At 62.4% G+C, this 57,270-nt stretch carries 53 protein-coding genes (1 of these 53 only partly in view); 35 read left to right on the top strand and 18 right to left on the bottom strand.

Annotated elements, in window-relative coordinates; all coding sequences use genetic code 11:
- Together BM194_RS06835 and BM194_RS06830 are read right to left on the bottom strand one after the other, a co-directional pair.
- Positions 1-1,072, bottom strand: the 5' portion of a protein-coding gene (locus BM194_RS06835; protein ID WP_280522540.1) for a 2,3-butanediol dehydrogenase. Its footprint begins 2 nt before the window's first position; only the first 1,072 of its 1,074 coding nucleotides appear in the window; its start codon is at positions 1,070-1,072; only part of the stop codon is in view: it crosses the left edge, with 1 base visible at position 1.
- Positions 1,073-1,131: 59 nt separating this feature from the next.
- Positions 1,132-2,928, bottom strand: a complete 1,797-nt coding sequence (locus tag BM194_RS06830) for an NAD(P)/FAD-dependent oxidoreductase (RefSeq protein WP_092845086.1) — start codon at positions 2,926-2,928, stop codon at positions 1,132-1,134.
- 343 nt (positions 2,929-3,271) lie between these two features.
- Between BM194_RS06830 and BM194_RS06825 the strand changes: the two genes are divergently transcribed.
- Both BM194_RS06825 and BM194_RS06820 read left to right on the top strand, forming a co-directional pair.
- The gene (locus tag BM194_RS06825) at positions 3,272-5,251 is read left to right on the top strand and encodes a sigma-54-dependent Fis family transcriptional regulator (protein WP_092845084.1); all 1,980 of its coding nucleotides are present in this window, start codon (positions 3,272-3,274) and stop codon (positions 5,249-5,251) included.
- A gap of 134 nt (positions 5,252-5,385) precedes the next feature.
- Positions 5,386-5,826: an N-acetyltransferase gene (locus BM194_RS06820; protein ID WP_092845082.1), complete on the top strand. Its 441-nt coding sequence runs from the start codon at positions 5,386-5,388 to the stop codon at positions 5,824-5,826.
- Positions 5,827-5,898: 72 nt separating this feature from the next.
- Here BM194_RS06820 and BM194_RS06815 read toward each other — a convergent pair whose 3' ends face one another.
- Entirely contained in the window at positions 5,899-6,300 is a 402-nt protein-coding gene (locus BM194_RS06815; protein ID WP_092845080.1) for a hypothetical protein, read from the bottom strand.
- 162 nt (positions 6,301-6,462) lie between these two features.
- Here BM194_RS06815 and BM194_RS06810 point away from each other — a divergent pair, with 162 nt between their 5' ends.
- The 5 genes from BM194_RS06810 to yghU all read left to right on the top strand — a co-directional run bounded on the left by BM194_RS06810 (position 6,463) and on the right by yghU (position 10,406).
- Positions 6,463-7,203, top strand: a complete 741-nt coding sequence (locus tag BM194_RS06810) for an SDR family oxidoreductase (RefSeq protein WP_092845078.1) — start codon at positions 6,463-6,465, stop codon at positions 7,201-7,203.
- A 99-nt stretch (positions 7,204-7,302) separates the two neighbouring features.
- Positions 7,303-8,190: a YghX family hydrolase gene (gene yghX, locus BM194_RS06805; RefSeq protein ID WP_092845076.1), complete on the top strand. Its 888-nt coding sequence runs from the start codon at positions 7,303-7,305 to the stop codon at positions 8,188-8,190.
- A gap of 66 nt (positions 8,191-8,256) precedes the next feature.
- Positions 8,257-8,766, top strand: coding sequence for a cupin domain-containing protein (locus BM194_RS06800; protein WP_092845074.1), 510 nt, complete (start codon positions 8,257-8,259; stop codon positions 8,764-8,766).
- Between the two features lie 47 nt (positions 8,767-8,813).
- Positions 8,814-9,434: an NUDIX hydrolase gene (locus BM194_RS06795; RefSeq protein ID WP_092845072.1), complete on the top strand. Its 621-nt coding sequence runs from the start codon at positions 8,814-8,816 to the stop codon at positions 9,432-9,434.
- 93 nt (positions 9,435-9,527) lie between these two features.
- Positions 9,528-10,406: a glutathione-dependent disulfide-bond oxidoreductase gene (yghU, locus tag BM194_RS06790; RefSeq protein ID WP_092845070.1), complete on the top strand. Its 879-nt coding sequence runs from the start codon at positions 9,528-9,530 to the stop codon at positions 10,404-10,406.
- Positions 10,407-10,419: 13 nt separating this feature from the next.
- Here the strand turns inward: yghU and BM194_RS06785 are convergent, their stop codons facing one another.
- The 4 genes from BM194_RS06785 to BM194_RS06770 all read right to left on the bottom strand — a co-directional run bounded on the left by BM194_RS06785 (position 10,420) and on the right by BM194_RS06770 (position 13,075).
- A complete protein-coding gene (locus BM194_RS06785; protein ID WP_092845068.1) occupies positions 10,420-11,010 on the bottom strand; it encodes an NADPH-dependent FMN reductase in 591 nt (196 codons plus the stop codon).
- Between the two features lie 192 nt (positions 11,011-11,202).
- On the bottom strand, positions 11,203-11,511 hold the full coding sequence (locus BM194_RS06780) for a hypothetical protein (RefSeq protein WP_092845066.1): 309 nt from the start codon (positions 11,509-11,511) through the stop codon (positions 11,203-11,205).
- A 167-nt stretch (positions 11,512-11,678) separates the two neighbouring features.
- Positions 11,679-11,966 carry a hypothetical protein gene (locus tag BM194_RS06775; RefSeq protein WP_092845064.1) on the bottom strand — a complete coding sequence of 96 codons (288 nt, stop codon included), beginning with the start codon at positions 11,964-11,966 and terminating at the stop codon, positions 11,679-11,681.
- Between the two features lie 263 nt (positions 11,967-12,229).
- Positions 12,230-13,075 carry an MBL fold metallo-hydrolase gene (locus BM194_RS06770; protein ID WP_092845062.1) on the bottom strand — a complete coding sequence of 282 codons (846 nt, stop codon included), beginning with the start codon at positions 13,073-13,075 and terminating at the stop codon, positions 12,230-12,232.
- Positions 13,076-13,407: 332 nt separating this feature from the next.
- Between BM194_RS06770 and BM194_RS06765 the strand changes: the two genes are divergently transcribed.
- Both BM194_RS06765 and BM194_RS06760 read left to right on the top strand, forming a co-directional pair.
- Positions 13,408-13,899, top strand: a complete 492-nt coding sequence (locus BM194_RS06765) for a YciE/YciF ferroxidase family protein (RefSeq protein ID WP_092845060.1) — start codon at positions 13,408-13,410, stop codon at positions 13,897-13,899.
- Positions 13,900-14,079: 180 nt separating this feature from the next.
- Positions 14,080-15,375: a PQQ-dependent sugar dehydrogenase gene (locus tag BM194_RS06760; protein ID WP_092845058.1), complete on the top strand. Its 1,296-nt coding sequence runs from the start codon at positions 14,080-14,082 to the stop codon at positions 15,373-15,375.
- A gap of 78 nt (positions 15,376-15,453) precedes the next feature.
- Here the strand turns inward: BM194_RS06760 and BM194_RS06755 are convergent, their stop codons facing one another.
- The 3 genes from BM194_RS06755 to BM194_RS06745 form a co-directional block, all read right to left on the bottom strand.
- A complete protein-coding gene (locus BM194_RS06755) occupies positions 15,454-15,960 on the bottom strand; it encodes a fasciclin domain-containing protein (RefSeq protein ID WP_218155377.1) in 507 nt (168 codons plus the stop codon).
- A 310-nt stretch (positions 15,961-16,270) separates the two neighbouring features.
- Complete coding sequence (locus BM194_RS06750; RefSeq protein WP_143097577.1) at positions 16,271-16,879, bottom strand: class I SAM-dependent methyltransferase; 609 nt, start codon at positions 16,877-16,879, stop codon at positions 16,271-16,273.
- Between the two features lie 177 nt (positions 16,880-17,056).
- Positions 17,057-17,245, bottom strand: coding sequence for a DUF3008 family protein (locus BM194_RS06745; protein ID WP_092845056.1), 189 nt, complete (start codon positions 17,243-17,245; stop codon positions 17,057-17,059).
- A 202-nt stretch (positions 17,246-17,447) separates the two neighbouring features.
- On the opposite strand from BM194_RS06745, the gene BM194_RS06740 reads away from it, so the two are divergent.
- Entirely contained in the window at positions 17,448-17,873 is a 426-nt protein-coding gene (locus BM194_RS06740; protein WP_092845054.1) for a potassium channel family protein, read from the top strand.
- Positions 17,874-17,935: 62 nt separating this feature from the next.
- On the opposite strand, the gene BM194_RS06735 is transcribed toward BM194_RS06740, so the two are convergent.
- Complete coding sequence (locus BM194_RS06735) at positions 17,936-18,664, bottom strand: YebC/PmpR family DNA-binding transcriptional regulator (RefSeq protein ID WP_092845052.1); 729 nt, start codon at positions 18,662-18,664, stop codon at positions 17,936-17,938.
- A gap of 267 nt (positions 18,665-18,931) precedes the next feature.
- Between BM194_RS06735 and BM194_RS06730 the strand changes: the two genes are divergently transcribed.
- From BM194_RS06730 to BM194_RS06720, 3 genes are all read left to right on the top strand, one after another.
- Complete coding sequence (locus BM194_RS06730) at positions 18,932-19,582, top strand: hypothetical protein (protein ID WP_143097576.1); 651 nt, start codon at positions 18,932-18,934, stop codon at positions 19,580-19,582.
- Between the two features lie 208 nt (positions 19,583-19,790).
- Complete coding sequence (gene dbpA / locus BM194_RS06725) at positions 19,791-21,188, top strand: ATP-dependent RNA helicase DbpA (RefSeq protein ID WP_244890895.1); 1,398 nt, start codon at positions 19,791-19,793, stop codon at positions 21,186-21,188.
- Between the two features lie 9 nt (positions 21,189-21,197).
- The gene (locus tag BM194_RS06720) at positions 21,198-22,061 is read left to right on the top strand and encodes a PA4780 family RIO1-like protein kinase (RefSeq protein WP_092845048.1); all 864 of its coding nucleotides are present in this window, start codon (positions 21,198-21,200) and stop codon (positions 22,059-22,061) included.
- Here BM194_RS06720 and BM194_RS06715 read toward each other — a convergent pair.
- Complete coding sequence (locus BM194_RS06715; RefSeq protein ID WP_092845046.1) at positions 22,058-24,346, bottom strand: DUF255 domain-containing protein; 2,289 nt, start codon at positions 24,344-24,346, stop codon at positions 22,058-22,060. The genes BM194_RS06720 and BM194_RS06715 overlap by 4 nt on opposite strands.
- Positions 24,347-24,520: 174 nt before the next feature.
- On the opposite strand from BM194_RS06715, the gene BM194_RS06710 reads away from it, so the two are divergent.
- Positions 24,521-25,528 carry a zinc-dependent alcohol dehydrogenase family protein gene (locus BM194_RS06710; protein WP_092845044.1) on the top strand — a complete coding sequence of 336 codons (1,008 nt, stop codon included), beginning with the start codon at positions 24,521-24,523 and terminating at the stop codon, positions 25,526-25,528.
- 76 nt (positions 25,529-25,604) lie between these two features.
- A complete protein-coding gene (locus BM194_RS06705) occupies positions 25,605-26,348 on the top strand; it encodes a carbonic anhydrase (protein WP_092845042.1) in 744 nt (247 codons plus the stop codon).
- An 83-nt stretch (positions 26,349-26,431) separates the two neighbouring features.
- Here BM194_RS06705 and BM194_RS06700 read toward each other — a convergent pair whose 3' ends face one another.
- A complete protein-coding gene (locus tag BM194_RS06700; RefSeq protein ID WP_092845040.1) occupies positions 26,432-27,460 on the bottom strand; it encodes a MerR family transcriptional regulator in 1,029 nt (342 codons plus the stop codon).
- A 272-nt stretch (positions 27,461-27,732) separates the two neighbouring features.
- On the opposite strand from BM194_RS06700, the gene BM194_RS20880 reads away from it, so the two are divergent.
- The 12 genes from BM194_RS20880 to etfB all read left to right on the top strand — a co-directional run bounded on the left by BM194_RS20880 (position 27,733) and on the right by etfB (position 40,073).
- Positions 27,733-27,942, top strand: a complete 210-nt coding sequence (locus BM194_RS20880; protein WP_244890894.1) for a hypothetical protein — start codon at positions 27,733-27,735, stop codon at positions 27,940-27,942.
- Entirely contained in the window at positions 27,909-28,343 is a 435-nt protein-coding gene (locus tag BM194_RS06695; RefSeq protein ID WP_244890893.1) for a CDP-alcohol phosphatidyltransferase family protein, read from the top strand. The genes BM194_RS20880 and BM194_RS06695 overlap by 34 nt, the downstream gene beginning before the upstream one ends.
- Positions 28,340-29,281 (top strand): phosphatidate cytidylyltransferase, encoded by a 942-nt coding sequence (locus BM194_RS06690; RefSeq protein WP_092845487.1) that lies wholly within the window; start codon positions 28,340-28,342, stop codon positions 29,279-29,281. The genes BM194_RS06695 and BM194_RS06690 overlap by 4 nt, the downstream gene beginning before the upstream one ends.
- Before the next feature lie 2 nt (positions 29,282-29,283).
- Positions 29,284-29,925, top strand: coding sequence for a lysophospholipid acyltransferase family protein (locus tag BM194_RS06685; protein WP_092845038.1), 642 nt, complete (start codon positions 29,284-29,286; stop codon positions 29,923-29,925).
- On the top strand, positions 29,916-30,452 hold the full coding sequence (locus BM194_RS06680) for a hypothetical protein (RefSeq protein ID WP_092845035.1): 537 nt from the start codon (positions 29,916-29,918) through the stop codon (positions 30,450-30,452). Before BM194_RS06685 ends, BM194_RS06680 begins: the two co-directional genes overlap by 10 nt.
- Positions 30,453-30,722: 270 nt before the next feature.
- The gene (gbdR, locus tag BM194_RS06675) at positions 30,723-31,865 is read left to right on the top strand and encodes a choline metabolism transcriptional regulator GbdR (RefSeq protein WP_092845033.1); all 1,143 of its coding nucleotides are present in this window, start codon (positions 30,723-30,725) and stop codon (positions 31,863-31,865) included.
- Between the two features lie 254 nt (positions 31,866-32,119).
- Positions 32,120-33,097 carry a dipeptidase gene (locus BM194_RS06670; protein WP_092845031.1) on the top strand — a complete coding sequence of 326 codons (978 nt, stop codon included), beginning with the start codon at positions 32,120-32,122 and terminating at the stop codon, positions 33,095-33,097.
- A 102-nt stretch (positions 33,098-33,199) separates the two neighbouring features.
- Entirely contained in the window at positions 33,200-33,730 is a 531-nt protein-coding gene (locus BM194_RS06665) for a 4-vinyl reductase (RefSeq protein WP_092845029.1), read from the top strand.
- Between the two features lie 15 nt (positions 33,731-33,745).
- Positions 33,746-35,818: a dimethylglycine demethylation protein DgcA gene (gene dgcA, locus BM194_RS06660; RefSeq protein WP_092845027.1), complete on the top strand. Its 2,073-nt coding sequence runs from the start codon at positions 33,746-33,748 to the stop codon at positions 35,816-35,818.
- Between the two features lie 178 nt (positions 35,819-35,996).
- On the top strand, positions 35,997-37,994 hold the full coding sequence (locus tag BM194_RS06655) for a (Fe-S)-binding protein (protein ID WP_092845025.1): 1,998 nt from the start codon (positions 35,997-35,999) through the stop codon (positions 37,992-37,994).
- Complete coding sequence (gene etfA / locus BM194_RS06650) at positions 37,991-39,274, top strand: electron transfer flavoprotein subunit alpha (RefSeq protein WP_092845023.1); 1,284 nt, start codon at positions 37,991-37,993, stop codon at positions 39,272-39,274. The genes BM194_RS06655 and etfA overlap by 4 nt, the downstream gene beginning before the upstream one ends.
- Positions 39,264-40,073: an electron transfer flavoprotein subunit beta gene (etfB, locus tag BM194_RS06645; protein ID WP_092845021.1), complete on the top strand. Its 810-nt coding sequence runs from the start codon at positions 39,264-39,266 to the stop codon at positions 40,071-40,073. The genes etfA and etfB overlap by 11 nt, the downstream gene beginning before the upstream one ends.
- 58 nt (positions 40,074-40,131) lie before the next feature.
- Here the strand turns inward: etfB and BM194_RS06640 are convergent, their stop codons facing one another.
- The 3 genes from BM194_RS06640 to BM194_RS06630 all read right to left on the bottom strand — a co-directional run bounded on the left by BM194_RS06640 (position 40,132) and on the right by BM194_RS06630 (position 44,593).
- Positions 40,132-41,016 (bottom strand): DMT family transporter, encoded by an 885-nt coding sequence (locus tag BM194_RS06640; RefSeq protein ID WP_218155376.1) that lies wholly within the window; start codon positions 41,014-41,016, stop codon positions 40,132-40,134.
- Positions 41,017-41,095: 79 nt separating this feature from the next.
- A complete protein-coding gene (locus BM194_RS06635; protein WP_092845019.1) occupies positions 41,096-42,838 on the bottom strand; it encodes a sodium:solute symporter family protein in 1,743 nt (580 codons plus the stop codon).
- A 162-nt stretch (positions 42,839-43,000) separates the two neighbouring features.
- Positions 43,001-44,593 (bottom strand): BCCT family transporter, encoded by a 1,593-nt coding sequence (locus BM194_RS06630; RefSeq protein ID WP_092845017.1) that lies wholly within the window; start codon positions 44,591-44,593, stop codon positions 43,001-43,003.
- Between the two features lie 209 nt (positions 44,594-44,802).
- Here BM194_RS06630 and BM194_RS06625 point away from each other — a divergent pair, with 209 nt between their 5' ends.
- Positions 44,803-45,048: a hypothetical protein gene (locus BM194_RS06625; RefSeq protein WP_092845015.1), complete on the top strand. Its 246-nt coding sequence runs from the start codon at positions 44,803-44,805 to the stop codon at positions 45,046-45,048.
- Between the two features lie 74 nt (positions 45,049-45,122).
- Here BM194_RS06625 and BM194_RS06620 read toward each other — a convergent pair whose 3' ends face one another.
- Complete coding sequence (locus BM194_RS06620; protein WP_092845013.1) at positions 45,123-46,409, bottom strand: aromatic ring-hydroxylating oxygenase subunit alpha; 1,287 nt, start codon at positions 46,407-46,409, stop codon at positions 45,123-45,125.
- A gap of 362 nt (positions 46,410-46,771) precedes the next feature.
- Here BM194_RS06620 and BM194_RS06615 point away from each other — a divergent pair, with 362 nt between their 5' ends.
- From BM194_RS06615 to BM194_RS06595, 5 genes are all read left to right on the top strand, one after another.
- Complete coding sequence (locus BM194_RS06615) at positions 46,772-47,878, top strand: FAD-binding oxidoreductase (protein ID WP_092845011.1); 1,107 nt, start codon at positions 46,772-46,774, stop codon at positions 47,876-47,878.
- Positions 47,879-47,989: 111 nt separating this feature from the next.
- Entirely contained in the window at positions 47,990-48,436 is a 447-nt protein-coding gene (locus tag BM194_RS06610; protein WP_092845009.1) for an NAD(P)H-dependent oxidoreductase subunit E, read from the top strand.
- Positions 48,433-49,995, top strand: a complete 1,563-nt coding sequence (locus BM194_RS06605) for a formate dehydrogenase beta subunit (RefSeq protein WP_092845007.1) — start codon at positions 48,433-48,435, stop codon at positions 49,993-49,995. The genes BM194_RS06610 and BM194_RS06605 overlap by 4 nt, the downstream gene beginning before the upstream one ends.
- Before the next feature lie 11 nt (positions 49,996-50,006).
- Complete coding sequence (gene fdhF, locus BM194_RS06600; protein WP_092845005.1) at positions 50,007-52,883, top strand: formate dehydrogenase subunit alpha; 2,877 nt, start codon at positions 50,007-50,009, stop codon at positions 52,881-52,883.
- 97 nt (positions 52,884-52,980) lie between these two features.
- Positions 52,981-53,229 (top strand): formate dehydrogenase subunit delta, encoded by a 249-nt coding sequence (locus BM194_RS06595; protein WP_092845003.1) that lies wholly within the window; start codon positions 52,981-52,983, stop codon positions 53,227-53,229.
- Positions 53,230-53,335: 106 nt separating this feature from the next.
- Here the strand turns inward: BM194_RS06595 and fdhA are convergent, their stop codons facing one another.
- On the bottom strand, positions 53,336-54,523 hold the full coding sequence (fdhA, locus tag BM194_RS06590) for a formaldehyde dehydrogenase, glutathione-independent (RefSeq protein ID WP_092845001.1): 1,188 nt from the start codon (positions 54,521-54,523) through the stop codon (positions 53,336-53,338).
- Between the two features lie 421 nt (positions 54,524-54,944).
- Between fdhA and BM194_RS06585 the strand changes: the two genes are divergently transcribed.
- Complete coding sequence (locus tag BM194_RS06585; RefSeq protein ID WP_092844999.1) at positions 54,945-55,991, top strand: GlxA family transcriptional regulator; 1,047 nt, start codon at positions 54,945-54,947, stop codon at positions 55,989-55,991.
- A 322-nt stretch (positions 55,992-56,313) separates the two neighbouring features.
- Positions 56,314-57,270, top strand: a 957-nt coding sequence (glyA, locus tag BM194_RS06580; protein ID WP_092844997.1) for a serine hydroxymethyltransferase, incomplete at its 3' end; no start/stop codon positions are given.

The following is a 57,270-nucleotide window of genomic DNA, read 5'->3' as shown; positions in this document are numbered from 1 at the left end:
ATGTGCCGGGCTGCACGATAATCTTTACATGCGACTTGTCGTTGAGCAGGGTCTCGAAGCCTTGCTCGACAATGTCGCCCAGGGCGATGCGGCCGGTTATCAGGTCCTCGGCACGGAAGTAGCCCTGCTGCATCAGTGCCATTACCGCCGGGTAGATGTGCCGGTAGGCGATGATACCCTTCATGGTGCGTTCCTTGATGACCAGGTCGTTGGGCTGGAAGGCGGCCTCGGTTTCCCAGATGCTGACGACCACTGTCTCGCCCCCGGCATGGGTGCTGTTGATGGCCTGGCTCAGCACGGCGGGAATGCCGGTGACTTCGAAGGCAAAATCGTTACCGCCCTGGGTCAGGTCGCGGATCTGCGCGCTCACCTCGCCCTGCTGCGGGTCGAGGGCCCTGGCCCCCAGGTCGGTAGCCTTCTGGCGTCTTACCTCAGAGGGCTCGACGGCATAGATGGCCGCAGCCCCGGCGGCCTTGAGCGCTTCGATGACCATCAGCCCGATGGGCCCGGCGCCGAACACCACCGCGCTGTCGCCTGCCTTCAGCGAACTCTGGCGCACGGCATGCAGGCCCACGGCGGCAGGCTCGATCAGCGCGCCCTGCTCGTAGCTCAACGCATCGGGCAGCCGGTGGACCATGTGCTCGCCGACCACTGTGTATTCCGAGAAACCGCCACCGCCGCCCGACAGCCCATGAAAGCCCAGCAGCGGTGTCAGGTTGTAGCGCTCCATCAGGTACTTGCCGTCGCGGTTCGGCGAGAGAATCGGCTCGATGGCGACCCGGTCGCCCGGCTTGATGCGGGTGACCGCCTCGCCGACCTCGACTACTTCGCCGGCAAACTCGTGACCCATGACGATCGGCGCACGCTGGCCGCTGAGCGGGTGGGGTTCGTCCACCGGAATGAAGATCGGCCCGGCGCTGTATTCGTGCAGGTCGCTGCCGCAGATGCCGCAGGCGGCAACCTTCACCTTGACCTGATGCGGGTCCTGCAGGGTGGGTACGTCGATCGACTCGACGCGCAGGTCGCGCGCCTGGTACCACACGGCAGCCTGCATGGTGGAATCGTGGTTCATGGTATGACCTCGCTGGTGTCATGATGCGGGCCGGCGCTTGTGTGCCGGCCCTTTGCGGTTCAGGCCAGGTGATGGACTTCCTGCAGGCCGTATACGGGGGTGGGGATGCCCTCCATGCGCGCCTTGAGCTGCAGCGCCAGGTACTGCGAATAGTGGCGTGACTGGTGCAGGTTGCCGCCGTGGAACCACAGCGCCTCCTGCTGGGTGGGCTTCCACATGTTGCGCAGTTCGCCTTCCCACGGACCCGGGTCCTTGGTGGTGTCGGAGCCCAGTCCCCAGCATTTGCCGACCTTGTCGGCGACCTCCTGCGAGATGATGCGTGCCGCCCAGCCGTTCATGGAGCCGTAGCCGGTGGCGTAGACGATCAGGTCGGCGGGCAGTTCGGTGCCGTCGGTGAGCGTCACCGAGCGCGGGTTGATGCGCTCGATGCCTACCCCGCTGCGCAGCTTGATCTCGCCGTTGGCGACCAGGTCGCAGGCACCCACGTCGATGTAGTAGCCGGAGCCGCGGCGCAGGTACTTGAGAAACAGCCCCGAGTCGTCGTCGCCGAAGTCGAGCATGAAACCGGCGTCCTCGAGTTTCTTGTAGAACGCGGCGTCGCGTTCGCGAATCTGGTCGAAAGCGGGGCGCTGGAAGTCGGGCAACAGCTTGTAGGGAATCGAGGCGAAGATCAGGTCGGCCTTGTCGTGGGTGATGCCACTCTGCACCGCTTCTTCGGAGTAGAGCGGGCCGAGGGCGTGTTCCATCAGCGAGTCGGACTTCACCACGTGCGTGGAGGAGCGCTGCAGCATGGTCACGTCGGCGTCGTTTTCCCACAGCGCCGCGCAGATGTCGTGGGCGGAGTTATTGGCGCCCACCACGATCACCTTCTTGCCGCGATAGGCATCCGGCCCCGGGTGCTGGCTGGAGTGTTGCTGCTCGCCCTCGAAGGTCTCGGCCCCGGGGAAGTGCGGCACGTTGGGCATGCCCGACATGCCAGTGGCCAGAATCAACTGCTTGGGCCTGAGGGTGACTCGCTCGCCGCCGCGGTTGACGTTCACGGTCCACTCGCCGCTGGCCTCATCGAAGCTGGCATCCTCGCATTCGGTGGAACTCCAGTAGTTGAGCTCCATGACCTTGGTGTACATCTCCAGCCAGTCGCCGACCTTGTCCTTGGGCGCGAAAATCGGCCAGTTCTCGGGGAAGGGAATGTAGGGCAGGTGGTCGTACCACACCGGATCGTGCAGGCACAGCGACTTGTAGCGGTTGCGCCAGGCATCGCCGGGGCGCGGGTGCTTGTCGAGCACGATGGTCGGCACGTTGAGCTGGCGCAGGCGCGCGGCGAGCCCGATGCCGCCCTGGCCGCCGCCGATGATCACGCAGTAGGGCTGGCGGCTGTAGCCGAGTTCGCGCTCCTCGCGCTGGCGCGACTCCAGCCAGGTCTCGCGTGACTTGTTGGCACCGTGCTCGGCGCCCTTGGGACGATGCAGGCCGCGCGGCTCGGGATAGTCCTTGAGTTCCTGCATGGTGGTCAGCAGTGTCCAGCATGTGCCGTCCTTCAGGCGCAGAAAGCCCTTGCCACGGGCCACGCCGGTCTCGAAGGTGAACCAGGCCTCGGTCACGTCATCGGTCTCGGTGGCCTCGCCGTCGATCCGCCAGTTCGACGGGCGGGTCTCGCCCAGCGTGGCATTGAGCATCGACTGGATGTCGTCCTTGCCCTCCAGGGTCTTGAGATTCCAGGTGAAGGCGACCAGGTCGCGCCAGTAGCATTCCTCGTTGAACAGGCCCATGACCCGTTCGATGTCGCGTTGCTCCAGTGCGCTCTCGAAATCGTTCAGCCAGTGTTGGACTTGCTGGGTTGGCGTGCGTGTCGTCATCGTTGTTCTCCGCATTGTTCATGGGTGACACGTCCTTGCCATGGCAGAAAGCGTGCCAACGACGGTGCGGGCCCGGCAAAGCGCGCCAAGTGGCTGAAAATTCACAGAAGAGAAGATGGGAGTGACCACAGCACTAGGGGGCCGTGCTCGCCATCGATGTGACACCTGTCATGTAACGTGCCGGCCATGGCGTTACATGTGTAACGCTCGACCAAGGGCGAAGGGCGTGCCGATTGACTCCCGGCCCGGGCGGCATAGGCTGAACATGGGACTGCCACACAACAACAAGGCCCGCCAGCGCTGACGATAGATAGTTCGACGAGGCGGACGCGGAGAGGCAGCGATGAATCTACGCAACGAACAACGCCAGCATATCGAGACCCTGATTCGCCTCAGTGAAGGGCAGGCAAAGCATCTGGACGGCTGCCGCGAGGTGATCCGGCGCTCCTGGGAGCGCTGTGTGGGCGAGTATCGTCTCGATCCGGGGCGGCCCCGGCCGGTACGCGTGTTGACCCAGCAGGCGCTCAAGGAGCATCGCGAGCCGGTGGACGAACTGCTGCACGTGGCCCGCGCCGGCGTCGACCAGCTCTTCGCCCAGATCGCCCCGCTGGGCTATGTGCTGCTGCTGACCGACCGACGCGGCATTACCGTGGATTTTCGCGGCCAGCCCGGCCAGGACCCGGCCCTGCGCAAGGCCGGGCTCTACCTGGGGGCGGACTGGGACGAGCGTTACGCGGGGACCTGCGCGGTGGGCACCTGCGTGCACGATGCCCAGGCCATCACCTGCCACCAGAGCGAGCACTTCGACGCCACGCATATCAGCCTGACCTGCACGGCGGCGCCGATCGCCGATCCGCAGGGCAATGTCATCGCCGTTCTGGACATCTCGGCGCTGCAATCGCCGCGCAGCCACGAGAGCCAGAATTTCGGGCTGTCGCTGGTCAGTCTCTACGCCCGCATGATCGAGGACGCCTATTTCCTGCATCGCTACCGTGACTGCCTGATCCTGCGCTTCGATACCGCCCGCGAGTTCGTGCATCTCAACGGCCGGGGACTGATCGCCATCGAGGAGGACGGCAGCGTGATCGCCGCCAATGGCGAGGGACGCTCCCTGCTCGACGCGCACTTGCGCCGCTGGCCGGCCTGGACGCCGGGCTGGGTGCCGTCGGCCACGCAACTCTTCGAGGCCGAGCTCGGCGACTTGTTGAGTATTCCTGCCACGCGCGACGACCAGATCCGCGCCTTTCGCGTGCGCGCCAACGACTCGACGTGCTTCGTCACCCTGATCGAGCCGCGCAGCCGGCGCCTGGCGCCGCGGGTCGTGCCGCCGTCGCCCACGCCGGTCCCGGCACTGGACCGGCTGGCCTCGGACGACCCGGCCATGCACCGCGTGCTCAAGCTGGCGCGGCGACTACGCAACGAGACGGTCAGTGTGCTGATCACCGGCGAGACCGGCACCGGCAAGGAGGTGCTGGCACGTGCCCTGCACGACAGCGGCAGCCGCGCCGACGGCCCGTTCGTGGCGGTCAACTGTGCGGCGATTCCCGAGTCGTTGATCGAGAGCGAACTGTTCGGCTACCTGCCGGGAGCCTTTACCGGCGGGCGCAGCAAGGGCATGCGGGGGCTGATCCAGCAGGCCGATGGCGGCACGCTGTTCCTCGACGAGATTGGCGACATGCCGCTGCCGTTGCAGACCCGCCTGCTGCGTGTGCTGGCCGAGCGCGAGGTGATGCCGCTGGGTGCCGAGAAGGCCGTACGCGTCGACCTGCGCGTCATCACCGCCACCCACCGCGACATGAGCGAGCTGATCGCCAATGGCCGCTTTCGCGAGGACCTCTATTACCGGCTCAACGGCGCGCAACTGCGCCTGCCGGCGCTGCGTGATCGTGCCGACAGGCACTACGTGATCCGCAGCGTCTACGAGGCGCTGGTGGCCGAGCGAGACAGCGACGTCAGGCTGCGTGCCGATGCCATGAGTGCACTGCTGGCCTATGCCTGGCCGGGCAACATTCGCCAGTTGCGCAATGCGCTGGACTTCGCCCTGGCCACGGTCGAGGGCGAGGAGATCACCGTCCACGACCTGCCCGAGGAGTGCCAAGGCGGACTGGCCATCGCGCCGCAGGTCATCGATGCCACGCCGCAGCCGGCATGTGCCGATGACGACGACGCCCAGGCGCTTCATGCGTTGCTGCAGGAAACCGGCTGGAACGTCAGCCTCGTGGCGCGCCGGCTTGGCGTGTCACGACCCACCGTCTACCGTCGCATGCGCCGCCACGGGCTGGTGCCGCCCAACCGGCGCGAGGCGAGATGTTGGCCTGAATGAACCGCAGGCTTGGGCGGCGCGAGGGCAGGAAACGCCGCTCCGGCGGGCGGTTATCGCATCAATCGGGGAGCTGCGCTTGCGCTTCGCGAGCCGGCCCGCCAAGATCGCGTCTCCCGCTCTAACAGAAAACCAAAATGACTACGCTTCAATGCAGGGTGCGGGGCGGCACGTCCCGCGATATACCGGCCATGGCCTCCCTCTGGCTGGAGGCCTCATGCGAGGCCCATGATTTCGTGCCCGATTCGTTCTGGCATGCCCAACGGTCGGCCATGCAGGAAGCCTATTTGCCGTCCGCCGAAAACTATATCTACGAGCAAGAAGGAGACATAAAAGGGTTCGTCTCGTTGCATGAGGCGACGCTGGCCGCCCTGTTCGTGATGCCCATGAGCCAGAATCAGGGAATTGGCCGGTCGCTGCTGGATCATGCCAAGTCGCTGCGGCCCGTGCTCGAGGTGCATGTCTATCGCAAGAACGTCGGGGCGGTACGTTTCTATGAAGCGAATGGGTTCGTCATCGTGGGCGAGAGCGAGGATACCCATACTGGTGAGCCGGAGTGGTTCATGCGCTTTGGCTGAGAATGGGGGCCAGCCCTCATTTTCCTAGTGATGCCGAAGGCAGGATCACATCGGGCTGTAATAACCCGGGTGTTACCAGCCCAACCAACTGCGCAGCCATTGGCCTGGGGTGGCGGGGCTGGCCGTGGCTCGGCCGGCATTGCCTGCCAAGCGGTCCGAGGCGAGCTTGAGCGGTGACATGATCGCCTCGAGGTGATGCTGACAGAGCCGTCGATTGACGGCAGCGGGGCATTGCGCCATCAGCAGGCCGCAGTGGTAGATGGCGGTATCCAGGGCCTCGCTGACCTCCGTGAAGGGCGCGGCTTCCCGGCGGCAGCGCTGTAACTCGCCGGATAACATGCGCAGCAACGCGGCATCCAGCCAGCAGGGCGTGTCGTCTTCCTGGGCTGAATCCGCCACGGAGCGCTTGATCGCCTGAAAGGAGACCTGCAGAAAGACACAGGTGTAATACAGCTGGGAGCGCTCTGCCGTCATGGGAAAATCACAGCCAATATCAACGAGACTGATTCTCATTGTTGTTGGTATGGCTGCTGCTGTCAAATACGCCCTACACTGTCGCGATGGGAACCAGCGTACTGAAATCGCTACCGAGGGCATGTGGGGCGGTGGCTACCAAGCAAAAAACAGGAGCGAGACATGGAACATGCAGCACAGCGGGTAGCCATAGTCACCGGCGCCTCGCGCGGCATCGGCCAGGAAATCGCCTTCCGTCTGGCGGCGGAAGGCCTTGCCGTGACCGTCAACTATGCTGACAACATCGCCAAGGCTGAGGAGACCGTCACCGCCATCGAGGCCAACGGCGGCCGGGCGATTGCCGTGCAGGGCGACGTCTCCGACCCGCAGGACGTGGAACGACTCTTTCAGACCACGCTGGAGACGTTCGGACGCATCGATGTGGTGGTCAACAGCGCCGGTATACTGCACATGGCAACCATCACCAGCGATAACCTTGACCTCTTCGACAAGACCATCGCGACCAATCTGCGCGGGGCCTACCTGGTCATGGCGCAGGCTGCCCAGCACCTGAGCGAGGGCGGGCGGATCATCGCGCTAACCAGCAGCGTGATCGCCAAGTCGTTTCCCGGCTATGGCCCGTATATCGCCAGCAAGGCCGGTGTGGAAGGGCTGGTACGCGTGCTGGCCAATGAACTGCGTGGACGCCAGATCACCGTGAATGCCGTGGCGCCCGGCCCGGTGGCCACGGAGCTGTTCTTTGCCGGCAAGTCTGAGGACCAGGTCGCGCAGTTGGCGGCACTCCCGCCGCTGGAGCGCCTCGGTCAGCCCGAAGATATCGCCGGGGTGGTGGCTTTCCTGGCCGGCCCGGACGGTGCCTGGGTCAATGCACAGGTGCTTCGCGCCAACGGCGGGTTTGCCTGAGCTGAGTCGGGCGAAGCGCAGTGCGCGGGCGATAAAGTTGTGCCAGATTTTCTTCAGACTCGGCGCACATCGCCCGGGTACGGATCGGAGGCTGACCCGATGAACCGTCTCACCGCGAAGGATTTCCCGCCCGAATTGCTCGAACTCTACGATGGTTACGCTCACGGCCTGATCTCCCGGCGCGAGTTCCTCGACCGGGCCAGGCAGTACACGGTGGGCGGGATGACCGCTGTCGCCCTGCTTTCCGCCCTGAGCCCGAACTATGCGCTGGCGCAGCAGGTGAAATCCAACGATCCCGATATCCTGCCGGAATACATCGTTTATCCATCACCGAATGGCCATGGCGAGGTGCGCGGTTATCTGGTGAGTCCCGCGCGGATGGAAGGCCCCGTACCCGGTGTGGTGGTGGTACATGAAAATCGCGGGCTCAACCCCTACATCGAGGATGTCGCCCGCCGCGTGGCCAAGGCGGGGTTCGTCGCTCTGGCCCCGGATGGCCTGAGTTCCGTCGGTGGTTATCCAGGCAACGATGACGAGGGGCGTGAGTTGCAGCGGCAGGTCGATCCCGAAAAGCTGATGAATGACTTTTTTGCCGCGGTCGAGTATCTGATGGCGCACGAGGCGACCACCGGTAAGGTCGGCATTACCGGTTTCTGTTATGGCGGTGGGGTCGCGAATGCCGCGGCCGTGGCCTATCCGGAACTCGGTGCCGCCGTACCGTTCTACGGGCGCCAGCCCGATCCACAGGACGTGGTGCGCATCCAGGCGCCATTATTGCTTCATTACGCCGGCCTGGATACCCGGATCAACGAGGGCTGGCCTGCCTACGAGACCGCGCTGCAGGAACACGACAAGGTCTACGAGGCCTACATCTACCCGGGCGTCAATCATGGCTTCCACAATGACACCACACCGCGCTACGACGCGCAGGCCGCAGAACTGGCCTGGGCGCGGACGATCGCGTGGTTTCGGCGTTATCTCGCCTGAGCATGGTGAGCTGAAGCCATTACATTGTCACAATCTTCACTGCGCATCCTTCCGCAGGAGGGACCCATGAACAACACAACACCCGGGCACGTTGGCCCGCCAATCAAGATCCTGCCCGACGAAGGCGATGCCTTCGATTTTGGCGGGCTGGGCGTACACTGGAAGCTCGAAGGTGCCGCTACCGGCAAACGCTTCTCCGTTGTGCACCATCCTATCGCCCCCCATGCCCTGGCTGCCCCGTTGCACTATCACCACAATGAAGACGAGTATTCCTTTGTGCTGGAGGGCACGCTAGGCGCGCTGCTCGGTGACGATGTGGTGACAGCCGGGCCGGGAACGTGGCTGATCAAGCCGCGCAGGCAGTGGCATACTTTCTGGAATGCCGAGGATGTGCCTTGTCGAATCATCGAGGTCATATCGCCGGCCGGATTCGAGAACTATTTCCGGGAAGTCGCCGAGGCCTGGGGAGACAAGGAGCGCTTCGCGCAGATCAACGCCAAGTACTCGCTCGACATGGATTTCGATAGCGTGCCCGAGCTATGCAAACGTTTCGGCCTGACCTTTCCGGAACTGTAGCATCGAGTCGGAAAGGCGCTTAAGCGTATCAAGGAGGATAAAACGTCATGTCACATGACTGGGTCGCTTTTGCCAAGCAGCTTCGCTCCATTGCGCAGACGGGGCAGACCTACACCGACAACAAGTACGAACTCGAGCGTTACCGCCAACTCGAGGTGCTGACCAACCAGATGTTTGCGGTCCTGGGCGACGTGCCTATTGCCCGGGTCGAGAACTTCATCATTCCCGACGCAGGTTACGCCACGCCCAAGGTGGACGTGCGCGGTGCGGTATTCGATCAGGGTCGGGTGCTGCTGGTGCGTGAGATCAAGGATGGCCGCTGGACACTGCCGGGAGGCTGGGCGGACGTCAACGAGGCCCCGTCGTCCTGCGTGCTTCGCGAGATTATCGAGGAATCGGGCCATCGTGCCAGCAACCCGCGCCTGGCAATGCTCAAGGATCGCAGCCTGCATCCCTACACGCCCGTGTCGCCGGATCATATCTACAAACTGTTCTACCTGTGCGATCACGAGGGCGGCGAGTTCGTCTCGAACAACGAGACCGACGCTGCCGATTTCTTCGAGCTGGATGCGCTGCCGCCGCTCTCCGAGGGGCGCACCCTGGCCGAGGACATTCATCAATGCTGGGAGTTTCTCCAGTCCGGCGCACCGGGTATCTACAGCGATTGACTGGTCCAGATGGACATACGGGCGAGCATCAAGGCGTAAACGTTACTAGGCTATGTTCTGACCTGAACCAATCATCCCCAGCAAGGAGACGTCATGAGTCAGGACAGCGATTACACGCCACCGAAGGTCTGGACCTGGGAGAAGGAAAGCGGTGGTCACTTCGCCAGCATCAATCGGCCGATAGCCGGGCCCACCCATGACAAGGAGCTGCCGGTCGGCAAGCATCCGTTCCAGCTCTACTCGCTCGCCACGCCGAATGGCGTGAAGGCGGGCATCATGTTCGAGGAACTGCTGGCGCAGGACTTCGACGCCGAATACGACGCCTGGCCGATTCAGATCGGCGATGGCGATCAGTTCGGCAGTGGCTTCGTCGAGATCAACCCGAATTCCAAGATCCCGGCGCTGGTGGACTACAGCACTCCTGAGCCTACCCGGGTGTACGAATCCGGATCGATCCTGCTCTACCTCGCTGACAAGTTCGGTACCTTGCTGCCCGACCTCGAAGACCATGCTGCACGCACCGAGGCGCTCAACTGGTTGTTCTGGCAGATGGGCAGCGCCCCGTTCCTGGGTGGTGGCTTCGGGCACTTCTATAACTATGCGCCGACCAAGATCGAGTACGCCATCGATCGCTACACCATGGAAGTCAAGCGCCAGCTCGATGTGCTCGACCGGCGACTCGCCGAGTCGCGTTACTTGGGTGGTAACGCATATACCATCGCGGATATCGCCAACTGGCCCTGGTACGGGCAATTGGCGCTGGGGCGGCTGTACGAGGCTGGCGAATTCCTGCAGGTCGAAAGCTACGAGAACGTGCAGCGCTGGGCGAAGGAAATTGCCGAGCGGCCGGCGGTACAGCGCGGGCGCATGGTCAATCGCACCTTCGGCCCGCTCGAGGAGCAGTTGCATGAGCGCCACGACGCCAGTGATTTCAAGCTGAGGACGCAGGACAAGCTCGAGGCGCAAAGCTGATGTGAAACGCAGGCTAGAACGGCGGTGGCGTACGCTGCCGCTGCTGTCGCGCTGCTTCTGTCCACCATGTCAGATCGTCCGCGAAGCGGGCAAACGATTTCTCCAGTGATTGACCGGCCTCGCCGCTGGGTTGGCCGTCGGCATCCAGGGTCTTGGTGATCTGGCCGACGGCCACCGAGCTGGAGATGACCACCATGCCCATCTCGGCCAGCGTGCCATGCCATAGCAGGCCGGCACGCGCGCCGCCCAGGCGTCCGGCCGAGTAGCTGACAATGCCTGCCGGGCGCCAGAACCACTCTTCCAGAAAGTGGTCGGTCAGGTTCTTCAGGCCCGGCTGCATGCCCCAGTTGTATTCGCCGGTGACGAACACGAACCCGTCCGCCTCGCGGATCTTTCCCGCCAACGTCTCCATCGCCTCTGGCGCTTCGCCCGTCGGGTATTCCTTGTACATCCGGTCCAGCATCGGCAAATCGATCTGCTTGGCGTCGATCAGCTCCGCCTCAACTCCGCGAGACTGCAAGGTACGCACGGCGTAATCCGCCAGACGGATGCCGTTACGGTCGGAGCGATAGGATCCATAAAATACGAGGATTCGGTTGGCCATGGCAGGCTCCATGTCTCGGCGGGGTGTGATGCGCGTCGGTGCAAAGCGAAGCGATGAAAGGAAGCGTAGTACCGGGATGGTCGTGAAGCCATGGGAGGCGCAGGCTCAAGGGGTAGGCCAGCATGCAAACGCCCCATCAGGTTCACTTCTGATGGGGCGTTCTGCAGCAACTACTGGGATACGTCACATCAATTACTCTCGCTCTTCCTCGAACAGCTCCGACTTGGCGTCCCGCATCACGTGCTCGCACGCTGCTTGATGAGCGAACTGGGTGAGCAGGCCTTGGGTCACTTCGAAGCCCTTGCCGAGGCAAATGTCCATGTCTTCACGGCTCACTTCCGGTGTGACGTTGCAGTCGATCTTCAAGGTTCTTCCGCCGCCGTCCAGCTTGTCTGCGAATCCCCGCAGTCGCCAGGCGACGCGTTCTTTCCAGCTGGCGGATTCTTCTGCGCCTTCGTTCACGTTAAACGTGCATCGCCATTCAGGTTTGTAGACCTTCATGAGAGCCTCCTGCGCTGGTATCGATTGTCAGTGATCGATCGTGCTTTTTACTCCGTAATAACGTTGTCGCTATATCAGCATACTGTTTTTTTCCTGTCAGCACAGGATAGTGGCGTAACACTCGGTTGGTGTGGCGTAGCCCGTGGGTTATGGCTCACTCCGCAGGTTCAGGCAGGAAAGCTCCCACTGCAGTCAGGACCGGGAGCGACCGGAAACTGCTGGGCGATCAGGTGATCGGCCAAGGCGCGGGAGGCCAGGGCGAATTCCACCCGGGCGGACATCAGCGCGCTCAGATCCCGCGAGGCCCGGTCCTGCTCAAGGCGATCGAGGCGCAGCTTGGCATAGGCCAGCCGGCGCACAAGTGACGGATCGAAAATCACGTTGACCTGAATCGCCTGCAACGCTGGCGGCGCATAGGCATCATCCAGCGACTCGAAGGTAACCGCGATATCCATGAATTGACTCCTTGCCCGAGAGAGCCCGACGCCTTGGCCGGGTGCCCTGCATGATGTGCGGCCAAGGCGAAGGAAAAAATGTCGGTGAAATTGACTGTCGCAAGGGACAGCGGATTGGTGGGCGTGGCGGCTAATATTGTTTTGTCGTGGAGCGATTATCTTGAAGATAGCGTGTCCCCAACGGGCCGCCATGAGGAAAAAGCTCCTGAAAAAGTCAGCATCGTCAGGGCCCGCCGTCACTCGAGTTGAGCGGGCCCGGTCGTTCACTGCGAGTCGTCGACATACTTGCCGTGCGCTGGCAAGGCCAGCTTGTCGAAGTTCAGGGCCAGCGTTTCCAGTCCAGTCACCAGCTCGTCTCCCGACATCGGCCGGCCATGGCCGGTCATGGCCACGCTGGGTTTGAGCGCCGACAAGCGCTTGACCGACTCGCGGGCTTCGTCCCAGTCAGGCGTGAAATAGCGGGGTGGTCCGCTGATTTCCTTGTGCTGGGTCAGGACCTGATAAAGCTTGTCCTGGCGCACGGTAACGAAGGCGTCGCCGACGATCATGGCACGATCTTCGTTGCGAAAGAACGAGACATGCCCCGGCGTGTGCCCTGGCGTTGCCACCCAGCGCCAACCCGGCAGGCCGGGGACGCGGCCATCTTCCGGCAGCAGATGGACGAAGGGGCGCAGATTGACCGGCGTGTTGGGAAAATACCCCGATAGCTTGGCGATCAGTCCACCTTCAACGTCGGAGTCGGGATCGGGGTAGCGTTCCTCGCCGGTCAGGTAGGGCATCTCCTGGGGGTGCGCGTAGATCGGGACGCCCCAGTGTTCGGCCAGTTCCACTGCCGACCCGACATGATCGAAGTGGCCGTGCGTCAGCAGGATCGCCTTGGGGGGGACGTCTTTGCCGAAGCGGTGCATGGCGGCATCGACGATCTCTTCCATGGCGTCGGGCATGCCGGTATCGACGAGAACCCAGTCGTCGCTGTCGGGCAGCCCCACGAAATAGACATTGACGATCTGTACGGTGAGGCCGGCCACATCGGGCAGCACCTCGAAGAGGTCGCCGCTCTTGATCGAGGTCATTGGCATGTGCTTGTGGCGCAACGGATTGTCGGCCATGAGAATTCCTCCCTGAGGGTTTCGATACCACGCATCCGGCGTGGCGCATACCGCTAAATATTTCATGAGTCTAGCCTTTGCCGAATCCGTGCACAGGCCGGTCAGGTGACGAAAAGCGACACTGGGTAATCCGCGCGTTTCGGACGCCCGATTGGGCTAACTTGTTCTGCCAAAGGTAAGCAGAATGGGTTTTTTAAATGCCTGATGTGTTCTTTGGTAAGGAAAGGAAAGCTCCGGCTGTCGCCCGCTTGTCAGTGAAGAAACCGCTGCTAGCTTGAGAAAGCGGCATCGCTTGATCAGTAAACGGAATCACTGTCGAGACGGAGCAAGTTATGGTTATCAAGACCCCGAATGATCTGTTTATCCGCCTGCTTTCCGAAATCAATAGCGCGGAAAAGCAGATTACACGTGCACTGCCCAAGATGGCGCGTGCCGCCGACGATCCTCAACTGGCCGAGGCATTCAAGGAGCATTTGGAAGAAACACGAGGCCAGGTGGAGCGCATCGAGCAGGCTGTGGATACGATCCCCGATATTCGCGTCAAGCGGATCAAGAGCTATGCGATGGAGAGCCTAATCGAGGAAGGTCAGGAATTGATCGAGGCAGGTGAGAAGGGACCTGTGCTGGATGCCGCCCTGATCGGTGCGGCGCAGAAGGTCGAGCACTTCGAGATTGCCGCCTACGGTACGGTCATTTCCCTGGCCGGGCAACTGGGCTACACCGAAGCCAAGAACATCCTGGCCGAGACCCTCAAGGAGGAAAAGGCTACCGATGAGAAGCTGACGAAACTGGCCAAGAAGGATATTAATCAGAAGGCGGGATGACGCCACGCGTCGCCGCTTTCAGGGCAGGCCAACATGGTCTGCCCTTTGTGTATCCTCCCTTTGCATACCCGCCTCTCCGCAACTGCGACCTGGCTTGGCCGATACGCCCAGGCCGGCTACGCTCGCTATAAAAGCGATGGCCACCGCAGGTGCCATTGCCCTTCGAGGGGAGACGCTGGGATGAACGTACGCTGGACTACCATAGCAGTCCTGACATCGATGCTGACGGCCTGTGGTGATGTGGCCCGCCTGCCGGTATCGGCGGGTACCGGGCCCGATCCCATCCTGCCACCGCCCAGCGAGACACTGTTTCCCACCGTCAATATCGCGCCGGCACAAGGGTGGCCATCCGGTGGCAAGCCACAGGCGACCTTTGGCACCGAGGTGGTCGCCTTCGCTGACGGTCTCGACCACCCCCGCTGGCTCTATGTGCTGCCCAATGGCGATGTGCTGGTGGCCGAAACCAACCGCCCGCCCAAGGAATCCAGGGGCCTGAAGGCCAGAATCATGGGCTGGTTCATGAAGCGGGCGGGGGCGGGCGGCGAAAGCGCCGAGCGTATCACCTTGTTGCGCGATACTGACGCCGACGGGGTGGCGGATCAGCGTTCGGTGTTCCTGGAGGGACTGCATTCGCCGTTCGGCATGGCGCTGGTGGGTAACGACTTTTATGTGGCCAACACCGATGCCGTGGTGCGCTTTCCGTATCAAGAAGGCCAGACACGTATTACTTCGCCGGGCGAGACCGTCGTCGAACTGCCTGCGGGGCCGATCAATCACCACTGGACCAAGAGCCTGATCGCCAGTCCCGATGGCAAGCGCCTTTACGTGGGTGTTGGTTCGAACAGCAATGTGGCCGAGAGAGGAATGGACAAGGAAAAAGGGCGCGCAGCGATCTGGGAAATCGATCCGGTCACGGGCGAGCACCGCATCTATGCTTCCGGCCTGCGCAATCCGGTGGGCATGGCCTGGCAACCCCAGACAGGCGAGTTGTGGGTCGCCGTCAACGAACGCGATATGCTGGGCAGCGATCTGGTCCCGGATTACATGACGTCCGTGCAGCCTGGTGGCTTCTACGGCTGGCCGTACAGCTATTTTGGCCAGCATGTGGATGACCGTGTCGAACCGCAGCGCCCCGAGCTGGTCGAGCGTGCCATCGTGCCCGACTACGCCCTAGGCCCACATACCGCATCGCTGGGCCTGGCGTCTGCCGGGAACAATTCGCTTCCGGTACGCTTTGCCAGCGGCATGTTCGTTGGCCAGCACGGCTCATGGAACCGCAAGCCGCACAGCGGCTACAAGGTGATCTTCGTGCCATTCGAGAATGGCGAACCCGCCGGCTTGCCGGAAGACGTGCTGACCGGGTTCTTGAGCGAAGGGGGCAAGGCACTCGGGCGTCCTGTCGGCGTGGCCATCGATGCACGGGGCGGCTTGCTGGTTGCCGATGATGTCGGCAATGTCATATGGCGGGTCGACTAGCCAACCGGAACTCAGCCGATAAAAAAGCCGCCCAAACGGGCGGCAAACAGGACGGGCAATGATTCCCGTTCGGGACGCTTACTCCGGCATCAATACGCTATCGATGGCATGGATTACACCGTTACTGGCTTTGATATCAGCCTGGGTGACGGTGGCATCGTTGATCATGACCTGATCATTCTCGGTTGAGATGGAAAGCTCCTGACCCTGTACCGTGGTGAGACTATCCGCCCCCATGGCATCTTCGGCCATCACTTTTTCGGGCACGACGTGATAGGTCAGTACGCTTTTCAATTGATCCTGATTTTCGGGCTTGAGCAGGTCCTCCACCGTGCCTTCGGGAAGTTTGTCGAACGCGGCATCGGTTGGGGCGAAGACGGTAAAGGGACCGTCGCCCTTGAGGGTTTCCGTCAGGCCAGCGGCTTCAACAGCCTTGGCGAGTGTCTGGAAGTTGCCTGCCTCGCTGGCCGTTTCGATGATGTCCTTCTTCATGCCGTGATGATCGGCGTGGACCGCGCCAGCCATCGCCATTCCCAGAATGCCGACGCCAATCCAGCGGGTAGTATTGCTGACGAGTGCCTTCATGATGTGTTGCTCCTCGAACATGATCGTGGTGACACCAGGCATGTCGTTCGACAGGACCTATACAAAAACTAGACACAAATCTTCGAGACAACAAGATTTCTTGCGTAATGTTATGTGTCGGCAGTTTGAGCAGGCTTCAGGGCGTGAAAGTCATGCGATTCACCGAATGGGTGGACTCGATATGAAAGTTGTACAAGGAAGCGTTGGCTGGTTTCGAGAACTGATCGTTACGCGCTGGCATCGGATGCCGGAAACGACAACAGGCCTGCCAGATGGCAGGCCTGTTGTCGTTTCCACTTACCTGGCGAGTCTACCGACAGTGGTAGATATGAGCCGGCAGAAAGTTGAATGGCTCGAATTCACGTGATACGTCCGAAAATATCCGTCGCAGGGTGGAGAAGAGATTGGGTGAGAACTGATAAAGCAGAAAGGCGCCATTGGCCGAGATGACCTGACGCGTTGCGTTCAGGATGGATTCTCCGACCTCGGCCGGTAGGGTGCTGAACGGAATTCCGGCAATCACATAGTCGACCGATGCCAGGCCACGTTCCTCAATGATCTGCTGAACATCCGCCGCTGAGCCATGCACGACCTGAAGACGCGGATCCGGATAAGCCTGCTGGAGATAGTCGACGAAATCACCGTTGGTCTCGAGAACGATCAGTACGGCATCGGGGCGCATCTGACGCAGGATTTCCTTGGTGAAGGTGCCGACTCCCGGACCGTATTCCACCAGTACCTCGGCGCGCTGCCAATCGACATGATTCAACATGCGCCGGACCAGGTAGGGCGAGCTGGGAATGATCGATCCAAGCATCTTGGGATGCTTGAAGAAGTTCCTGGCGAAGAGAGCCATCTGGCGGCGCGGAGAAAGCTGGGGGTGGGTAGTGTGGTGGGGCGGTCGTTCGTTGATATTCATGCGTTCGCTCGGCAGGTGGACGAAGGGCACTTCTTCACGGTAGACCACCGTTCAGAGGAGGGAAAGAAACGTACCGGTAAGAAACCTGTCATGAATGCCCGATCGTGCCACGATGGCAACCATTAAAGAAAGGCTGCGCCGGTGATTGGCGCAACCTCTCGGGGTCAGAGCCGTCGGTCAGGACTTTCGGTTATGGGCCGGTTTGCCCTTCTGTGAAGAGGACGCCATCTTTTCCAGTTCTTCTTCGTCCATGGACTCATACATCTGCTTGGAGGCCCCCTCCAATTCGCTGACCTTCTTCTCTCCGCGCTTGGCGGCCAGGGCGGCACCTGCCGCCATCTGCTGGGCTTGGGATTTCGCTGGCATCGTCAAACCTCCTGTTTCACGAGGTACCGTGACTGCGGCACCAATCCATCGGGCCATTGACTGACAGGCAAGTCGTTGCCTGTGTCTCCAGCATAGTCAGACCCTGGAAGGCTAGCCAAATGACGTGAGACCACCAATGACCGGGGTACAATGCTGACGACGCAGGCCGACCGTTTCTACAAGACCAATCGACAGGCAGAGCATGCTGCTGATCTTTCTCGTCAATGGTGCCGTAGTGGCACTCGCCGTCTTCATCCATTACGAGTTCCTGTACCGTCTGACGGTACATCTACCGCGAATGAGACTGAGGCATCGCTTTCGCATCATTCTGGGCGTAAGCGTAGCGCTGGTGGCCCATGCCGTGGAGGTGTGGCTATTTGCTCTGGTGTATTACGTATGGAATCGCCTGGAGGGCTTGGGCCGGTTGGAGGGCAACTTCGATGGCAGTCTGCTGGACTGTGCCTACTTTTCCTTCACCACGTTCACCACGCTGGGCTTCGGCGATATCCAGCCGCACGGTGATCTGCGTTACCTGACAGGGATCGAGTCGCTGACCGGCCTGGTACTGGTGACCTGGACAGCCTCGTTTCTGTTCGTGGAGATGCAGCGCTACTGGAATACCCGATAAGCCACAAATGACATCGGCCCGCACAAGGGCGGGCCGACGGGATAAACGCTGATGGGCAAACGTCAGGCAGTCTCTTCGATCTCGGCACTGTGGTAGACGTTCTGCACGTCGTCGAGTTCGTTGAGCATGTCGAGCAGTTTCTCGAACTGGGCCACGTCGTCGCCGCTGATCGGCGTGGTGGCCTGTGGCAGGAACTGGATCTCATCGATTTCGAAGTCGATCTCGCCGAAGGCATCGATCAATGCCTGCTTGGCCTTGGCGTACTCGGTGTGAGGCGCGAAGACGGTGATGTGGCCGTCCTCGTTCTCGATATCGGTGACGTCGACATCGGCTTCCATCAGTGCCTCGAGCGTGGCTTCCTCGTCACTGCCGGCGAAGGCGAAGATGGCGCTGTGATCGAACATGTGGCTGACGCTGCCCGGCGTGCCGATCTTGCTCTTGGTCTTGTTGAAGCACATGCGCACGTCACCGAAGGTACGGTTCGGATTGTCGGTAAGACACTCCACGATGACCATGCAGTTGCCGGGGCCGAACCCTTCGTAGCGTGCCGCAGAATAGTCCTCGCCACCGCCGCCCTTGGCCTTGTCGAGCGCCTTCTCGATGACGTGAGAGGGCACCTGATCCTTCTTGGCGCGGTCCATCAGGCTGCGTAGCGCCAGGTTGCCGTTGGGGTCGACTCCACCCGCCTTGGCGCAGACGTAAATCTCGCGACCGTACTTGCTGTATACCTTGGTCTTGGCGGCGGCCGTCTTGGCCATGGATTCCTTGCGGTTCTGGAAGGCCCTACCCATGTCTTTGTCCTGTCAGGTTGTCATCGACGCGCGAATTTTACTCAACATCCGCCTAGTGTGGCAGGTTTATTTCCGCCATGGCCAGCTTGGTCCCGTGCAGGTGGCGGTCGCTCGTGTTTCCGGGAACAGAGTATGCCGGCCCGAACAGGCATGGCTTCATTAAGTATTAGGAAATTAGTTTTTTGTGTCATTGGAAGCATGAGTTTTTCTGCACTACCTTGTGGGTGTTTTTCATTCCATACCAACCCGGTAATGCCAGCAATGTTCATGATCCAGAAGACGCCCGCCTTGTTGACGGCGGTGTGGATGGCCTTTGCCTGCCAGGCGAGCCTGGCCGCGGATGCCCAAGGCGCCGAGGAACTCCAGCGCCAGGCGGCGAAACGCATGCTTCAGGGAATCCAGCGGCACGATGACCAGGCGTTATCCCGGGCGATGTCTCTCGCCGAGCGAGCCCTGGCCCTGTCGCCCGATAATGGCGGAGCCTTGCTCACCAGACTGCAGATCCAGCTCTATCGCCACCAATACGAGGAAGCGCTTGCCAGCGTGAACGCGGCGCAGCAACGCCATTCCGAGGACGACTCCCTGAGCCTGCTGCGCTGCATGCTGATTGGCAAAACACAGGGCAACGCGCCTGGTGACGCCTGCTACGCCGACATCGAACGCGACGACGCGAGTCAGCCAACCGAGCCGACGGCCGAAGCCCGGCACGCCAGCGATACTGGGTACGCAGCATCATTGGTCAGCTTCAATCGGGTAGGTGCCGCTATCCTGGGCGACTCGCCACACGCCAAGGTGCTAGCCGAGGCGTACATTGACCAAGCTAGGGAACTGGGTGGTATCGAGGCCGAGGATGTTGCCAGGCAGACCGTCGAAGCCCTGGAAAATGGAAGCTACGTCGATGAAGTATTGATGATCTAGCCTCCTTCAATCCTTGGAGACGTGGGTTCAGCCAAATGTCAGGTCAGCCTGGCTGAATCCACAAGAAAGACGACAATGACAGACGTTATCAGGTATTTCTGGTAACCTTGCTCACCTATCTCGACGGCAGCTATCCTCCCGTTCCGGTTTTCCTGCCCCGTTCCTGCCTGCCGTATCGCATCATCTGCCTTCTACAGGACCTCCGAGCTTGTCTGAACCTATCCGCGCCGAGGCCTTTGCCTCCTTGCCGTTGCTGCCCGAACTGCTGACGAACCTGGCCTCGCTGGAGTACCGGGCCATGACGCCTATCCAGGCCGAGAGCCTGCCGCTGATGTTGCAGGGCCGAGACGTGATTGCCCAAGGGCAGACCGGTTCGGGCAAGACCGCCGCGTTCGGCCTCGGCCTGCTGTCGCGCCTCGATGTGACCCGGTTTCATGTCCAGGCGCTCGTGTTGTGTCCCACGCGCGAGCTGGCCGACCAGGTCGCCAGCGAGATACGCAAGCTGGCGCGTACCCTGCCCAATGTGAAGGTGCTGTCCCTGTGCGGCGGCGCGCCGCTGGGCCCACAGTTGAATTCACTGGCGCACGGTGCGCATGTGATCGTGGGCACGCCCGGGCGTGTTGAAGAGCATTTGCGCAAGGGCGCGCTGGTGCTGGATGGGCTCGATACGCTGGTGCTGGACGAGGCCGATCGCATGCTCGACATGGGCTTTCAGGCGACCTTGGAGGCCATCGTGGCGTGCACGCCCGGGTCACGCCAGACGCTGTTGTTCAGCGCTACCTATAGCGAGGGCATCCGACCCGTCGCCGAGCGGCTGATGACTGATCCGGCGCATGTCGAGATCGCCTCGACGCATGACGACACCAGCATCCGGCAGCACTTCTATCGGATCGATGACGATGCCCAGCGCCTCGATGTACTGCGCCGGCTGTTGCTGGCACATGGCCCTGAGTCCAGCGTCGTGTTCTGCAATACCAAGCGCGAGACGCAGGCGGTCGCCGATGCCCTCTGCGACTTCGGCTTCAGCGCGCTGGCGCTGCATGGCGATCTGGATCAGCGTGATCGCGACCGCACCCTGGTCCTGTTCGACAACCGCAGCGTGTCGATCCTGGTGGCCACCGACGTGGCGGCACGTGGGTTGGATATTGCATCGCTCGATGCCGTGTTCAACTATCGTATCGCGCGCGATCTCGACGTTCACGTGCACCGGATCGGGCGCACGGGACGCGCGGGCAATCAGGGGGTGGCGCTGACATTGTATTCGCCCGACGAGGGGCATCGCCTGGTGCGGTTGGCGGAGCACCTGGGGCAGGACATCGTGGACGAACCGTTGCCCGGTGAATCGCGCGGCCAGGCGGCGTTCGTGCCTCGCATGGCGACGCTGCAGATCGATGGCGGCAAGAAGCAGAAGGTGCGGCCCGGTGACATTCTCGGTGCGCTGACCGGCGAGGATGGCATACGCGGCGAGCAGGTCGGGAAGATCAAGGTACTCGAGCGCAGTGCCTATGTCGCCGTGGAGCGAGACGTGGCTAGAATGGCACTCGAGAAGCTCGGCAAGGGCAAACTGAAGGGCAAGTCGTTTCGCGCGCGTCGCGTAAGTCGGTAGTGCAGTGTGATGAAGATACCCAAGAGATTACAGCCGCTGATCGACGAAGGCATGATCGATGAGGTCGTGGCTCAACTGATGAGTGGCAAGGAAGCGCAAGTTTATGTGGTGCGCTGTGGCGATACGCTACGTTGCGCCAAGGTCTTCAAGGAAGCCAAGCAGCGCAGTTTCAAGCAGGCAGTGCAGTACCAGGAAGGCCGCAAGGTCCGCAACAGCCGTCGCGCCAGGGCGATGTCCAAGAAGACCCGCTACGGTCAGCGCGAGCAGGAGGAGGCCTGGCTGAACGCCGAGGTCGATGCCCTGTATCGCTTGGCCGCTGCCGGCGTCCGTGTCCCGCAGCCCTACGCCTTCGTCGACGGAGTACTGCTGATGGAGCTGATCGCCGACGAGGAGGGTTACGCCGCGCCGCGCCTGGACAACGTCACGCTCAGCGAGGCGCAGGCCCGCGACTACCATGGCCGGATCATCGCCGACGTGGTGCGCATGCTGTATGCCGGGCTGGTGCATGGCGACCTGTCCGAATTCAACGTGCTGGTCGACCGTCATGGCCCCGTGATCATCGACCTGCCACAGGCCGTCGATGCCGCAGGCAACAACAATGCGGCACGCATGCTCGAGCGCGACGTGGACAACATGCGCGCCTACTTCGGCCACTTCGCCCCGGACCTGCTGAATACCGACTACGGTAGGGAAATCTGGGCGTTGTATGAAGCAGGTGAGCTGCACCCGGACGTCAAACTCACCGGGCGCTTCGAATATGACACTGCCAGCGTCAATGTCGATGACCTGATGGCCGTGATCGACAATGCGCTGGAAGAAGAGGCCGATCGTCGCGAGCGTGCCCGCGACGACTGGGAGGATGAGCCGCGTTAAGCGTCTGCCATGCCGTGGTTCCAGTGAATCACAAAACGACAACGCTCCACGGGCAGGCAGGCAGTGTCGTTGCACGGCTGCAGTTGCAGTTCGAGACCCAACGGCGCGCTGACGCGCTCCCGGGCGGTCAGGTCAATGGCAAGCTGTCCTGCATAGCCGGCTTCGCCTGTCGTCATGGGCTGGGGAGAAGGATAGTGAATCGCCACCTCCTGCCAGTCATCCCGGTTGACGACCTTGAGCTGTGTGGCCTCGGCTCGCTCCAGGTCATGGGCCTGGATATGCCAGCCCGGGGCCAGCTCTATATCGACGATCACCTGTAGCTGGGTCTCGCTGGCTTCGACGACACGATACCCGGTGCGGATCGCGCCACCCGCCAAATATTGGCACGGGCCGGGGGGGGGTGTTTGCCAGCGCTGCAATCCTAGCAGGAAGACCGGACTTGCCAGCGGCATCTGGACTACACGCCCTGAGAAAGCCTCGATGTGACGCTCGATGCGTGCAGGGAGCGTGGGATCACCGCTGCGCTGATGCAGGGCAATGAGAACAGTCAGCATCTGGGCGTTACCGCACACGGTGGCGCCGTCCATCAGCGGCTTGCTGCGGACTAGCTGAGGGCCGGGGTTATCCATGGGCGCGACGTAGTAGCCGCCGTCGCGGGTGTCGGCATGCTGGGCTTCCAGTTCGTCGAGCAGGGCCAGTGCGCGATCGAGCCACAGGCGCTGATGGGTCAGGTCGTAAAGGTCGATGAGCGCCTGCATGAAATGCGCATAGTCCTCGAGTTGGGCATGCACGGACGCTACACCACCCAGGCTAGCCCGCCACAGGCGGCCGCTTTGCGCGTCGCGATGGTGTGTCCAGAGATCTTCGGCGGCAGCGATGGCCGCCTGGCGATAATCGTCGCGTTCCAGTGCGTATGCAGCCTGCGCCAAGGCGGCAATGACCATGCCGTTCCACTCGGTGATCTGCTTGTGGTCGCACAGTGGATGAGGGCGCTGCTTGCGAAGCTCGTAGAGGTGGCGGTCGATGCGCTGTAGTGCCTCGTCCAGGTCACCGCGCGTCATGCCCAAGGCCTCGGCAACCTCGTCCAGTGAGTAGGGCAGATGCAGCACGTTGGCGCCCTCGAAGTTGCCGGTACGGCTCACACCATACACCGCGCGGCACAGCGCCAGATCTTCGTCGTCCAGTTCGTGGGTCAGTTCGGCATAATCCCAGACGAAGTACTTGCCTTCCACGCCGTCGCTGTCGGCATCGGTCGCCGAATAGAAGCCGCCGCGTGGCGAGCGCATGTCGCGCAGCACGAAATCCAGGGTCTCCTCGGCGATGCGGCGGTATTCGGGCTGGCCGGAAAGCTGCCAGGCCTGCAGGTAAACGCTGGCAAGCTGGCCCTGGTTGTAGAGCATCTTCTCGAAGTGCGGAATCAGCCAGGACCGGTCCGTCGAGTAGCGGTGGAAGCCGCCACCGATCTGATCGTAAATGCCGCCATGCAGCATGCCATCGAGCGCTTGGCGGACGACCTGCCAGGCCGGCTGGTCATCCAGCGCGCGCGGGTCGTGGCGGATCGTCTCCAGCAGCAGGAACAGGTTGGGCTCGTGGGGAAACTTGGGGGCCTCGCCAAAACCGCCATGGTCGCGATCGGCCTCGTCCAGCAGGGTTGCAGTGGCCTGCTCGACCAGCCCGTCGGGGAGCTGGGCGACGGCAGAGGGCGACAGGTGCTGTCGAATGGCGGTATCAAGCGTGTCGGCATCCTCGAGCAGCCGTTCGCGATTGTCGTGCCAGATTTCCTGAACCTGGCCGAGCAGACCCATGAAATGATCCTTGGGGAAGTACGTGCCGCCAAAGAATGGGCGACCATCAAGGGTCAGGAAACTCGACAGGGGCCAGCCGCCATGACCGGTGATGAGCTGCACGCCTGTCATGTAAAGGGTATCGAGATCGGGGCGCTGCTCGCGGTCGACCTTGATGGCTACGAAGTAGCGGTTAAGCATTTCGGCGACTTCCTTGTCGTCGAAGCTCTCCTCTTCCATGACATGGCACCAGTGGCAGGTGCTGTAGCCAATGGACAGGAACACCGGCTTGTCCTCGCGGGCGGCCTTGGCAAACGCCTCGTCGCCCCAGGAGTACCAGTCGACCGGATTGTGGGCATGCTGAAGCAGGTAGGGTGAATCCTCGAGAATGAGGCGGTTGGTATAGAGTGGCTCCCCCTGGTCGTCGCGGTAGCGAGTGCGCACAGGGTAGAGGCTGCGTTTTCGCTCTCGCGCCTGGCAAAGGTCGTCTGGCGTGGCCATGGCAGTCTCCTGTTCCTTGGATCGTACGACGAAAGTGTAGCAGTCAGCCCCCTGGCTAGACCTTCGCATAGTTTTTCATATGGCCTTCGCATCGCCCCTCTCCCCAATTCTGTCCGAAGACGCTTAACACGCTACGCTGAAGAGCTCATGCAATCATCGATCAAGGAGACAGTAATGAAGGTCGTTACCCTGCGCAGCCCCGGCGGGCTGGAACGTCTCGAGGTCAGCGAACGTGATGGCCCTGGCGAGCCGGGCCCCGGCGAGATCCGTGTGCGCCTGCATGCCAGTTCTCTCAACTTCCACGATTACGGAGTGGTCTCGGGAGTCATGCCCACCGAGGATGGCCGCATCCCGATGTCCGACGGCGCCGGCGTGGTCGAGGCTGTCGGCGACGGTGTCGATGAATTCAAGCAGGGCGATGCGGTGGTGTCGTGCTTCTTTCCCTACTGGCAGGACGGGCCGGCGCGTGTCGGCGATTTCAAGACCACGCCCGGTGATGGCATCGACGGCTATGCTCGCGAGCAGGTGGTCTGCCCGGCAACTTGGTTTACCCTGGCGCCCAAGGGCTACAGCCATGCCGAGGCTGCAACATTGACTACCGCCGGACTGACCGCTTGGCGCGCGCTGGTGGTCGACGGCCAGCTCAAGGCCGGCGATACGGTGCTGGCACTAGGGACCGGTGGCGTGTCGATCTTCGCGCTGCAGATCGCCAGGATGATGGGCGCACGAGTCATTGCCACGTCGTCCTCCGACGAGAAGATCGAACGGCTCAAGGAGCTTGGCGCCGAGCACACCCTCAACTACCAGCGCGAGCCAGAATGGGGCAAGCGCGTCAAGGAATTGACCGAGGGGCGCGGTGTCGATCACGTCATCGAGGTCGGTGGTCCCGGCACCCTGCCGCAATCCATCGATGCGGTACGCATCGGCGGGCACATCTCGCTGATCGGTGTGCTTACCGGGCGTGGCGGCGAGATTCCCACTGCCAAGCTGATGGCCAAGCAGGCCCGCCTGCAGGGGCTGATCGTGGGCAGTCGCACGCACCAGCAGGAAATGATTCGCGGGCTGGAAGCGGGCGGCCTGCGCCCGGTGATCGACCGCTCGTTCGCTCTGGACGAGATCGCCGATGCCTTCCGCCACGAGGAGTCGGGTAAACACTTTGGCAAGATCTGCCTGGAATTCTGAGCCATTTGACGCATCATGGGGCGGCCAGGCAAGCCACCTGGCCGCTACTGACAACCCATGATCGATGGAAGGCTTCATGAAAAGGATATCGTCACTGACTGCCCTGGTGACCCTGACACTGGCATCGCCGCTCTTTGCCGCAGGGGGTGACACCGAGTGGTCCTATTCCGGGCCGCAGGGCCCCCAGCACTGGGGCTCGTTGTCGCCGGAGTTCGCGACCTGCGGCTCGGGCAAGAACCAGTCGCCGGTGGATCTGGCCGGGATGATCGAGGGCGATCAGCCCACTCCCCAGTTCCACTATGCCGAGTCCGGCGAGACGCTGGTCAATAACGGCCATACCCTGAAAATCACCTATCCCGAAGGCAATGCCCTGACGCTCGACGGGCGCCGCTATGCATTGAAGCAAGTGCATTTCCACACGCCGAGCGAGTACACCATTGATGGCCAGACCTACCCCATGGAGGGGCATCTGGTACATGCGGATGCGCAGGGCAACCTGGCCGTCGTTGGCGTATTGTTCGAGGAAGGCCAGCCTAACGAGGTCTTGGCCGCGCTTGGAAAGGAGTTGCCCGCACAGGGAGAACAGCGTGACCTGACAGGGGAGAGCCTGTCGCCAACGGCATGGTTACCGACGCAGCGCGAGCATTACCGGCTCAACGGCTCGTTGACTACGCCACCCTGCACCGAAGGCGTGCGCTGGCTAGTCATGAAGGCGCCTGTGTCGGCGTCGTCCTCGCAGATCGATGCCGTTCGGGAGGCCATCGGCCATGCCAACAACCGGCCGCTGCAACCCGTGAATGCACGTCTGATCGTCGAATAAGGCTACACGAACCTGACAACGCTGTTGGGCATGCGAAACCTCGGGGCGCAATTCACAGGCGCCCCGAGGCTTTTTCTGCCTGGCTATTCGGCCGGGCCCAGGCGGGCCATCGCCTGGCCGAGATAGGTCAATACCTCATCATCCACCCAGGCACCCTGGCGCAGCGCCGGTTCCTGCTGATGGGCGCGGCGCAGCTTTTCATGAGTGCGCGGGTCGTCACCGGCGTAGGCCCGGAACAGCGCCAACCAGCGTCTGGCCAAGTATTGCGCTTCGGGGGCATGTGCGGCGATACCGTCGCGCATGGCCTGGCGCAGCTCCGCGAGCAACGACGGCCACTTGAGCATCTGTTGCGGATAACGGGCACTGACAAAGGCGAATTCCTCGTCAGACAAATAGCGCCGGTAAATCGACAACTGATCTTTGGCGAAGGCGCGCTGCACGTAGTCTGCCATGGCGGGCGTAATGCCCAGTCTGGCCTGCAAGGCTGGCGTCTCCCGGTGCATGGCCTCTAGCTTGCCTAACAGGGCCGGGTCGCTGGCAGTGTCCCGTTCCAGGGCCACCATCCAGCGGCGGGCCAGGGCGCGGGCGGCGTCGTCATGCGGTGGTATATCGCCTTGCATCAGTTCGTGCGCCTCAGCAGCCAGTGCCTGCCACTCGGACTCGCGAGCGTTATCGGGGCAGAGAAAGGACAGGCGCTCGCGCTCATCGGCGGTGAAATGCGTATCGTACATAGTCATCAACTCCAGTGTGGTCAGCCAGTCGGCCGGATCGGGAGCCTCGTCGCGTGCCAGTTGTTCACCGAGCCGGGCCAGGCGCTTGCGCAGGGTCGTCTTGCGGGCGAGTTCTGCGTCGAGTGCGGCGATCTGGCGGGTGATCACGGCGGGCAAGGTCGTTTCCGGCCGGTCCAGGACGGTGCCGATGTCCGCCAGCGGCATACCCAGTTCGCGCAGCGCCAGGATGCGGTGCAGACGGGCGATATCATGGGCGGCGTACAGGCGATAACCGGCATCCGAGCGCACCGAGGGCGAGAGCAGGCCGATAGTGTCGTAGTGGTGCAGGGTGCGGACGGTGAGTCCGCAGCGACGAGCCAGTTGGCCGACACGTAACAGCATCGAATAACTCCTGTGGTCAGTGCGCCAATGCATGCTGGCGCCTCACGTCGCGTGAGGGTCAAGCGTTGATGACGGGCAGGGCGGCCAACGCGGCAGCCGATACCCAAGGAAGTAGGAGATCGGCTATAAATGGCGCGTCCTTTCGTGACGCGTCTTGTAAGCCTCTTTCTTTATCGATTCCCGGCCGCGTAGCTTACGGTGCTTTCGGGGCCGGGCTCACTATGTGGGCGCCAAGTGCCTCTCGCCTGATCTAGAAGAAGAAGGAAAATCGCTTGCCCTCCATCTATCAACTGAAACCTGCGTTTCAGCGTCTGCTGCGGCCGGCTGTGCGTGCCCTGGCGCAGCGTGGCGTGACCGCGAACGCCGTGACACTGCTGGCTGCCGGGCTGTCCGTGGCGGTCGGTACCTGTATCGCCGCCTGGCCGGGCGAGGCCTGGCCGTTGTTGCTGTGCCTTTGTTTCTCTTCGTGCGCATGGCGTTGAATGCCATCGACGGCATGCTGGCCCGTGACCACGCCATGCAGTCGCGTCTGGGGGCGGTACTCAACGAATTGGGGGATGTCGTGTCAGACGCCGCGCTCTACCTGCCGTTGGCCCTGGTGCCAGGGTTGCCCCCGGCACTGTTAGTGGCGATCGTGGCCTTGGCGATTATCAGCGAGATGGCAGGGGTGATTGCCTTGCAGGCCGGGGCCCGACGGCGTTACGACGGACCGATGGGCAAGAGTGACCGGGCTGTGGCGTTCGGCGCCCTGGGTCTGTGGCTGGGCCTGGGCGGGCCGACCGGCACGTGGCTGACAGTCCTGCTGGCAGTCGTCGCGCTATTGGCCGGGCTGACGATCTTCAACCGCTCACGGGAGGCGCTGCACGAAGGGGGATGTTCATGAGCGACTTCGGTGTGCCTGCAGCCGTACTTGCCGCCCTGGCTGGCATCCTCGGGCTGCTGGTTGTGGCTTCGCTGGCCACGGCGGTCCTGCGTCACCGGCTGAACGAGGCCGCCCACCGCGAGCTCAGGCAGCGTGTGCAATCGTGGTGGGTGATGGTCACCATCTTTGCGATAGCCATCGTGCTGTCGCGCAATGTTTCACTGGCCTTCTTCGCCTTCGTGTCGTTTCTGGCCTTCAAGGAATACCTGTCGCTGATCCCCACGCGTCGTGTGGATCGGCAGGTGATCTTCTGGGCCTACCTGCTGATTCCACTGCAGTATGTGACGATTGGCCATGCCTGGTACGGGATGTTCGTGATTCTCGTGCCGGTCTATGGGTTTCTCCTGTTGCCCATGCGCATGGTGCTACTGGGCGAGACCCGCGACTTCCTGCGTGCTGCCGGCACATTGCATTGGGGGCTGATGGCCACGGTGTTCAGCCTCAGTCACGTGGCTTACCTGCTGGTACTGCCCGAGGCGGTCAATGCAGGCATCGGTGGGGCGGGGCTGGTGCTGTTCCTGGTTTTCCTGACCCAGTTCAACGATGTTGCCCAGTACGTATGGGGCAAGGCCTGCGGGCGACACAAGGCGCTGCCGACCGTCAGCCCCGGCAAGACCGTCGAGGGGCTGGTCGGCGGTGTACTCACCACGACCGTACTGGGCGGGCTGCTGGGCGAGTGGCTGACGCCGCTCTCCCTGATGGAGTCGTTCCTCGCTGGATTGCTGATCGGCGTCGCAGGCTTCATCGGTGACGTGACCGTTTCGGCGCTCAAGCGCGACCTCGGTGTCAAGGACAGTGGCAGCCTGCTGCCGGGCCACGGCGGCATTCTTGATCGGGTCGACAGCCTGGTTTACACCGCGCCGCTGTTCTTCCACTTCGTCTACTACTTGCATTACTGATCATGAGCCGATTGTTACGCTGGTTGTTCTTCGCCCTGTTCGTGCGCCCGCTGGTATTGGTCATCCTGGGACTCAACGTGCGCCATCGCGAGCGCTTGCCGAAGCATGGGCCTGCCGTGCTGACGGCCAATCACAACAGTCACCTCGATACGCTGGTGCTGATCAGCCTCATGCCGCTCGGGCAGTTGCATCGCATCCGCCCGGTCGCGGCAATGGACTATTTCATGCGCAACCGGGCCCTGGCATGGTTTTCCACACAAATCATCGGCATTCTACCCATCGCCCGTCAGCGTCGCGCTCCCGACGAGGACCCGCTGGCCGGATGCAGCGCGGCGCTGGCCCAGGGTGATATCCTGATCTTCTTTCCCGAAGGTTCGCGTGGCGAGCCCGAGCGTCTGGCAGAGTTTCGTGGCGGCGTGGCCAGGCTGGCTGCGCGCCACCCTGAGGTGCCGTTCGTGCCGATCTTCATGCATGGTCTGGGCAAGGCGCTGCCGCGTGGCGAGGCGTTGCTGGTGCCGTTCTTCCTCGACGTGTTCATCGGCGAGTCATTGTGTGGTCGCGAACATGTCGATAACTTCCTGCCATGTTTGCGCCGGTCCATCGAGGCCCTGCGTGGCGAGGGACGGTTCGCGTCATGGGAGTGAGGGCCGCCTCACTGGTTTGGGGGCTGGCGGAGGCCATGCTGTTCTTCATCGTCCCCGATGTGCTGCTCAGTGCCGTTGCGCTGCAGGACCGGGCTCTTGCCCTGCGCTGCTGCTTATGGGCATTGGGCGGAGCGCTGTTGGGCGGCATTGCGCTCTTCGCTGCCTCGAGCGTTGCGCCCGAGGCCGTCACGGGGCTGCTGGTGAATGTACCCGCCGTCAGTGAGGACATGCTGGAGCGTGTAATGGTGGATCTTGGTGACATTGGCCCTTGGGCCCTGTTTCTCGGGCCACTCACCGGTACCCCCTACAAGCTGTATGCCGCCAGTGCACCGCAGATAGGGCTCGGTCTGGGGCTGTTCCTGCTGGTCAGTGTGCCGGCCCGCCTGGTTCGCTTCGTGCTGGTGGTCCTGATCGCCAACACCGTCTCTCGCTGGTTGCTGGCTAGGTGGACGCTGACGGTGCGCCGCGTCATTCTCGGCGTGTTCTGGACGGTCTTCTATGCAGGCTTCTTTGCCATGATGGGCTGAGGCAGGAAAATGTACGCCTTATGCTCAATCAATTTCCTGACGCAGTTAGTGAAAACCAGAACCAGGGCGACGCTTGGCATTCTATTTGCGACATTCCTGGCCTGGCAGAAGCCAAGACCTAGCCAATTTTCTCCCTTTTCGTGCCAACATGCGACATAGAGACACAGTCAAGACCAAGCAGGAACGAAGGTCTTAGACGCGATAACAAAACTGGCGCAAGTGGCACCTGTCTAACAAGACAAAAGCAACAAGATGATGGAGATGACGACAATGGCAACAGACCAGTCAACAGGACCGACCGAAACGGTCGCTCGTTCTGGCGCTCCCCAGACCCTGGGATTTCTCCTGCTGGATAATTTCACCCTGATCTCCCTGGCCTCGGCGATCGATCCGTTGCGGATGGCGAATCAACTGGCGGGCCGGGAACTCTATCGCTGGTATACCCTGACCCAGGATGGCGCGCCGGTGCGGGCCAGCGATGGGCTCCAGGTAACGCCCGATGCCTCCATCAACATTCCGCTGTCGCTGGACTGGGTGGTGGTATGTGGTGGGGTCGGCCCGCAGCATAGTGTCAGTCGCGAGCACATCCACTGGCTCCAGTCGCAGTCGCGCCAACTGCGACGGCTGGGTGCGGTATGTACGGGTAGTTGGGCCCTGGCCAAGGCGGGGCTCCTCGACCACTACGAGACCAGCATTCACTGGGAGTGTCTGGCGTCCATGCAGGAAGCCTTCCCCAAGGTCGCCCTGACCACGCGGCTGTTTTCCATCGACCGTGACCGGTTCACGGCGTCTGGCGGAACGGCCCCGCTGGACATGATGCTGAACCTGATCGGGCGGGACCATGGTCGTGAGCTGGCAGCGGGCATTTCCGAGATGTTCATCTACGAGCGTGTGCGCAACGAGCAGGACCAGCAGCGTGTACCGCTCAAGCATGTACTGGGGACGACCCAGCCCAAGCTGCTGGAAATCGTGGCGCTGATGGAGTCCAACCTCGAAGAGCCGATTGAACTCGATGAACTGGCCAGTTACGTCAATGTCTCGCGGCGTCAACTGGAGCGATTGTTCCAGAAGTACCTGCATTGCTCGCCGTCACGCTACTACCTCAAGCTGCGCCTGGTGCGGGCACGCCAGTTGCTGAAGCAGACTTCCCTGTCGATCATCGAGGTCGCTTCGGTATGCGGCTTCGTCTCCACGCCACACTTCTCGAAGTGCTATCGCGAGTATTTCGGCGTGCCGCCGCGGGATGAGCGCTCCGGTGTCCAGAACCGACAAGGTAAAGACGCTAACTCATCCAGTGCGACCAAGGCGTGGGCCACTGAGACACCCGGCAACGAGCCTGTTTCCAGTGCCTTGCTGGCGCTGGCCCATGCACAGGGCGAGCCGACCTTTGCCAGCGTGCCGCTGCTGAAGTGATCCCCGTCCCTTCTCGTTTCCCACGCCCCATCCCAGTCATTTAGCGAGCTGCCCAGCCTCAGGGCAGCTCGTTTATCTTTCGCAATAGATCGCTCATTGTTCACCTGGCGTCATGTCGGCCCGGCAGTTTCGCCCCTGTCCGTCGTAATCACGAAACAATGACGTTTTTGGAATTTTCACCGTCGCTTCCAAGAGTCGAGCCATGGCAAGGCAGGGATATTCTCCTCGCATAAGTCACCGCTTGGAGTGTCGACATGACCCCTGCCGAACTGCACGACGACGCCATCGTCATCGATGGCCTGATCATTGCCAAATGGAACCGTGAACTGCTCGAGGACATGCGCCGGGGCGGCCTGACCGCGGCCAATTGTACCGTGTCGGTATGGGAAGGCTTCCAGGCCACTGTCGATAACATCGTGGCTTCCAACAAGCTGATGGCCGAATGCAGCGACCTGGTGCGTCCGGTGCGTACCACGGCGGATATCACCCGGGCCAAGGAAGAGGGCAAGACCGGCATCATCTACGGGTTCCAGAACGCCCATGCCTTCGAGGACCAGATCGGCTACGTCGAGGTCTTCAAGCAGCTCGGCGTGGGTATCGTGCAGATGTGCTACAACACCCAGAACCTCGTCGGCACCGGCTGCTACGAGCGTGACGGAGGCCTGTCCGGCTTCGGCCGCGAGATCGTCGCGGAGATGAACCGTGTCGGCATCATGTGCGACCTGTCTCACGTGGGGGCCAAGACCTCCGAGGAAGTCATCCTCGAGTCACAGAAGCCGGTCTGCTATTCGCATTGCCTGCCCTCCGGCCTCAAGGAACACCCGCGCAACAAGTCCGACGAGGAACTCAAGTTCATCGCCGATCACGGCGGTTTCGTTGGCGTCACGATGTTTACCCCGTTCCTCAAGAAGGGCGTCGACTCGACCATCGACGACTACTGCGAAGCTATCGAATACGTGATGAACATCGTCGGCGAGGATGCCATCGGCATCGGTACCGACTTTACCCAGGGACACGACAAGTCGTTCTTCGAGTGGCTGACCCATGACAAGGGCTATGCCCGCCGCCTGACCAACTTCGGCAAGATCGTCAATCCGGAAGGTATCCGCACTATCGGCGAGTTTCCCAACCTGACCGAGGCGCTGCTCAGACGCGGCCTCTCCGAGACCCAAGTCAGGAAGATCATGGGCGAGAACTGGGTGCGTATCTTGAAAGAGGTCTGGGGCGCCTGATTGGGCAACGACCCAGATTGGGGCGTAGGCCTGTCGCCGGAACAGCCCGGACTTATTCGCGAGTAACAAGTGCCAAGAACAACGATTTCGAGGAGTTAGACCGTGACCAAGATGGCCCCTGAACTGCCTATCGAAGTGGACTCGGAAACCGGCGTGTGGACCACCGACGCGCTGCCGATGCTCTACGTGCCGCGCCACTTCTTCATCAACAATCACGTTGCCGTGGAAGAGGCGCTGGGTGCCGAGAAGTACGCCGAGATTCTCTATGATGCCGGCTACAAGAGCGCCTGGCACTGGTGCGAGAAGGAAGCCGAGCTGCACGGCTTGACCGGCGTGGCGGTGTTCGAACATTACATGACGCGTCTGTCGCAGCGGGGCTGGGGCAGGTTCATTACCGAACAGATCGATCTGGAAGAAGGGACGGCACAGGTGCGCCTGGAGCACAGCGCCTTCGTCTACCAGCTTGGCAAGGTCGGCAGAAAGATCGAATACATGTTCACAGGCTGGTTCGCCGGTGCCATGGACCAGATCCTCAGCGCCCGGGGCAGTGAACTACGCACCGTCGCTGAGCAGGTCCAGAGTGCCGCCGAAGAAGGCCACGATCACGGCCTGTTTGTCGTTAAACCACAATAATCGAAGGTCGTCGCCATGGCATTCGAAGCACTGTTCCAACCGATCAAGATCGGCAACCAGACTATCCGCAACCGTGTGGTCAGTACCGCCCACGCCGAGGTCTACGCCACCGATGGCGGCATGACCACCGACCGCTACGTCAAGTACTACGAGGAGAAGGCCAAGGGGGGCTGTGGCCTGTGCATCTGCGGCGGCTCGTCAGTCGTGTCCATCGACAGTCCGCAGGCTTGGTGGAGCTCGGTCAACCTGTCCACGGATCGCATCATCCCGCATTTCCAGAATCTTGCCGATGCAGTGCACAAGCACGGTGGCAAGATCATGATCCAGATCACCCACATGGGCCGCCGCTCGCGTTGGGACGGCTTCAACTGGTCGACCCTGCTGTCGCCGTCGGGTATTCGTGAGCCGGTACACCGCTCGACCTGCAAGACCATCGAGGAAGAGGAAATCTGGCGCATCGTCGGCGATTTCGCCCAGGCGGCGCGGCGTGCCAAGGAAGGGGGGCTGGACGGCGTCGAGCTATCCGCCGTGCACCAGCACCTGATCGACCAGTTCTGGAGCCCGCGCGTCAACAAGCGGACCGATGAATGGGGCGGCAGCTTCGAGAACCGCATGCGGTTCGGCATGGAAGTGCTCAAGGCGGTGCGCGCCGAGGTTGGCGACGATTTCGTGGTCGGCATGCGCATCACCGGTGACGAGTTCCACCCCGACGGTCTGACCCACGACGACATGAAAAAGATCGCCGCCTACTACGATGCGACCGGAATGGTCGACTTCTTCGGCGTGGTCGGCTCGGGCTGCGATACCCACAATACGCTGGCCAACGTAATTCCCAACATGTCCTATCCGCCGGAGCCTTTCCTGCACCTGGCGGCCGGCATCAAGGAAGTGGTCAGCGTGCCGGTGATCCATGCCCAGAACATCAAGGATCCCAACCAGGCGCAGCGCATCCTCGAGGGCGGTTACGTCGATCTGGTAGGCATGACCCGCGCACATATCGCCGACCCGCACTTCATCGCCAAGATCAAGATGGGCGAAGTCGACCAGATCAAGCAGTGCGTGGGCGCCAACTACTGCATCGACCGCCAGTACCAGGGCCTCGACGTGCTGTGCATCCAGAATGCCGCGACCTCGCGTGAATACATGGGTGTACCGCACATCATCGAGAAGAGCGAAGGGCCCAAGCGCAAGGTCGTAGTGGTCGGTGGTGGCCCTGGCGGCATGGAAGCGGCACGCGTCAGTGCCGAGCGCGGCCACGACGTCACCCTGTTCGAGGCGGCCGAGCAACTCGGTGGCCAGATCACCCTAGCCGCCAAGGCACCGCAGCGTGATCAGATTGCAGGGATCACTCGCTGGTATCAGCTGGAACTGGCGCGTCTTGGTGTCGACCAGCGCTTGGGGACCCGTGCCGACGAGGCGACGATCGTCGATCTGCGTCCTGATATCGTGATCCTGGCGACCGGCGGCCAACCGTTCCTGTCGCAGGTACCGGAGTGGGGGTATGCCGAGTCACGTGACGAGAGCCTGGTGGTCAGCACCTGGGACATTCTCAGCGGCGCCGTGGAGCCGGGCAAGAACGTGCTGATCTACGACACCATCTGCGAGTTCGCCGGTGTGTCGGCCGCCGACTACCTGGCCGACAAGGGTGCCAAGGTCGAGATCGTGACCGACGATATCAAGCCCGGCGCCGCCGTCGGTGGCACCACGTTCCCGACCTATTACCGCAGCCTCTACGAAAAAGAGGTGATCATGACCTCCGACCTGGCACTGCACAAGGTCTATCGCGAGGGAGATTCGCTGGTGGCGGTACTGGAGAACGAATACACCGGTGCCCAGGAAGAGCGCGTTGTCGACCAGGTCGTTGTCGAGAATGGCGTGCGCCCTGACGAGTCGCTGTATTACGCCCTCAAGGGGCAGTCGCGCAACAAGGGGCAGATCGACATCGAGGCGCTGTACGCGATCCAGCCGCAGCCGTGCCTGTCCGAGAGTGGCGAAGGTTACCTGCTGTTCCGGTTGGGTGACTGCACGGCGCCGCGCAATACGCACGCTGCGATCTACGATGCCCTGCGGTTGTGCAAAGACTTCTGACTGAGCGATAGCTGCAACGACGAGGGGCGCCGGAGACAGGCCGCAGCGAGGGTCATTTGCCAGGGATGGCAAATGTAGCGCCTAGGGATGGGTTCACAGCGCCCTCGCAGAGGCCTGTCGCCGGAACAGCCCCCATGCCAACAAAGCCAACGGTTGCTCCTGAGACGAGGTGAGCATCATGCTCGATACCCTCCTGCCAATACTCTTCTTTTCCGCCCTGGCGCTGGCGGCGATCGGTGCCGTGCGTCGCGTTCGCCTGTGGCGACAGGGGCGGCCTTCGCCGGTCCCGCTCATGCGGGGCCTGGCGGCGATGCCACGGCGTTACCTGGTCGACCTGCACCATGTCGTCGCGCGCGACAAGCGGATGTCCAACACCCACGTCGCCACGGCCGGTGGCTTCGTGCTGGCCGCCCTGCTGGCCATTGTCGTGCATGGCTTCGGGTTGGATAGCGCGGTCCTGGCCTGGGCACTGCTTGCCGCGACGACCTGCATGTTCGTCGGCAGCCTGTTCGTCGCCAAGCGGCGGCGCAACCCGCCGCCACGCTTGTCCAAGGGCCCATGGATGCGCCTGCCCAAGAGCCTGATCGCGTTTTCGCTGGGCGTGTTCCTGGTCACCCTGCCGACGGCCGGCATATTGCCGGAAGATGCCGGCTCCTGGGTCTTGGCCCTGGTGCTGACCGGCGTGGTGGCCTGGGGGCTGGGCGAGCTGTTCTTCGGCATGACCTGGGGCGGGCCGATGAAGCACGCCTTTGCCGGCGCCCTGCACCTGGCCTTTCATCGTCGCCCCGAGCGCTTTTCGGACAAGCAGGGCGGCGAGGGGCGCTCGACCGGGCTCAAGGCACTGCGCCTGGAAGACCCCAAGGCGAAGCTGGGGGTCGAGAAGCCCGCCGACTTCACCTGGAACCAGCTGCTCGGCTTCGACGCCTGCGTGCAATGTGGCCGCTGCGAGGCAATGTGTCCGGCCTTTGCCGCTGGGCAGCCCCTCAATCCCAAGAAACTGATCCAGGATATGGTCGTCGGCATGGCCGGTGGCAGCGATGCCCGATATGCCGGTAGCCCCTATCCGGGCAAGCCGGTGGGCGAACATGCCGGTGAGCCGCACGGGCCGATTGTGGCACGCCAGGGTACGGCGCTGGTCGACGCCGAGACGCTGTGGTCGTGCACGACGTGCCGCGCCTGTGTCGAGGAATGCCCGATGATGATCGAGCATGTCGATGCCATCGTGGACATGCGACGGTTCCTGACGCTCGAGCACGGCAATACGCCCAACAAGGGTGCCGAGGTCCTCGACAACCTGATCGCGACCGACAACCCCGGCGGCTTCGATCCCGGTTCGCGCATGCACTGGGCGGCGGATCTCAACCTGCCGCTGATGGCCGACAAGCGCGACGCCGAGGTGCTGCTGTGGCTGGGCGACGGCGTCTTCGACATGCGCAACCAGAGGACGCTGCGCGCGCTGGTGTCGGTACTGCGTGCCGCCCAGGTCGACTTCGCCGTGCTGGGCAACGAAGAGCGCGACAGCGGTGACGTGGCGCGTCGCCTGGGCGACGAGGCGACCTTCCAGACGCTGGCCAAGCGCAACATTGCGACCCTGGGGCAGTATCGCTTTGCGCGTATCGTTACCTGCGACCCGCACAGCTTCCATGTGCTCAAGAACGAATACGGTGAGTTGGGCGGGAACTACGAGGTTTTCCACCACAGCACCTATCTCAACGACCTGCTCGAAAATGGCAAGCTGTCACTGAAGGCCTGGAAAGGCGGCCTCGTGACCTATCACGATCCGTGCTACCTGGGACGTTACAACGGTGAGTATGAAGCGCCGCGCTCGGTGCTCAAGGCACTCGGCATCGAGGTCGAGGAAATGGCCCGCTCGGGCTACCGTTCGCGCTGCTGCGGCGGTGGCGGTGGGGCGCCGATTACCGACATACCCGGCAAGCAGCGTATTCCCGACATGCGCATGAACGACGTGCGAGAGACCGGGGCCGAACTGGTCGCCGTGGGCTGCCCACAATGCACGGCGATGCTCGAAGGTGTCGTGGCCCCGCGGGCCGAGATCAAGGATATCGCCGAACTGGTCGCGGATGCGTTGGTCATTGATGCCACGGCGGAACAGGGCACATCGCAGGACGAGGCAACCGGAAAGGCACGCCGTACGGCGGAGGAGATGACGCCATGAGCGATATCATTCGCCGCGATCCGCGCAAGGAATGGATCGCACGCAATCGCCTGCATCCCGAGCATCTCGAAGTGCTCGCGGAACTGGGTGGAGGAGCTTCGCCCAGTGAATGGACAGGTCCCAGCGGACTGACGCGACGCAATCCGCATGCCGTCGGCTTCATAGGTCCCAACGGGATCAAGCGTATCGATCGCAGTGGCGCGCAACAGGCTGCGAACCAGCCCGGCAGCCGCCAGGCGCAGCCCAAGGACACACGCCGACGTGTCGAGATAGAGGCGCCGGCGTTTATGGTCGCTGTGGTGCCCGATCTCTCCGGGGGGCGGTTGTCGTCTCACGATCGCGACTTGCTGGGGCTGGCACGCCAACTGGCCGATGCCGATCCCGAACGCCCGGGAGCAGTACTGGCGATTGTCTTCGGCACACACAAGGAAACCACCTTCGGGGAAGCCGGCGTCGACCGCTTGCTGGAGGTGCAGGGCGACGCCTTCTCAGGCTATTTACCTGAAACGCGTATCGCCGCGTTGCAGAGTGTCGAGAGAGAAATGGCGCCGCACTACTGGTTGCTACCCGATTCCTCGCTCGGTGGGGGGGAGCTGGGCCGGCGCCTCGCCGTGCGGCTGGGTGAGCGTCCAGCGACCCAGGTCTGGCAGGTCGAGGCGGATGCCGATACCGACACCGGCTGGCGCTGTACGGCACGCGGAGCGGCAGGCACGACCGACATTGCTCGCGCCATGCCTCGCGTGGTACTGGCACTGGCAGAGTGTGCCGAACCGGTCAGCGAGACACGCCATGCCGCCCAGCCCGTCGAGCTGGCCCAGGCGTTGCCCGAGGTGCTCGGACGCATCGAGGACATGGGCGAGGTTGCCGTCGACCCGGCCAGTGTGTCGCTGGCCGAGGCTGAATTCATTCTGTCGGCCGGCAACGGCGTCAAGGATTGGGATGGCTATCACCATGCTGCCCAAGTCCTCGGCGCGACCAAGGGCGCATCGCGCGTCGCGGTCGACGACGGCTTCATGCCGCGAGACCGTCAGGTCGGTGCCACCGGTACCTGGGTATCCGCGCGAGTCTACGTGGCGGTGGGTATCTCCGGCGCTATCCAGCACCTGCAGGGTATCCAGAGCTGCGAAAAGGTCGTGGCCATCAACCTCGATGAGGGATGCGACATGATCAAGCGTGCCGATCTCTCCGTCATTGGCGATGCCAGCGAGATTCTCGCCGCGCTGGTGGCGCGCATCGAACGCTATCGGGAAGAACAGCAGGAGAATCGCGATGCAGCATGACGCCAAGTCGTCGAGCCATGCCGGGCTCAACGTCGCCGTCCTGGTGACCGTAGGGCGCCATCCGGTGACCGCACGTGCGCGACGTGCGGATCAGGATGCGCGCGCCGTGGAAATGGCGCTGTCCCTGAATGATGCCGCCGTCCGGTTGGTGCATGCCGGGGGGAATGGCGACGACAACGAAGAGGCCTTGCGCGGCTACCTCGGCATGGGCATTGGCGAGATCAATCTCATCAAGCAAGCCTCGAGCGCCGATGTCGTTCCGGCCTTGGTCACGTCGCTACGCGACATGGCGCCGCAACTGGTGCTCACGGGGACGCGCGCCGAGACGGGCGAGGGCTCGGGGCTGGTGCCGTACCTGCTGGCCGAGGCACTGGGCTGGCCGGTCATCAGTGGTCTGGCGCAAGTGGAAAGCATCGAGCAGGGGGTGGCCACGGTCCTGCAGGCGTTGCCGCGCGGCAAACGCCGCCGCCTGCGGGTGCGCCTGCCGGCTATCGCCACGGTGGATAGCAGTGCCCCGGCTGCCCGTCAGAGTGCCTTCGGTCCGGCACGACGCGGGGAGCTCGCGGCGCGTGCCTGCGCCAGTGTGCCCGATGAGCTACAGGAGCAGTGGCACGTTCAGCCAGCCCGCAAGCGGCCCAAGCGGCTCAAGATCGTCAAGTCGGCCTCGGCCCGCGACCGTTTCAAGGCGGCTGCGGCCAAGGCGGATAGCGGTAGTGGACAACTGCTCAGCGATGTGTCGCCGGAGCAGGGCGCAGAAGCGATCTTTAACCTGCTCAAGGAGGAAGGCGTACTGCGTTGAGGGCATTAGCCTGGCCAAGCTGTAACGCTCTGCCCCACTTGGTGACAAGTGGGGCTTTTCATTGGGTACTACCTTCATAATTCATAGCGTTGTGGCCTTCTCTGCGCAATCCAAGCCACGCATGAACCAGCAAGGCCATGATGATCACGCTACCGCCGAGCAGGCTGGCTGTCGAAGGCGCTTCCCCTAGCAGCCACCAGACCCAGAGCGTGCCAAGGACGGTCTCGACGAGATAGAACAGCGCTACCTCGGCCGAAGGCAGGTAGCGAGTCGCATTGTTGATGAGCACGGTCGCCAGTGGCATCTGCACGAGGCCCATGAGGGCCAATACGCCATAGCTCTGCCCGCCGAGTGCCAGGGGGCTGGCCATGGGCAATGCCACCACTGCTGCCAGGATGCCTCCACCGGCAATGAGCGGTATGCGATCGATCGTGGGGTAGCGGCGCAGCAAGGTCAGGTTGCCGCCGACGGCGGCTGCGGCTGCCAGGGCATAGAGGTTGCCTGAAAGCATGCCGCCGGTCTCCGAGCCCATGAACACCAGCAACATACCGACCATGCAGGCTGCAATCGCAATCACGGTGCGATACGGCACCCGCTCATGCAAGAACAGACGAGAGAACAGGGCGGCGAACAACGGTGCCGAGCTCAGGATGACGACGACGTTGGCTACGCTGGCGTGCATGATGGCAAGCACGAAAAGGCCGGAGATCAATCCGAGCAGCACGGCGGATGCCAGCGAGGCTACAGGATGACTGCGTAACGTGGCCAGCCGGTTGCGAAGGCAGCTCACCAGGCCAAGGGCACAGAACATGAATACGCCGCGCCAGAATACGATGGTCCAGCCATCCGTACCGGCAAGCCGGACCAGCAGGCCATCGAAGCTGAGAAAGACGATGCCAGTGAATACCATGGCGAGACCGCGCTGGTAGGGACGCATTGACATGGCAGGACTCCTGGTCGGCTGAAAAAAAACCACCGCCAGCGGCGAATGGCGGTGGGGAGTCAATCATTGACGGGAACGATCAGGATCGGGCGGCACGCATGCCTTGCGTGTTCAGCTTTCTCGGGCGAACGACCCAATACCCCACGGCGCCGGCCACGAGCAGCATGCTGCCGCAACCCGCAGCCAGGAGATAGGCCCCTGAGATAGTCGCGCCAGGGATGACGAAGCGCTCGGCCAGGGCAGCCAATGTGTCGGCGTACTGTTGCCACAGGAAGAGGCCGACGGCGATGCCGGCCAGCATGGTGCACATTGCCACCCAGCGGGTGCCAGACACCCATTTGGCTTCGATACTGGGATCGCGCTGATGCAGGAAAGCCCGATAATCCCGCTCGGCCTGGCTGACCTGAGTCGCACGCGAGGCCAGCAGGATAGCCGCCAAGGCCACGAGTGTACTGAGCACCACCGGATGCAGGTAGACCGGCAGGCTGACCCACTCGGCCTGCACCATCAGTGACAGAACCAGGTTGCTGAGAAAACCTATCGCCAGGCCCCAGCCCGCGCCGGCAGCGGTGATCCGGCGGCTCCAGATGCTCATCAGGGCTACCGGGCCCCAGGAAGAAGCGAACAACGTTGCCGCGAACCACACGACGGACATTACCGCCGGCGGCTGGAACAGGGCGAGCCCCAGTGCAATCAGGCCTGCGGCAAGCACGGCAATACGACTGGTCCGCATAGCCGATGCCTCGTCCAGCGACGCAGGAAGAATGTCATTCGAGAGACTGAAGCCGATGATCGACAGGAACGTCGAGCAGGAGGAGAGCCCCGCGGCAAAAACCCCTGTGAGAATGACCACGCCAAGCCAGGTCGGCAATACGTTGAGTGCCACCCATACCATGGCGCGCTCGGGGTCGAGCTGGTCGTTGTAAAGGTTGATGGCCGCACCGGTCACCATCATCAGTGCGTAGAAGATGGCCAGCGCCACGGCGGTGAACATGGCCGAACGCATGACGACATGCTCGTTGCGTGCCATCAGGTAGCGACTGGACTGCCACGGGCTGGCTGCCAGTACTGCAGCCCACACCAGGCCCAGCGTCAGTCCCCAGGTCAACGCTTCGCCGGGTGTGGAAAAGCTGGCTTCCTGGCCTTCGATGACGCCATGCCAGAGGGCAATGCCGGGTTTGTCTTGCTGACTCAGCAGGCCTTCGATGACGCCATGCCAGCCGCCCAGGTCCTGGAGGATGTAGATGGAGCCACCCAGGGCGGCCAGCGAGAAGATCACGAACATCACGGTATCTGTGAGCATGACGCCCGGCGAACCTGAGTAGAGGATGAACCCGGTATAGGTCAGCCATACCAGCACCAGGCCGACCCAGTAAGGCATGCCGGTCAATTCGGCAAACATGATTCCTGCCCCCTGCATGACACCCAGCAGGTAGGCGCCGAGACCGAAAATCGTCGTCAGGCCGGCGATGATCTGGACGCGCCGGGAAGCGAAGCGCTTACCGAAGAATTCGGGAACGGTTCTTGCCCCGCTACGCCGCAGGTAGCGTCCGAAGGCCAGTGCGCCAAGCAGACACCCGGAGGTACTGACGGCAGCAAAGATCAACATCACGAACGGGTAGCCCTGATAGGCAAAGCCGGTTTCGCCGAGAAAGGCGCTGGTGCTCAGATAGCTTGCGACCAGGGTGCCGAGGATGAAAAAGGTCGGAGCGTTGCGACCGGCGACCAGATAATCATCGAGATGCTTGACCCGGCGTCCCGCCAGATGACCGATGAGGAAGTAACCGACCAAGCTGAACAGTATTGCGGTTGTGTAGATCATGAAGACAGCCGTAGGTTGTTAACGTTGTGTCGGCAAATCATGCCGCGTGCCGCTGATGGCTTCATCGCTATCAGCGGCACACATCAGAACATTTACGACACGGGAACGCGCCGGACGCGAGGGGGACGCCACGGCATCGGGCGATCCCCCTACGTGTCGGGGCTACTTGGTCTCTTGCAGCGAGGCACCCTTCGGCGCTGCCGCCAATTGCCGGTGCTCCTTGTGGAGCCCCACGTAGAGACTGAAGCACATCACCAGCAGCACCAGGGTGAAGGGCAGGCCTGTGGCCACGGCCCCGGCCTGCAGTGCACCCAACGCAGTACTGCCACCGCCATACAGCAGGACACCGGCAATCACGCCTTCCAGCGTTGCCCAGAAAACACGTTGGCTCTTGGGCGCATCCGTCTTGCCGCCAGCGGTGATGTTATCGATGACCAGCGAGCCGGAGTCCGACGAGGTGATGAAGAATACCAGGACCAGGATGATGGCCAGCGTCGACGTCAGGCTGGTCAATGGCAACTGTTCGAGCATGTGGAACATCGCCAGCGAAACGTCGCCGATGCCATTGGCCAGTTCGCCGACACCGTTGGCTGCCTGGAAGAGCGCGGTACCGCCAAATGCGCTCATCCATACCAGTGTGACCAGCGTCGGTACCAGCAGCACGGCGATCAGGAATTCGCGCACCGTGCGGCCGCGCGATACCCGGGCAATGAACATGCCGACGAACGGTGACCAGGAAATCCACCATGCCCAGTAGAAGATTGTCCAGCCGTGGTACCAGGTGCCATCGTCGCGACCGATCCAGTTCGACAGCGGCAGGATGTGTCCCAGGTAGTCCAGGGCGGTGGTGCCAAATCCTGTGACGATCATCAGGGTGGGGCCGGCAAAGACCACGAACAGAAGCAGGACTGCGGCGATCACCATGTTGATGTTCGAGAACAGCTTGACCCCGCCATCGATACCCCGCCACACCGAGAACAGGGCGATGGCGGTCACCACGACGATGATCGCCAGTTGCGTACCGATGGTATTGGGGACGTCGAACAGATAGGCCAGGCCGCCTGCGGCCTGGGAGGCGCCGAAGCCAAGCGAGGTGGCCAGGCCGAAGATCGTCGCCAGGACGGCAAGAATATCGACGATGTGGCCTGCCCAGCCGCGCGTGCGCTCGCCCAGCAGGGGATAGAACGCCGAGCGCAGCGTCAGCGGCAGCCCCTTGTTATAGGCGAAGAAGGCCAGCGACAGTCCTACCACGGCGTAGATGGCCCAAGGGTGCAAACCCCAGTGGAACATCGTGGCGCCCATGGCCGCGCTGGCGCCTTCCGGTGTGCCGGCGGGCGTGTTGAGGGGCGTGCCGTACCAGTCGGTGTAGTAGGCGACCGGTTCGGCGACGCTCCAGAACATCAAGCCGATGCCCATGCCTGCCGCGAACAGCATGGCAAACCAGGACATCCGTGAAAATTCCGGCTTGGCGTCGCTGCCGCCCAGCCGGATGCGCCCCACCGGCAGAAAAATCAAGGCGATGCAGAATACCACGAAGACATTGCCGGCAATCATGAACAGCCAGTCGAAGTGTTCGATCGACCAGTTCTTGGCCAGGCCGAGTTGGCCGCTGGCAGCATCGGGATAAATCAGCGCATAGATGATAAATCCCAGGATGGCGACGGCAGACAGGGGAAAGACGGGGTTATGAAAATCCAGCCCCATGACTTGCTTGTTATCCTGGCCGGGGGCCAGGACCGGATCATCTTGGTCCATAGGTTGTCCTCTTGTTGTTGTGCAGTCGGCCGTATGCCATTGCGGCAAGTACGGCTGCATTGCATTCTTGGGGGAGACGGCGTAGCGCGATTGCTTGAAACCGACGTCGACGTAACTACCGCCGCGCCGGGAGGCGCATCGCCTGTCGGATGGCATTACACTTCAGGCGAGTGGTAGCCGAACGGCGACAACAACAAGAGGACCCGATCATGATGATCGTTGAGTTGATCGATGGTGATGACTTCCGGGCGCGACTGGTCGCCCTTGGCGTGCGTATTCCCGAGGATGCCTGTCCTGAAACCTGCGCGCGCATGGCGCGGCGCAAACACGTCGAGGTCGGTGTGCCGGGGTTGGAGACGCTGGTGTGCGACCTGATGGAGCATACTGACGTCATGCTGCCTTCAGTACGTCAGGCCATAGAGGGGTTTCTGCTACCGGAATTGCGCCAGCGCTAGGCGTCTCGTGCGAAAACCGGTGTATCTAGAGAGGACTGGCCCGCTTGCGCGGGCCAGTGTCATGCTCGTCTAATTCAGCCTTTTGCCACGTGCAGCGTGGGTGCGTCCTGGTCCAGGTTGGTCAGCAATCGCTCGGCATACCAGTCGATGAAATCGATGACACCGAACTCGTAGGTCTCGGAGTAGGGGCCGGGCTGGTAAGCCTTCGAGTTGATGCCACGCTGATTCTCCTCGGCCAGGCGCCGGTCCTGATCGTTGGTGGCGTCCCATACCCGGCGAAGCTGCTCGGGATCGTAATCGACGCCTTCCACGGCATCCTTGTGGACCAGCCATTTGGTGGTGACCATCGTCTGCTGCGGGCCCAGCGGCAGCACGCGGAACACGATGGAGTGGTCCCCCATGAAGTGATTCCACGAATTGGGCAGGTGCAGGATACGCAGCGAGCCCATGTCCGGGCTCGTCAGGCGCCCCATCAGCTTCTTGCAGCCCGGCTGGCCGTCCATGGTCATCGAGACGATGCCATCCAGCAGCGGGGTACGGGTCAGGCGGTTGCGCTTGCCGAAACGCTTCAACTGCCAGGGGACCTGCTCGTTGTCCCAATCCGCCTGCTTGCGTGCGACCAGTGACTTGTAGGCTGGCGTGGCGCGAGGGTCTTCGGTGTCGTCGAATTCCTGCAAGGAGTTGAGCAACTCCGGGTGGGAGCCGTTGCAGTGGTAGCACTCGCGGTTGTTCTCGATCACCAGCTTCCAGTTGGCCTGCTCGACGATACTCGATTCCACGGCGACCTTGACGTTGTCCATCTGGTACGGCTCGAGATAGTGCTCCAGCGTCACCAGGAAATCGTCGATGGCCGGCGGGTTCTCGCTCAGGTTGATGAAGATGAAGCCTCCGGCCGTTTTCACGTTGACCGGCTTCAGGCCGTAACTGGCGAGGTCAAAGTCGCTGCCCATGTCGCTGCCGGCAAAAAGCAGTCGTCCATCGAGTTCGTAGGTCCACTGATGGTAGGGGCAGACCAGCTTGGCCACCTTGCCCTTGTCCTTGACACACAGGCGTGAGCCGCGATGACGGCAGACATTGTGAAAGGCATGCACATGACCGTCGTTACCGCGCACGATGATGATCGGGTTGCTGCCGACATCAAGGGTCATGAAGCTGCCCTTGGCGGGGATTTCGCAGGTCATGCCTGCGAACAGCCATTCCTTCTCGAAGATCTCCTGCATGTCGAGTGCGAATAGCCGGGCATCGTTGTAGAACGGTTGGGGAAGCGAAAAGTTGCGGGCCCTCGCCTGCAGCATGTCGGCAGTCGCCTCGCGAGCCTTGGCCAAGGGGTCGTCCAGTTCGTGAGTCGCTATCAGGTCCATACCAAATATCCTTTTGTAGCGCCGCTTCCCCGCGAGAGCGGCGGTGGTGCGGTCATGGGTTGATGTTGTTGTCGTCAGAGGCCTGGCATTGATGCATGGAGCGATCTGGGATTGGTAAGTGATGGCGATTGTGGTACATGCGCGACCCTGTCAATTGTCTATTCACGACCTCAGGTGGCGTAACGGCGACTTGGCCAGCGTGTCACGGCGCGGGGATGGGTGGGGGAGACATGTGTATGTCGCTGCCAGACAAGCCGACCCATCAGTGCGTACCCAGAATGCGAGCATGAAAGGGCGCTGGACCGTACGGATGTGACGGGCCGGTGGAGGCATAGCCACGGCACTGCCAGGCAGAGACAACGATGACAATGAACTTCTTCAATCCGGTCACGACCCAGACCTGGACCAACGGTCGCCATTCGGTTCGCTGCGTCAAGGTGATTCAGGAAACCTGGGATGTACGCACGTTCTGCTTCATGGCAGAACAGCCCGTGCTGTTCTTCTTCAAACCGGGCCAGTTCGTGACCCTGGAGTTGGAGATCGACAACGAGCCAATCATGCGCTCGTATACCATCTCCAGTTCACCGTCGATTCCCTATAGCTTCTCGATCACCGTCAAGCGGGTGCCGGGCGGCAAGGTTTCCAACTGGTTGCACGAAAACCTCAAGGTTGGCGACGAGTTGGTGGTGCACGGGCCAGTCGGCAATTTCAACTCGATCGACTTTCCGGCCGACAAGGTGCTGTTTCTCTCCGGCGGTGTGGGCATCACACCGCTGATGTCGATGACGCGCTGGTTCTTCGACACCAATGCTAATGTCGATGTCGAGTTCATCCATAGTGCCCGAGCGCCACGCGATGTGATCTATCACCGCGAGCTCGTGCACATGTTCTCCCGCATACCCGAGTTCAAGCTGCATATCGTCTGTGAAAACAAGGATGACATCGGCGAGGCGTGGGCCGGTTATCGCGGCTACCTGACACAGCCCATGCTGGAGTTGATGGTGCCCGACTTCCTGGAACGGGAGATATTCTGCTGCGGCCCGACGCCGTACATGAACGCCATCAAGAATATTCTGCGCAGCAACGGCTTCGACATGAGCCATTATCACGAGGAATCCTTTGGCGCTACGCCGCTGGATGTGCGTGAGGACGTGCTTGAACTGGCCGAACAGGCCGAGGCAGAAGCCGAAGATATCGATTACGCGGATCTGCTGTGCGTCGAGTTTGCCGGCTCGGGGAAAAGCGTGCGTATCCAGCCTGGCGAGACCGTGCATGCGGCGGCATCGAAGCTCGGCCTGCATATTCCCAAGGCCTGTGGCATGGGGATTTGCGGTACCTGCCGTGTCGGGCTCAAGTCCGGCGAAGTGGACATGGATCACAACGGCGGGATTACCGATGAGGATATCGAAGAGGGATACATCCTGTCTTGTTGCAGTCGGCCAAAGGGCAATCTGGTCGTCGATTTCTAGGCAGCGCTAGCACTGCCGTCAACGTTTCATGCATGGCCCTGGCGATACCGCTCCGGTGCGCCAGGGCCATGCCTCTCGTCACGCCAGCGAGAACAGAGGAAGGACCGGGCTATGTCCAACAATATCAATAATACCGAGCGCTTCCACTCCATCGTGGAAACTGTCATAGAGCGTCATCGTCATCGACCGGGCGCGCTGTTGCCCGTGCTCCACGATATTCAGGAGGCCCTCGGCTTCATCCCCTCGGCAACTGTTGGCCAGATAGCTGGTGGCCTCAACCTGTCGCGTGCCGAGGTACATGGTGTGATCAGCTTCTATCACGACTTCCGGTATGCGCCAGGGCCGCAAGTGCGCATCTGCATGGGTGAAGCCTGCCAATCGATGGGGTCGGCAGCGCTGCTGTCCCAGGCGACTGAAATCCTGGGTGATGGGGTGGAGCCGGTGTACTGCCTCGGCAACTGTGCCTGCGCGCCGAATATCGACATCAGTCATGCCTATCATGGTCGCATGAGCCAGGAAAAGCTGGCGTCCCTGCTGGCCAGGGAGGTGGCGGCATGAATATCACCGTGTACGTGTCTCGTGACTCGGGCGCCCTGGCCGTCGGCGCCGAGGCGGTAGCCAATGCCATTCTCGCCCAGGCGGCCGAACGCGGGATCACTGTCGACCTGGTTCGAAACGGTTCACGGGGATTGTACTGGCTGGAACCGCTGGTCGAGGTGGAAACCGCCGAGGGCCGGGTCGCCTATGGTCCGGTTGACCGGGACGATGTCCCGGGCCTCTTCGAGGCGGACTTCCTGCACGGCGGGGCGCATCCGCTGGCTCAGGGGCTGACCGAGGAGATTCCTTATCTCAAGGCGCAGCAGCGGCTGACCTTTCGGCGTGTCGGCATTACCGACCCGCTGAGTCTCGATGACTATCGTGCGTACGAGGGCTACCGCGGCCTGACGCAGGCGCTCGAAATGACGCCGGCCGAGATCGTCGCCGCCGTCACCGAATCGGGGCTGCGCGGGCGTGGCGGGGCTGCCTTTCCCACCGGGATCAAGTGGAACACGGTGCTCGAGGCGGTGGGCGAACCCAAGTACATCGTCTGCAATGCCGACGAGGGCGACTCCGGGACGTTCTCGGATCGCATGGTGATGGAGGGCGATCCCTACCTGCTGATCGAGGGCATGGCCATCGCCGGCCTGGCAGTGGGCGCCGAGCAGGGCTACATCTACCTGCGCTCGGAATACCCGCATGCCGAGGCCATCCTGAATGAGGCCATTGCGCGTGCCGGGGCGGCAGGCTATCTGGGCGACAACCTGCGGGGCAGCGGGAAGCGGTTCCATCTCGAGGTGCGGCGCGCCGCCGGTGCGTATGTCTGCGGCGAGGAAACCGCCCTGCTGGAGAGTCTGGAAGGCAAGCGTGGCCAGGTCCGCGCCAAGCCGCCGCTGCCGGCCATAAAGGGCTTGTTCCAGCGGCCCACCGTGGTCAACAACGTCATCTCGCTGGCGAGTGTGCCGGCGATCCTCGACAAGGGCCCGGCGTTCTACCGGGATTACGGCATGGGGCGCTCGCGCGGTACGTTGCCCATCCAGCTGACCGGCAACATCCGCCGTGGCGGGCTGGTCGAGCTCGGCTTCGGCGTCAGTCTCAAGGAACTGCTCTACGACTACGGCGGTGGCACGGCCAGCGGCCGGCCGATCAAGGCCGTGCAGGTCGGTGGACCGCTCGGTGCCTACCTGCCTGCCGAGCAGTTCGACATCCCGCTGGACTATGAAGCCTTCATCGCTGCCCAGGGCACGGTCGGGCACGGCGGCATCGTAGTGTTCGACGACACTGCCGACATGGCGCACATGGCGCGTCATGCCATGGCCTTCTGCGCGGTCGAGTCGTGTGGCAAGTGTACCCCGTGCCGGATTGGCTCGACACGCGGGGTCGAACTGCTGGACCGCATCATTGCCGAACGCGACAAGGGCACGGATTCAGCCCAAGTGACACTCCTGCGCGAACTCTGCGACACGCTGCTCAACGGCTCGTTGTGCGCGTTGGGCGGCATGACGCCGTTCCCGGTGTTGAGCGCGCTTGAACACTTTCCGGCAGACTTCGGCCTGGTGGCCGAAACCGCCCACGCCTGACGGAGGCAATCATGACGGTGAGTATCTACGAACCCGATTTGGGGACTCCCGCTCCTGCCAGTGGCGGAGCGCCGGTGACCCTCGAGATCAACGGCATGCCGGTCACCGTGCCGGAGGGAACCTCGGTAATGCGCGCCGCTGCCGAGGCTGGCCTGTCGATTCCCAAGCTCTGCGCTACCGACAGTCTCGATGCCTTCGGCTCCTGCCGCCTGTGCCTGGTCGAGATCGAAGGCCGGCGTGGCTATCCTGCCTCGTGTACCACACCGGTAGCCGACGGCATGGTCGTGCGTACCCAGAGCGACAGGCTGGCCAAGCTGCGGCGCAATGTGATGGAGCTGTACATCTCCGACCATCCGCTGGACTGCCTGACCTGCTCGGCCAACGGCAATTGCGAGTTGCAGGACATGGCCGGCGCAGTCGGCCTGCGTGAAGTGCGCTATGCGCCGGGCGAGAACCATCTTGCGGCCGAGGTGGATGACTCCAATCCCTATTTCCAGTTCGACCCCTCCAAGTGCATCGTTTGCAGTCGCTGCGTTCGCGCCTGTGACGAAGTGCAGGGGACCTTGGCCCTGACCATCGACGGGCGTGGCTTTGCGTCCATGGTCTCGCCTAGCGCCCACGAGCCGTTTGCCGAGTCGGAGTGCGTGTCCTGCGGTGCCTGCGTGCAGGCCTGCCCGACCGCGACGCTGATGGAAAAGTCGGTAGTCGAGAAGGGCCAGCCCGAACGGGCGGTGGTCACGACCTGTGCCTACTGCGGTGTGGGGTGCAGCTTCCGCGCCGAGCTGCAGGGCGAAGAGGTCGTGCGCATGGTGCCCGAGAAGGCGGGCAAGGCCAATCACGGCCACTCCTGCGTCAAGGGGCGCTTCGCCTGGGGCTATGCCACCCACCCCGATCGCATCACCACGCCGATGATTCGCCGCTCGATCGATGAGCCCTGGCAGGAAGTGAGCTGGGAAGAAGCGATCAACTACGCGGCCGGCGAGTTCCGGCGCCTCCAGGCCGAGCATGGTCGCAATGCGATCGGGGCACTGACCTCTTCGCGTTGCACCAATGAAGAGACCTATCTAGTCCAGAAGCTGGTGCGTACCGCCTTCGGCAACAACAATGTCGATACCTGTGCGCGGGTCTGTCATTCGCCGACCGGTTATGGCTTGAAGGCTACCCTGGGCGAGTCGGCGGGCACCCAGGATTTCGACTCGGTGCAGCAGGCCGATGTCGTCTTCATCATCGGTGCCAACCCCACCGACGCCCATCCCGTATTCGGCTCGATGATGAAGCAGCGCCTGCGCGACGGAGCCAAGCTGATCGTGGCAGACCCACGGACCATCGAGCTGGTGCGCACGCCGCACATCGAGGCAGCGCATCATCTCAAGCTCAAGCCGGGCACCAATGTGGCGCTGCTCAACGCGCTGGCGCACGTGGTGGTCACCGAGGGGCTGGTCGACGAGGCCTTCGTGGCCGCACGCTGCGAAACCGAAAGCTTCGCCCAGTGGCGCGAGTTCGTGGCGCGTCCGGAAAACGCTCCCGAGCAGTTGAGCGAGGTCATCGGCGTGCCCGCCGAGACGTTGCGCGCCGCTGCGCGCCTGTATGCCACCGGTGGCAATGCCGCCATCTACTATGGCTTGGGCGTGACCGAACACAGCCAGGGCTCGACCACCGTCATGGCGATCGCCAACCTGGCCATGGCTACCGGTAACCTTGGCCGCCCTGGGGTGGGTGTCAATCCGCTGCGTGGGCAGAACAACGTGCAGGGCTCCTGCGACATGGGCTCCTTCCCGCATGAATTGCCCGGCTACCGGCACGTCTCCGAGCCCACGACCCGCCTGGAATTCGAGCGGGCCTGGGGAGCAACGCTCGACCCCGAGCCGGGCTTCCGGGTGCCCAACATGCTGGATGCGGCCCTGGCCGGGCAGTTCCACGGCCTTTACCTGCAGGGCGAGGATCCGGTGCAGTCCGATCCCAACACCCAGCATGTCCAGGCGGCGCTAAAGGCCATGCAATGTGTGGTGGTGCAGGACCTGTTCCTCAACGAGACGGCCAAGTACGCACATGTCTTCCTGCCGGGCGCGTCCTTCCTGGAGAAGGACGGTACCTTTACCAACGCTGAACGGCGCATCTCGCGAGTGCGTCGGGTAATGCGCCCGCGGGCGGGCAAGGCCGACTGGGAAGTCACCGTGGCGCTGGCCGAGGCACTGGGCCAGCCGATGCCCTATTCCCACCCCAGCGAAATCATGGACGAGATCGCCCGGCTGACGCCGACATTCACCGGGGTCAGCTATGCCCGCCTCGACGAGCTCGGCAGTATCCAGTGGCCCTGTAACGACAGCGCGCCCCTCGGCACGCCGATCATGCACGGCGAATCGTTCGTGCGTGGATTGGGACGCTTCATGCTCACCGCCTATGTCCCAACGGAGGAGCGTACCAGCCGCAAGCGGCCACTGCTGCTGACTACCGGGCGTATCCTGTCGCAATACAACGTGGGTGCGCAGACCCGGCGTACCGACAACGTCCACTGGCATGCCGAAGACCGGCTCGAGATCCATCCCAGCGATGCCGAAAGCCGGGGGGTCGTCGACGACGACTGGGTCGCGGTGGCCAGCCGCAGTGGCGAGACGGTGCTGCGCGCCTCGGTGACCGAGCGGGTCCAGCCGGGTGTGGTCTACACCACATTCCACCATCCCGTCTCGGGCGCCAATGTCATTACCACCGATAATTCGGACTGGGCGACCAACTGCCCCGAGTACAAGGTCACTGCGGTCGAGGTGGCCAAGGTAATGCAGCCGTCGGAATGGCAGCGCGAGTATGGTGAGTTCACGGCACGCCAGCGGGCCTTCCTGCCTGACGGCAACGACAAAACGCCCGTGACGGAGAGCGATACGAGCGCGTGACACCCTTCCGAATAGGCATGGATGAAGGGGCCGCCAGGGATGGCGGGCCCGTTGTCTGCGGGCGACGGGCGCAGTTTCTTTGTGAGGAGACAAAGCGGTGACACCCGACAAGCTGGTATACATGGCCAACCAGATTGGCAGCTATTTCACGACCGACCCCCAGCCCGAGCACGCTCGCCAGCAAATTGCCGAGCACATGAAGAAGTTCTGGGCGCCTTCCATGCGTGCCACCCTGATCGAGGCCCTTGATCGGGACGCCGACGTGGAGGCGCAATTGGACGACCTGGTGAGGCAGGCCCTCATCGAGCATCGAACGCTACTGCTGGGCAGTGCGGCCAACGCATAGACAAACTGCAACATATGGATAAACCAATCAGCCCCCATGGCGACTGCCATGGGGGCTGATTGCGTTAGCGCTTGGATACCGGTGTTGGCCAGCTTTCTGCTGAACGTTACGCCACGCCCAGCAGGCCGTGCGGATCGAGCACGAACTTGCTTGCCACGCCCGAATCGAACTGCTGGTAACCCTGCGGCGCGTCCTCCAGGGAAATTACCTGGGCATTGACGATTTCGGCAATGTTGAGCCTGCCATGCAGGATCGCCTGCATCAGCTGGCGGTTGTACTGCACTACCGGTGTCTGCCCGGTATGGAAGGAGTGGGCCTTGGCCCAGCCCAGGCCGAAACGCAAGCTGAGGCTGCCGGTCTGTGCCGCCTTCTCCGTGGCACCGGGGTCCTCGGTGACATACAGCCCGGGAATGCCGATGGAACCGGCCTCGCGGGTGACTTCCATCATCTGGTTGAGCACCACGGCGGGCTGCTCCTTGCCGCCATGACCCACTGCCTCGAAGCCGACCGCGTCGATGGCGCTGTCCACCTGGGGCTCGCCGACGATCGCCGCGATCATCTCGCCCAGACGGTCATGCTTGCTGAGATCCACTGGCTCGAAGCCCATCTTGCGGGCGTGTTCCAGGCGCTGCTGGTTGAAGTCGCCGATCATGACCACGGCGGCACCCAACAGGCGGGCCGATGCCGCTGCCGCCAGGCCCACTGGGCCGGCGCCCGCCACATACACCGTCGACCCTGCGCCGACCTTGGCATTCAAGGCGCCATGGAAGCCGGTCGGCAGGATGTCGCTGAGCATGGTCAGGTCGCGAATCCGGTCCATGGCCTGGTCGCGATCGGGGAACTTGAGCAGGTTGAAGTCGGCATACGGCACCATGACATAGCGCGCCTGGCCACCGACCCAGCCGCCCATGTCAACATAGCCGTAGGCACCGCCGGCGCGGTCGTCGTTGACATGCAGGCACACGCCGGTATGGCCTTCCTTGCAGGTACGGCAACGGCCGCAAGCTACGTTGAAGGGGACCGAGACGAGATCGCCGATATTCAGGAACTCGACGTCCTTGCCCTTTTCGATGACCTCGCCGGTGATCTCGTGACCCAGCACCATGCCGGAGGGCGCAGTAGTCCGGCCACGCACCATGTGCTGGTCGGAGCCGCAGATATTGGTGGAAACGACCTTCAGGATGACGCCATGCTCGATAGGCTTACCGTTGGGCGTTTCCATTTTCGGATAGGCAATGTCCTGCACCTCGACCTTGCCCGGGCCGATATAAACCACACCGCGATTGTCTGACATGCTGATTCCTCTTGTGCGTTTCGCCGTGATCCCATCCGCGAGGCGAGATCAGGCTGGGCTTGTTGTTCTGGCGCCTTGTGTACGGCAGCGGCCAAGCGTGCGCTTGGCTCTCCAGCGTGGAACAAGTGCAAGAGGGGGAGTTATCCAGGCACGACACTGGCCAGTAGATGGGCGACATGCGGTTTCCACCCATAACCGGAAATAGGCCTGTTGCCATGGAAGAATTTGCAGTAGGGTTACCGAGAGCCTGCTGGTCTCATCGGCATCGGATAACCCGGCGTATTCGGCGAGTTACCTGAAAGAGAATGCGGAAATGACGAGGCCCTTAGCTGGTCGGCGCCGGTTCATCGATCGGTACGACACTTCTTCATGCGGCGTATGATATTGAGCGATACCCACCTGTTCAGGGCGAGGCTACAGAATGCCATCCCGACCTGATTTAGCCCATGGCGAACCGCTTTCCGTGGGGTTCGTCCTGCTGCATCGCTTTACTCTCCTGCCGTTTGCCGCGTTCGTGGATTGCTTACGCCTGGCTGCCGATGAAGGTGACCGCAGCCGGCAGTTGCGCTGCCACTGGACCTTCATGACCAGCAACGGGCAGAACGCCACCTCCAGTTGCGGAGCCGCCATTACCCCTTGCGTGCCGCTGCAGGATCCGGGCGATTTCGACTACATCGTGGTGATCGGCGGTGTCCAGGATGAGCGGAACCGGGTCGATTCGGAGGCGTTGGCATACCTGCGTCGTGCAGCCTCGGAAAAGGTGCCGCTGGTGGGCGTGTGCACCGGCGTCTTTGCCTTGATCCAGGCGGGGCTGATGTCAGGCCGACGCTGCTGCATCAGCTGGTACCACCATCGGGATCTTACCCGACGTTTCCCGTCCATCGAGCCGGTGGCCGACCGGCTGTTCATCGATGATGGCGACATCATCACCTGTGCCGGTGGGGCCTCATCGGCGGATCTGGCCGCTTATCTGATAGAGCGCCACATGGGCAAGGCATGGGCCATGAAAAGCCTGCACATCATGTTGATCGACGAGGCGCGTCCGGGCAATTATGCCCAGCCCCAGCCGGTGGTGTTCGGCAAGATCGAGGACCGGCTGGTCAGGCGTGCCATTACCTTGCTCGAGCAGCATCTGGGCGAGTCCATGTCGATGGACAGGCTTGCCGAGCGGGTCGGGACTTCCAGGCGTCACCTGGAGCGGCGCTTTCGCGAAACGCTGGGTGTAAGCCCCCAGAAATTCGCCCGTGAGCTACGCTTGCGCTATGGCCTGTGGCTGTTGCACTACACCGGCAAGAGCGTGACCGAGATAGGTGAGCGCTGCGGGTTTGCCGACACGGCTCACTTTTCTCGGCATTTTCGCTCAGCCTTCGGTATGTCTCCCTCCGATGTGCGCAAACGTTCCGGCGATTCGGACGGGGCACCAGTCGATCCTCATTTCCTGCATATCCATGACAAAGCATTTTCCTGAAAGCCTTTGATCATGGCGCTGCGCCGCAGTATTGCCACCTTCGCAAGTTCGCAACTCCTAACCTTCGCTGTGCTGGTGTCGACGGCCGTCGACAGGTGGCGTTCATGAAATATGTCGCATTTGTTCAATTCATGAGCCACTGCCTTGGCTTTAAATCCAAGTGAGCGAGGCCATGTCTCATTGGGCACTGGGCCGGTCATAAAAACAATGCAGCTAACCATGACTTTTTAAGACGAACTCCATTCGCACCGTTGGCTTGTCACTAGTTTTCTTGCCTTGGCCCTCATCACAGTCTCGATATCAATAACACCGGGAGAGCGAAATGAACCATTCCAGCCTCAACGTCTTCGATACACAGGTTGCACAAGCCATTGCGGAAGAAGTGTCTCGCCAGGAAGCGCACATCGAATTGATCGCTTCCGAGAACTACACCAGTCGCGCCGTGATGGAGGCTCAGGGCAGCCAGTTGACCAACAAGTACGCCGAGGGCTATCCCGGTCGCCGCTACTACGGTGGCTGCGAGTTTGTCGACAAGGTCGAGGCGCTGGCGATCGAGCGCGCCTGCGACCTGTTCGGCGCCGACTATGCCAACGTCCAGCCGCATTCCGGCGCCCAGGCCAACGCGGCCGTGTTCATGGCCCTGGTCAAGCCTGGCGATACCGTGCTGGGCATGAGCCTGGCCCACGGCGGCCATCTGACCCACGGTGCCGCGCCGAATTTCTCGGGCAAGCATTACCACGCCGTGCAGTACGGTCTGAATCCCGATACCGGCGAGATCGACTACGAGGAAGTCGCGCGCCTGGCGCGGGAGCACCAGCCGAAGATGATCATCGCCGGCTTCTCAGCCTATTCGCGGGTCATCGACTGGCGCCGCTTCCGTGCCATCGCCGACGAGGTCGGGGCCTACCTGATGGTCGACATGGCGCATGTCGCCGGCCTGGTCGCCGCCGGACTCTATCCCAGTCCGCTGCCGCACGCCCACGTGGTGACCACTACCACGCACAAGACGCTGCGCGGCCCGCGCGGCGGCCTGATCCTGTCGGCGAATGCCGATGAGGCGCTGGTCAAGAAACTCAATGGCGCCGTGTTCCCGGGCCAGCAGGGCGGCCCGCTGATGCACGTGATCGCGGCCAAGGCCGTGGCCTTCAAGGAAGCCATGAGCCAGGACTTCGTCAACTACCAGCGCCAGGTGATCGACAATGCCCGCGCCATGGCACAGGTGTTCCTCGAACGCGGCTTCGACGTCGTCTCCGGCGGCACCGACGACCACCTGTTCCTG

The sequence above is a fragment of the Modicisalibacter xianhensis genome, from assembly GCF_900113605.1.
In the GTDB taxonomy this organism is placed as follows: Bacteria; Pseudomonadota; Gammaproteobacteria; order Pseudomonadales; family Halomonadaceae; genus Modicisalibacter; species Modicisalibacter xianhensis.
This window is presented reverse-complemented; position numbering and strand designations above follow the sequence as displayed.

Coding starts and splice junctions, on each gene's coding strand:
- BM194_RS06750 (WP_143097577.1), bottom strand. CDS start 16,879: ATGAATATCAACGAACGACCGCCCCACCACACTACCCACCCCCAGCTT.
- BM194_RS06810 (WP_092845078.1), top strand. CDS start 6,463: ATGGAACATGCAGCACAGCGGGTAGCCATAGTCACCGGCGCCTCGCGC.
- BM194_RS06815 (WP_092845080.1), bottom strand. CDS start 6,300: ATGACGGCAGAGCGCTCCCAGCTGTATTACACCTGTGTCTTTCTGCAG.
- BM194_RS06585 (WP_092844999.1), top strand. CDS start 54,945: ATGCCATCCCGACCTGATTTAGCCCATGGCGAACCGCTTTCCGTGGGG.
- BM194_RS06775 (WP_092845064.1), bottom strand. CDS start 11,966: ATGGATATCGCGGTTACCTTCGAGTCGCTGGATGATGCCTATGCGCCG.
- BM194_RS06625 (WP_092845015.1), top strand. CDS start 44,803: ATGATGATCGTTGAGTTGATCGATGGTGATGACTTCCGGGCGCGACTG.
- BM194_RS06780 (WP_092845066.1), bottom strand. CDS start 11,511: ATGAAGGTCTACAAACCTGAATGGCGATGCACGTTTAACGTGAACGAA.
- BM194_RS06740 (WP_092845054.1), top strand. CDS start 17,448: ATGCTGCTGATCTTTCTCGTCAATGGTGCCGTAGTGGCACTCGCCGTC.
- BM194_RS06795 (WP_092845072.1), top strand. CDS start 8,814: ATGTCACATGACTGGGTCGCTTTTGCCAAGCAGCTTCGCTCCATTGCG.
- BM194_RS06705 (WP_092845042.1), top strand. CDS start 25,605: ATGAAAAGGATATCGTCACTGACTGCCCTGGTGACCCTGACACTGGCA.
- BM194_RS06620 (WP_092845013.1), bottom strand. CDS start 46,409: ATGGACCTGATAGCGACTCACGAACTGGACGACCCCTTGGCCAAGGCT.
- BM194_RS06825 (WP_092845084.1), top strand. CDS start 3,272: ATGAATCTACGCAACGAACAACGCCAGCATATCGAGACCCTGATTCGC.
- BM194_RS06755 (WP_218155377.1), bottom strand. CDS start 15,960: ATGAAGGCACTCGTCAGCAATACTACCCGCTGGATTGGCGTCGGCATT.
- BM194_RS06615 (WP_092845011.1), top strand. CDS start 46,772: ATGACAATGAACTTCTTCAATCCGGTCACGACCCAGACCTGGACCAAC.
- BM194_RS06655 (WP_092845025.1), top strand. CDS start 35,997: ATGCTCGATACCCTCCTGCCAATACTCTTCTTTTCCGCCCTGGCGCTG.
- BM194_RS06700 (WP_092845040.1), bottom strand. CDS start 27,460: ATGCTGTTACGTGTCGGCCAACTGGCTCGTCGCTGCGGACTCACCGTC.
- etfB (WP_092845021.1), top strand. CDS start 39,264: ATGCAGCATGACGCCAAGTCGTCGAGCCATGCCGGGCTCAACGTCGCC.
- etfA (WP_092845023.1), top strand. CDS start 37,991: ATGAGCGATATCATTCGCCGCGATCCGCGCAAGGAATGGATCGCACGC.
- BM194_RS06770 (WP_092845062.1), bottom strand. CDS start 13,075: ATGGCCGACAATCCGTTGCGCCACAAGCACATGCCAATGACCTCGATC.
- BM194_RS06605 (WP_092845007.1), top strand. CDS start 48,433: ATGAATATCACCGTGTACGTGTCTCGTGACTCGGGCGCCCTGGCCGTC.
- BM194_RS06730 (WP_143097576.1), top strand. CDS start 18,932: ATGATCCAGAAGACGCCCGCCTTGTTGACGGCGGTGTGGATGGCCTTT.
- BM194_RS06680 (WP_092845035.1), top strand. CDS start 29,916: ATGGGAGTGAGGGCCGCCTCACTGGTTTGGGGGCTGGCGGAGGCCATG.
- fdhF (WP_092845005.1), top strand. CDS start 50,007: ATGACGGTGAGTATCTACGAACCCGATTTGGGGACTCCCGCTCCTGCC.
- BM194_RS06710 (WP_092845044.1), top strand. CDS start 24,521: ATGAAGGTCGTTACCCTGCGCAGCCCCGGCGGGCTGGAACGTCTCGAG.
- BM194_RS06630 (WP_092845017.1), bottom strand. CDS start 44,593: ATGGACCAAGATGATCCGGTCCTGGCCCCCGGCCAGGATAACAAGCAA.
- BM194_RS06685 (WP_092845038.1), top strand. CDS start 29,284: ATGAGCCGATTGTTACGCTGGTTGTTCTTCGCCCTGTTCGTGCGCCCG.
- gbdR (WP_092845033.1), top strand. CDS start 30,723: ATGGCAACAGACCAGTCAACAGGACCGACCGAAACGGTCGCTCGTTCT.
- yghU (WP_092845070.1), top strand. CDS start 9,528: ATGAGTCAGGACAGCGATTACACGCCACCGAAGGTCTGGACCTGGGAG.
- dgcA (WP_092845027.1), top strand. CDS start 33,746: ATGGCATTCGAAGCACTGTTCCAACCGATCAAGATCGGCAACCAGACT.
- BM194_RS06765 (WP_092845060.1), top strand. CDS start 13,408: ATGGTTATCAAGACCCCGAATGATCTGTTTATCCGCCTGCTTTCCGAA.
- BM194_RS06820 (WP_092845082.1), top strand. CDS start 5,386: ATGACTACGCTTCAATGCAGGGTGCGGGGCGGCACGTCCCGCGATATA.
- BM194_RS06715 (WP_092845046.1), bottom strand. CDS start 24,346: ATGGCCACGCCAGACGACCTTTGCCAGGCGCGAGAGCGAAAACGCAGC.
- BM194_RS06735 (WP_092845052.1), bottom strand. CDS start 18,664: ATGGGTAGGGCCTTCCAGAACCGCAAGGAATCCATGGCCAAGACGGCC.
- BM194_RS06690 (WP_092845487.1), top strand. CDS start 28,340: ATGAGCGACTTCGGTGTGCCTGCAGCCGTACTTGCCGCCCTGGCTGGC.
- fdhA (WP_092845001.1), bottom strand. CDS start 54,523: ATGTCAGACAATCGCGGTGTGGTTTATATCGGCCCGGGCAAGGTCGAG.
- BM194_RS06610 (WP_092845009.1), top strand. CDS start 47,990: ATGTCCAACAATATCAATAATACCGAGCGCTTCCACTCCATCGTGGAA.
- BM194_RS06640 (WP_218155376.1), bottom strand. CDS start 41,016: ATGTCAATGCGTCCCTACCAGCGCGGTCTCGCCATGGTATTCACTGGC.
- BM194_RS06720 (WP_092845048.1), top strand. CDS start 21,198: ATGAAGATACCCAAGAGATTACAGCCGCTGATCGACGAAGGCATGATC.
- BM194_RS06670 (WP_092845031.1), top strand. CDS start 32,120: ATGACCCCTGCCGAACTGCACGACGACGCCATCGTCATCGATGGCCTG.
- BM194_RS06745 (WP_092845056.1), bottom strand. CDS start 17,245: ATGCCAGCGAAATCCCAAGCCCAGCAGATGGCGGCAGGTGCCGCCCTG.
- BM194_RS06760 (WP_092845058.1), top strand. CDS start 14,080: ATGAACGTACGCTGGACTACCATAGCAGTCCTGACATCGATGCTGACG.
- BM194_RS06635 (WP_092845019.1), bottom strand. CDS start 42,838: ATGATCTACACAACCGCAATACTGTTCAGCTTGGTCGGTTACTTCCTC.
- BM194_RS06830 (WP_092845086.1), bottom strand. CDS start 2,928: ATGACGACACGCACGCCAACCCAGCAAGTCCAACACTGGCTGAACGAT.
- BM194_RS06785 (WP_092845068.1), bottom strand. CDS start 11,010: ATGGCCAACCGAATCCTCGTATTTTATGGATCCTATCGCTCCGACCGT.
- BM194_RS06800 (WP_092845074.1), top strand. CDS start 8,257: ATGAACAACACAACACCCGGGCACGTTGGCCCGCCAATCAAGATCCTG.
- yghX (WP_092845076.1), top strand. CDS start 7,303: ATGAACCGTCTCACCGCGAAGGATTTCCCGCCCGAATTGCTCGAACTC.